Raw genomic sequence first — 57,013 nt, 5'->3', positions numbered from 1 at the left:
GAGGCCGGCACCCGTCTACCGTCTTAGATTCTTTTTTTAAACATACTATTTGTTTCTGTGCTTTGCAAATTCATGCAGGGCGCTTCAGACATCCAAAGAAAAGGTTCAGGAGTTTCCACAAGCGGGTATAGCCTAACATACCCTTTTAAAGGAGCTGAAGCGGATGAATGCGAAAGAAGATAGCTTGGAAATCGAATTGCTGCATCAGACAGATTCAATCATCGAGTTTAAATGGACCCATACCGGCGACACCTGCAAAGTGAAAAGAGATGCTGAAACGATATACAGCGGCACAGGCAATTCTTTTCAGGACACTGGCTTGGAGTCGGGTGAACTTTACACGTACACAATCGAACGGCTCGATGCGTCTGGGACCGCCAAAGAACGGATCAAAATGCGGACCTCTACCGAAAACCGGTCTGAGGACTGCAACAACCTCCTCGAGCGGGCCGCCGTCACTGCCATTGTTTCCAACCCGAAAATTTCATTGGCCTGGAGTGCCATTGAAGGGCTTGAGGAATTCGAAATTTATCGGGATGGACAATTGATCGGCACTACCGAAAAAAACCAATTCTCCGATTACAGTGCTTCGAAAGAAATCGGGCACACGTATCAGGTAAGAGCCAAACGGCCTCTTGAAAAATCCGAATCCACTTTCAGTAAAGAAAAATCCCTGGCTGCCCATGTTTTCGGCTTGCTCAATATAAAGTCTTCACAAGATGAAGCGGCCATGGAAAAGTTCGGTATTACCTTTGAATTAGCCTCTGCCGATTATCTCTTATCGGGTTCACCGACAACGGATGTCGAAGACCAGAACCTTAAATGGGATTTCCGCTATAGCACATTCTTGCCTGATGACTTTTTGCTCAATCCCAATCTATTGTCATTCAACCGCTATTTTTCAGGTGACGATCGAGGGTTTGACGCCGATTCTTCCCATTACCGGACGCAAGTGAACTTCAATATCGACTTGAAGGAAAGCGACGCTGCCATCAAATTCACTAAAGACGTCGGCATCAGTATCGCTTATGATTGGCGCAAGAAATTCCGGAAAGCCGATGTGGCTTCTGCTGATGATGTCTACTTGGAAACAGTGGAAGAAGATGAACGGAACGTTACAGTGCAATTGCATCATAGTGTCGGCAACCCGCTGACCCCTTCCCCAAATATCGACTATGACGTTGCGGCAAGGTTTTACAGGGACAGCCATTACGATATTGCCGGCATGCACGATCAGGCGCCGAACCACGAAGTTTATTTGCGTACTGGTGCCGAAAGCAGCTGGAAGGAAATTCACCAAGCGGAAAGCAAAGGCCTTGCATGGATGTCCGACGCAATTGCCAGCCAGTACTGGCGCATATTCAATTTTCATTGAAAATAATTGTAAAAGGCAAAAAAAGAGCCGGAAGCGCAATGCGCCTCGGCTCTTTGTCATTTGTCCAAGAATCGTTTGCGGATATGAGGCGGCGGCAGCATGCAGCTATCAAGCTTGCCGAATACTTTATAACGGTTTTTTGCAATCACATCGTACGCTGCGTCTCCAATGAAACGCGGGAACGGCTTCAAGTAATGAGCGAGTTTCCAAAGGCCCGTCAAATGATTGGAAATCATCAATGCACCTTCCGATTTCACAAAAGCTTGCCCGTTTTTGATTAGCACCAAGCTGTCTACGTCAGCTGGCACATCGTGCTTTCTGCTGAGCTCTTTGCCGATATCGCTTTGCAGTGAAGCAAATTGATAATATCCTGCAGGGTCATGATTTATGATGAACTGGACGCTGGAGTCGCAAAAATTGCAATCTCCATCGAATAAAATAATCGCATGTTCCATTATTATTTCCTCCTTCATTAAAAAAGCCATATACATGGCTGAAACGGTTTGTCCGATTTCAACCTACATAGCTATTAAATAACCTCTTTTGCTCCTGCTCAAACACTAATGGCCTGTCACAGTCCCTTGATTGAAGAATAGTCTCCAGCCTGACGCCCTCTTTTTCCAGACCGAACTGCGCAGTGTTTCGCGCCCACTCTGTTCATTGACAATCTTATAAGTCGTCAACACCGCTTCCGGTCCAAGTTCGTGCAGCTGGAAATCGGAGATTGTTAATGGGTCCGTTGACAAAGCATGGTCACGTTCGATATCGGCACGGTAGATCATGTATCCGGAACTGCCGATTTCAAAAAATTCATCATCCAGCACCGCGCCGATTTTCTCTTTGGAACTCCGCACTTCAGGCTTGAGGTGGCTGCATTCAAGACGGTAAATCTGTTGTTTTAACTCTTCCATTCGGACACTTCCTTTAACGGTATTTCTTTAACTTTAGGCAACTGCCTGCCCCCAGTCAATAAGGCGATAAAAAAACATCCCCGCTTCTGTAAGCGGGGATATGACTTATTGTTTTTTCTCGTCATCGTAGAATTCGTCCATGTGTTTGCCCGGCTGGTCTTGTGGGCCGTCAGAAGAGCCGAAATCTTCGACATCCTCGAAACTGTCTTCGTAATCGCGCAGCCGGCTGTCGTCTTTTTTGGCTGGCCGGGAAGTCGAACTGCCTAGGGCATCTTCTTCAGGCGGCCGTGTCGTCAAATCCGGATTCTGATGAGCATGCTCAATGCACGTCAATGCTGTCGGCAAAGCTTCTAGCCGTTCGAACGGAATGTCTTTTCCGCATACTGAACACTTTCCGTAAGTCCCGGTTTGTATTGCGGCAAGCGCGTCATATGTTTCATCCAGTTCTTCTTGTTTAAACTGATTGATTGCCATTCCGCGTTCCTGGTCGAAAAGGTCCGTTGCATTGTCTGCCGGATGGTTATCGTAATTGGAAAGCTCTGTACGCTCGAATTCCTCTTTATGTTCGATGCGCCCTTCAAGCCGTTCTTTTTGTTCGATCAATATTGCCTGCATTTGTTTAAGTTGTTTGTCTGTCATGGTTATTCCTCCTCAAAAAACTGCTTGTTCTGTATATTGCCTTTTTCAGCAAAATCAAACCTGGAGGGGTTTTCAGCGCTGGCGATTCGCGATTTCAAGCTCTGTGCTGAAAAATGAATTTGACAGCGTTCTGAAAGTCTTTTACTATGAGTGAAGCTATTGAAAATTCATAAGCCGGCAACGGGAGAGGTTCATAGCATTTCACCCTCTATAAAAAACTATGGATCGACGAATTCAGCCGCCTTCAGACGCAACCGGCTTTTTCCTCTTCCTTATTTTATAGGCCTCTCTCAAGCCCACACACTTGAAGGAGGCCTTTTATATGGCAGGACGCAACGAAGAAACATTGGACCACCTAGAACTTCTCGGCAATCAAAACACGAAATACAAATTCGAGTATGACCCGGATATCCTTGAAGCGATCGATAATCTGCATACCCGCGATTATTTCGTAAAATTCAATTGCCCGGAATTCACATCGCTATGCCCGCAGACAGGACAGCCTGATTTTGCGACAATTTACTTGAGCTTTATCCCTGATAAAAAATTGGTGGAGAGCAAATCGCTGAAACTGTATTTATTCAGCTTCCGCAACCATGGCGACTTCCATGAAGATGTCGTCAACATCATTATGAATGACTTGATCAAACTGCTCGATCCCCGCTATATCGAAGTATGGGGCAAATTCACGCCACGCGGCGGCTTATCGATTGACCCTTATACGAATTACGGAAAACCAGGCACCAAATACGAAGAAATGGCTTCATACCGCATGATGAACCACGACATGAATCCTGAAACAATCACTAACCGATAATAAAAAAATCGCCAGCATGGTGCTCATGCTGGCGATTTTTCGTATAAATGTCCGGTAGAGGCTTATTCGCTTTTCACCAAATTTTTTGTGGAGCCAATTTTGCCGGTTGTTTGGTACCGACTTTTGCGGGCACCAAGAGAAAATCGGCTACGATCGGCAAATGGTCCGACACATCGGTATGCATGACTGCACTTTGGATTACTTCTAGTTGTGAGCATGAGAAAATATAATCAATCCGCGTCGCTGGGTTAAAGATTTCCCCGGTTTCTACATTTTTATAAGGGGCAGGATACGTGTAGGCATTCCCTCTTTTCATCTTCAAAAAAGCGTCCGAATAAGGACCGTTGAGTTTTTGGATATGGGGATGCTGCGGCGGCGCATTGAAATCACCTAGCACAATGCGCGGCAAATGGCGCTTGCCTGAAATATTCAGCAGTTCTCCGATGTTTACTTTAAGCTCTTCCTCTTTCAATGCAAGGTGCGTATTGAAGACATGGATATGCTTGCCTTTCACTTCCACAACCGCTTCGAGGATTCCGCGCTGCTCATTTGTGCCGAAATCACTTTTGACAGGTGTCAGGGAATGATTTTCCGAGTATTTGATCGGGTATTTGCTAAGAATGGCATTGCCGTATTGGCGGCGCGGCTGGTCGGCTAAAGCTGATTCGATGTCTAAGTTCGCTCCGAATGCGGCATGCATCCCAAGCCTTTCGCTGAGCCAATCCACTTGGTCCATAAACGAGCTGCGGTCCGAGAAGAACCGGTCCACTTCCTGCAATCCAATAACGTGGGCACATGAATCTTCTATGACCGATGCTGTTTTTTCCAAATCCACAATGCCGTCCATACCCAAGCCATGAGCAATATTGAATGACATGACTTTAACCGAAATATTCGCTTCCATTCTTCCTGCGTGCATACAAACATCTCCTTTAGAATCAAGCAATTCACTGGCAAGCACCCGAGTTAAAGTTATTGTAGCAGGCTATTGTTGCGTGTTAATATCGCACATGTTAAGGATTGTAAAGAATATGTAAAAAGGCAGCTCCGGGAAAACCGGAACTGCCTTTTGCGTTTGTTTATTGCTGAAATCCGACATACACATGAATGGCATCCCGCAGGAATTCGGCTGCTCCCGGACGGACCTTCTCATAATAGGCCGAAAAACGCGGATCGTCGGTATACATCTGCGCAAGCCCTGCATGCGCTCTTTTGCTGTAGGATGGCCAAGTGAAGTCCAGCCATTCTTTATGCAGTGCTGCCGCTTCCTGCGCAGCTGCGCTTGAGGCATCGCCCGTCTCCATTGCTTCCGCGAGTTTTGCCAGCAACCTCTTTTCAATATGCATAAAGTCACTGTACTGCGCTTCGCTCATATTGAACATTTTGGCATTTGATTGGTCAACGATATCATCGCCGTATGTCTCTCGCACTTCCTTGCCATAGCGTTGCTCATTGTCTTCAATCAGCTCTTTCTTGAAGCCTTCGAATTTTTCGCTGTCGCTCATGCTAATCGTCCCCTCCTTTGCGGAAATTGTTTTTTCCACATTATTAATCAGGCGGTCGAGCTGCGTGCGCTGCTCAAGGAGCTGGCGGCGATGCGCTTGCAAAGCTGAGGTCCCGTCGAATGCCGCATTGTTGACGATTTCTTTGATGCTTCCGAGATCCAGTCCAAGCGCCCTGTAAAAAAGAATTTGCTGAAGCTTATCCACTTCGTTGCGGCCATAGATTCGGTAGCCGGCGGAATTTTTCCGTGCCGGCTCGAGCAATCCGATTTCATCGTAATAGCGCAATGTCCTCGTACTGACACCCGCTATATGCGCGAGCTTTTGAATCGTGTACTCCATACGCCCACCTCCTGATGCATCTACTTTACACCTTGCCGTTGCGTCAAGGTCAAGCGGGAATTTCAGGTCAATTGTTGCTCTGCGAATTCCCTGTAGAGCGCATGCGATGCGGCCAATTCCTCGTGTGTGCCGGTTCCAGTGACGCGCCCTTTTTCAATAAAGACAATCTTGTCCGCGTCAACGATCGTCGACAAGCGATGGGCAATGACGAATGTCGTGCGCCCTTCCATCAAACGGCTAAGCGCCTGCTGGACAATGCCTTCTGACTGGCTGTCGAGGCTCGCTGTCGCTTCATCCATCATGAGGATTTTAGGATCCCGCAAAAAGGCGCGCGCAATGGCGATCCGTTGGCGCTGGCCGCCTGATAATTTGACGCCCCTTTCACCGACTTGCGTATCGAGCCCGTCCGGGAATTCATTGATAAAGCCTTCCGCATAAGCCATGCGCGAAACACGCCATAACTCTTCGTCTGGAATCTCTTCAGCCTCGGGCAGGCCATACGTCAGATTCGCGCGTATGGTGCCGCCCATCATGGCGCTTTCCTGCGATACGTAACCAATCTGGCTGCGCCAGGCATCCAGGGATATACTGCTGATTCCGACGCCGCCGATGGTGATTTCACCGGATGCCGGTTCGTAATAGCGTTCCAGCAAACTGAACACCGTTGTTTTGCCGCCGCCGCTCGGCCCCGCAAAAGCGATCATTTCTCCCGGCTGTGCTTCAAAAGAAATATCCGCCAGCACCGGTTCTCCAGTTTCATAAGCAAAACTGACGTTGTCGGCGCGCAAAGTTTTTCCGGCAATGTCCATTTGGGTGCCGGCTTGCGCTTCTTCAAGCGGCACCGCCAAAATTCCGATGATACGTTCCGTTGCGCCTTTCGCTTTTTGCAATTCCGTAAAGAAACGGGCAAACGTAGCGAGCGGCACAATGATTTGGAACAAATACAGAAGGAACGCGACAAGCGACCCTGTCGACATTGAACCTTCTGCTACACGGATACCTCCGTAGCCCAAAATCATGACAATGACCAGCATGACAGCCAAATACATGAGCGGCGCAATCAATGCATAAATTTTCGCTTCTTTCATGCCAATATCGTATAAGCCTGTAATTCCACGAAGGCCTTTCTTTTCTTCGACTTGTTCAGCTGTCGATGATTTCATTAAACGGATTTCACTTAAAGTTTGCTGGACATGCCCGGTGAACTGCGCCGTTTCATCCTGCAGGCTGCGCGAAATCTTCGCCATGCGCCGGCCAAGCGGAATCATGATCGCTACTGTCAGCGGCACTGATACCATCATCAAAAGAGTCATTTTCCAGTCCAGAACCGCTAAGATAATTACAGCACCAATAATGGAAATGATCCCCGTAACAAATTGCGGGAAATGATCGGTAATCAGATTCCGCACAATGCCGGTATCATTGACCACCCGGCTCACCGTCTCGCCACTCGATTGCTGATCGAAATAGCTGACGCGCAAACGAATCAAATGGACCCACATGCGCTCCCGCAATCCTGCGACGATGCGCTGGCCCACTTTGCTCAACAGATAAATTGAGACGCCGTTAATGATGGCCTGCAGGATAAACGCTGCACCGATACCTACCATCAGCGGCATACTCAACGAATCGAGCGAGAAGCCATCCACCAAGTCTTTCGTCAATAACGGCACGGCTAATCCGACAAGCGTCGTCACCAAACTTGCGGCAAGCCCGAAGGACAGAGCAGCTTTTGGAATTTTCAACGACATCAACAATGCCAAAAACGGTTTTAAGCCAATTGCTTCCTCTTTTTCTTTCATCCATTAAAACTCCATTCCATCCTTTTAATCCTTAACGATTCTCCCCCTGTTAAGCAGCGGAGACTTTCCGGTCTTTCGGCAACGCCATTCCGACCAGCCCAATAATCGGCAAAAATGACACAACGACCATCGTCTCATAAATTCCGATGGCATCCATCAACATCCCGATAGCTACACCGCCAATCGCACCCATGCCGAAAGCCAGCCCGACCGTCAGCCCTGACATCGTTCCGATCTTGCTGGGCACCAGTTCTTGTGCATAAACGACCGTTACCGAGAAGCTAAGCATAATGAAAAATCCGATAAACGCCAGCAGCATAACCACAAACCCCAACGTAACGTATGGCAATGCAAGTGCAAGCGGAATCGGCACCAATAGTGATAAGACGATGACATTCTTACGTCCAATGCGGTCCGCCAATGGCCCTCCAAAAAAGGTCCCTGCCGCTCCCAATGCCAGGAACAGGAATATGTAAAGTTGGCCCTTCTGAATCGTCAGCCCATATTCTTCTATCAAATGGAAAATATAAAAGCTTGTTATATTCGTGACATAGAACGAACGCGCAAAAATGATGACCAGCAGCAGTGCCAATGCGATTCCAACCTGCTTTTTCGACAGCTCCGGCAATGACGACAACAGCACTTTCCTGCCATTGCCTGCCCGTTCACGCGCCAGCTCAGCTTTGTACCACATTGAAATGCGCGAAAGGATGAAAATCCCAAGCGCCGCAACAAAAAGAAATAACGCCGCTCCTTGCTGGCCGAGCGGCACCAAGATAAATGCACTGATCAACGGCGCCAATGCCTGCCCCGAGTTGCCGCCCACCTGGTAAATCGATTGCGACAAACCGCGGCGATGCCCCGCCGCCATAAACGAAACGCGGGATCCTTCCGGATGGAAAACCGCGGATCCCAAGCCCAGGAACATCACTGACACCACAATCATCCAATATTCCGGTGCGAATGCCAGTCCTGCCATGCCTAGAAACGAACTTGCCATACCGAACGGCAGCGCGAAAGGCATCGGTTTTTTATCGCTGATAAACCCGACGACCGGCTGCAGCACGGACGCGACAATATTGAGCGCAAACGCAATCATCCCGAGTTGCGTGAAGGTCAGGCCCAGATCTGCCTCCAGAATTGGAAACATCGCCGGGATGACCGCCTGAAGCGAATCATTTAAAAGATGGCATGCCCCCATCGCGAACATGACAGGGTATACTGGATTCCCCACCACTGGGGATGTCGCTATTTTAGCCATCAGCCTGCCTCCCATCCAAAATCCTAATCACTTCCATTATAGAATATTTCTCCACACGAAGACATTTCCAGCATTGAGCTTTTTTCTCGTTTGAAAACCTTCATTTTCAGATTAGTTATCAAGCTGCTAAGTGAGCCGATATTTCGCAAAACAGTCCCGCTTTCCTGCGGGAGTCAGAACTGTTTTGCTCCATATCCGGAGTCTAGAACCAACTTTAGAAATCATATCTTTCCAGTACTTAGATACAAGAAATGATTTTCTATTTAGACTCCCCTTTGAGTAGAGTGAAAGGCGGCGAACAAGTTGGACAAAAGAATTTTGTCCAACTTGTTTGCGACGAAGCGCAAAGCGCTGCAACGCACTTTTTGTCCCGAAGCTAGCGAAGCGTTGCAGGGACAGGGACAGGAGCAACGGTTTTCGAAGCGATGCTGAGGCCGTGCCCGCGGAACGCGTCCGCCTAGAGCGCAATGAAAAAATTGCCCTCAATCGAAAAAACACCCGCAGACTTGTGTCTGCAGGTGTTTTAAACAGCTTTTGCTTGTTGCCAGTTTTCAAGGCGTCTGTCCAGCAGGAAATTTCCGAACGGGATGAAAGCGACTGCCACTGCAGCCACTGAAAAACGGAACGGCCATTTGAAGATGAACGTCATATAAGCGATCATCACGCAGTAAACCGTGAACAACCCTCCGTGGACCGCGCCGACAACACTGACAGCCTCTGGAAACCCAAAGAAATATTTTAACGGCATGGCCAGAAACAATAAGATCAACAACGAACTTCCTTCAAGCAATCCCATGAACCGGAACTTGCTTAATGCATTTTTAATCATCTTTTCCCCTCGCTATCTATTTTTTTATTATAGAAGGGATGGAGGGTTGGAAACAAGCAGGAGAACAGCAAATGGCGCTTTTTAGCCATTAACCCTTCAAGATTCCGCCACATTTTTCCGTTTGCCCAGTTTTACGAATAAGACTTTCAAGTAATCGCCTTCTTTAAATTCTTTGCGCACCCGGAAATCTTTCGGCAAAGTGTATTCTTCGACGATCTTATACGACATGTCTTCTTCTGTGAATGCCTTTTCGATAAAGCCTTTGAATTTCTGCATGCTGAACGATGCGCTATTCGTCGAAGCCACGATGACGCCCTTATCTTCAGTGATGGCGATGGCTTCCCGCATCAGATGCGTATAGTCTTTCGATGTGCTGAACGTGTATTTTTTCGAACGCGCAAAACTTGGCGGGTCGAGGACGACCAAGTCGAATTTCAATTCTTTGCGCTTTACGTATTTAAAATAATTGAAGACGTCCATCACAAGGATGTCCTGGCTTTCGTAATCGATGCCGTTGACACTGAATTGCTCAATGGTTTTGCTATTGCTGCGCTTCGCTAAATCGACGCTCGTCGTCTTCATGGCCCCGCCTAGTGCAGCAGCTACCGAGAATGCCCCTGTGTAAGAAAACGTGTTCAGCACTGTCTTGCCTTTTGCATAGCGTTCTTTGATGGCATTGCGGACATCGCGCTGGTCGAGGAAAATGCCAGTCATCGCACCATCATTCAAATAAATGGCGAAGTTAATGCCGTTTTCTTTGACGATCAACGGGAATTCGCCGCGTTCGCCTGCTACGAAGTCGTCTTCTTCGATGTATTGCCCTTTCGCATCAAAGCGTTTTTTCTGGTAAATCCCTTTGCAGTCTGCAACGTTCTGCAGCGCTGCTACCACTTCGTCCTTAAACGAATAAACACCTTCACTGTACCAGCTGACAAGGTAAAATCCGCCGTAATAGTCGATCGACAAACCGCCGAAGCCGTCGCCTTCTCCGTTGAACACACGGAATGCCGTTGTGTTGGGGTCATCGTAAAAACTTTTGCGTTCCGCAATTGCTGCTGCCAGCGTCCGCTCAATAAACCCTTGGCTGATTGCTTCGTCTTTATTGCGCGTCAATACCCAGCCGTAGCCCTTGTTTTGTTTGCCGTAATAGCCTTTTGCTAGGAACTTATCCTGTTTATCCGTCAAGTTGACGATGGTGCCTTCTGTTTCAAGCACATCCACATTTTCAAGCGCTTCTTTAGCAATTAGGGGATAGCCCCTTTGGAACTCCGCTTTCGCTTTATCGTTCACTTTGATCGTAAGTTCTTGTCTCATCATCACTCATCCTATTCTTTAAAATCGATTGTCTTCTCTTCAGTGTATTACAATCACGTGGCTAATCATACCGCCGCCTGGAATGCCTTGCCGCAAGATCCGAAGCAGTAAAGCGATATATTGCATAAAGAATATTTAACATTCCCACAAATTGGTGTATACTTTTATTATTAACAGCAAGAGAAAGGGTGCACTTGCAATGCCGATTCCAGTAAATCACGCAAAACCGATTCGCATGTCCGCGAAAGAAAGCGCGTATAACCAATTACAGCAATGGATTATTGATGGCACCTTAAAGCCCGATGAAAAATTGGCTGATACGGAACTTGCGCAAGCGTTGAATTTAAGCAGGACCCCCATTCGGGAAGCGCTGCAATTATTGGAGGTACAGGGATTCGTGGAAATGTTCCCCGGCAAGGCGACCCGTGTGACACGGGTAGAAAAGGAAGATCTCAAAACCTTGTTGCCGCCGCTTTCTGCTCTACAGGCACTGGCTGCCGAATTGGCCATACCCCGCTTAGACAGCGAATTGATAAATTTACTCACCGAAACAAATCAGCGTTTTGCTGATGCTATAAAAGCCCGGGATAATTTCTCGGCATTGAAAATCGATCAGGAATTCCATCAACATATCGTAGACGCTGCCGGCAATCCGTATGTCGACACCATCCTTGGCCGTCTGCAAGCGCATGTCCGCAGACAGTTTTTCCACCATTCTTTGATTTTGACCCAGCAGTCTGTTGAAGAACACAGCCAAATCATTGGCGCGCTAAAAGAACAAGACCCTGATAAAGTCTGCATGCTGATGAAAGCGAATTGGAACCGCACAGTGGACGAGTTATCGCTATAGCTTCCGAATGCCATAGAAAAAAGCTGTCTCTTGAGCGTTAAGCTCTAGAGACAGCTTTTTTTGATATGGAAGCCGGCTCGATTTTCGAATCGGCTTCCATTTAAAAACTTATGCTTCGTTGCGCGCCGTTTGGACATTGACGCCTTTCCGGTTTCGCGCAATGACGGTAAATACGGCAATAGTAGCCAGTGCTGGGACAATCCAGCCAAGCCCTTCATTGTAAAGCGGCAATGATGCGGCATAGAAATCGATGATCGACTGCAACCAATCGGGATTGGCAATGCCGAGCGACGCAGTCAGCGTCTTCAATCCATCGATGATTGCGATAAAGAATGTCGCTGCCATAGCAGCTGCGTAAACGATTCGATCGTGTTTGAATACCGGTGAAAGGAACGCCAAGATGATCAAGACGATGGCCAGTGGATACAAGAACATCAAGACAGGAACCGAATAAGCGATGATGTTTGAAAGACCCGCGTTTGCCACCACTAAAGAGAAGACCGAGAAAATGACCACGTATGCTTTATAGCTGATTCTCGGCATCAATTTGTGGAAGTATTCCGCATTGGCGACGGTCAGGCCGATAGCTGTCGTCAGACAGGCAAGCGTAATAATGACCGCAAGCAAAAGCGTACCGAATGTTCCGAAGTAATGGGACGATGCTCCGCTTAATACAGGGCCGCCTGTTTCAAAAAGCCCTAAAGTACTTGTGCTGGTTGAGCCCAGGTAAGCGATGCCAGCATAAACGATTGCCAGAAGCCCTGCAGCGACAACTCCGCTTTTCAGCGTTGCGGATAAAATCCCTTTTGGTGAAGTGACGCCCAATTTGCGGACAGTAGCAATGACAATAATGCCGAATACCAAAGAGGCCAAGGCATCCATCGTGTTATAACCTTCTGTGAATCCTTTTAAAAAAGCGCCGCTTGCGTAAGCTTCTTGGGGAGCCGCCGCTTTGCCCATCGGATTTATCACGGCCATAATCAATAGCGCAGCCAGCGTAACAAGAATTGCCGGCGACAGGAATTTGCCGATATTATCGATCAGTTTCGAAGGATTGAGCGACAGCCATAATGAGATCAGGAAGAAAATCACTGTAAACACTGGCAGCCCGATTGATGCGAAGTCTCCGCCAACAAAAGGAGCAATGCCGATTTCATATGATACAGCGCCCGTTCTTGGAAGTGCAAAGAACGGTCCGATTGTTAAATACAAAAGTGATGTAAAAATAATGCCGAACACGGGGTGCACACGGCTCGAAAGGTCTTGCAAATCACTGCTCTTTGAGTAGCCGATAGCTAAAATTCCAAGGAGCGGCAAGCCGACGCCTGTAATCAGAAAGCCCAGGATGGCCCATGCAACTTCAGAGCCGGCAGCTTGTCCGAGTTGGGCCGGAAAAATCAAGTTCCCTGCACCAAAAAACAATGCGAACAACATCATTCCTATGACAACATACGCGCTAAACGATAACTTCTTATCCATTTCACTTTTTCCTCCTAAGCAATAAGCTTTGTATTTTCTATGACAAAAGAAATGTTAAAATAATATTTCGCCACTCTAATTTCCGTATGCAATATATCGCATAAAGTCATAATACAATATTCATAGAAAAATGCAACATAATTTACTTTAAATTTTCAAAAAAACAGTCAATTTTGTAAATCTGATGAAAGAACACACTTTTTCGAAATAATTTTTCTCAAAAAAAGGAAATCTTGCTGATTTATAGAAATTTCATATAAAAAATTCCGGCCTGTGAAGACCGGGATTTCGTATACTGTAAAACCGTTAGTTAATCATGTAACGTTGCTGCTAAGGTACACTTCTTCGAACGGCTGAACGATGACAAAGCCTTCTCCTGTAAATTCCATCTGGATCGATTCGCCGCTTCCGCGCCCGAGAAATGTCCGCAGCGAAACATCGGTACGGAACTCGGGTTTCAAGTTGCCTGACCAGGCAACAGTGGCGTTCGGATCGGTCAGCACCGGCTCGCCCGGACGCACGAGCAGCGTTAATGGCTCGTAATGGGAAGTGATTGCCACCCGCCCTTTGCCTTTCAACGTCACATTGAACAAGCCACCGGCCATGACCCCGGCCATTTTCCTCATCATCTTGATTTCCCACTGGATGCCCGGTTCGAAGGCCAGCAAATCATTGCCGTTGACGGTAATGGCTTCATCGTTCAATTCAAAAATCGTGATTTTTTTCCCTTTGTCTGCCAGATACAGCCGGCCGCGGCCGACCGCTTTCATCAACGAAGTCCCTTCACCGGTCAATGCTTTTTTGAACATTGTGCCAACGCCGTGTTCAAGAACGCCTTCACGCTCGAACTTGATCTGTCCGGTATAAGAAATCATCGAACCTGCTTTTGCCCACACCATATCCTCTAAATTCACTTCCAGGATGCGCGGTGTTTCCAGCTCGAAATAATCGTTTTCCTGTTCGTCCTGCTTGGTCTGCCGGATAAATTCGGCAATCGTGTAATTCGTCATGTTTCAATTCCCCTTTCCTTCTATTGTATCTATTTACGGATGCCGCATCTTGAAGGTTTCATTAATCTGTCCGCGGTGTTTCTCGGATTTCACGAATCTTATGCCCCGCTTCAAGAGGAAAGTGTTGTAGAATAACTAATTATGGAAGTAAGCTCCGCTTGCTTTGCTAATCCCACCGGAAGGCGCGATGTCCAATGAAATTTTTAATCACCTTTACGCAGCTGATCGTATTATACGGATTTTACGTTGCTGGCGAGTGGCTTCGGAATTTATTCAATTTACCGCTTCCTGGCAGCATCATTGGCTTCTTGCTGCTTTTTATGGCATTGCTCCTGAAAATTTATCCGCTGCGGTGGATTGAATCCGGCGCGCAATTCCTTCTCGCTTTTTTATCATTGTATTTTATCCCGGCCACGGTCGGTGTCATACAGTACGGCGATTTGTTCACGGGCAAGGGCCTGTGGCTGATCGCCATTGCGATGATCAGTACATTGGTGACAATGGGCGTATCCGCAGTACTCAGCCAATGGGCTTCCCGGCGCACTGACGAAAGGAGCTTATGACGCTTATGGATCTGATTCTGTTGTCATTGCTGTTTGCCGCATTAACCATCGCCACTTACTTGTTTTTGAACGCTCTTTACTTAAAATACCGCTGGACGCTTCTGACGCCCGTGTTGACGACGACCGCGGCGCTAATAGTGATTCTGTTGCTATTCGAAGTCCCCTACGAGCGCTATATGCTCGGCGGACAGTGGATTGGCGCGCTGCTCGGACCAGCTGTTGTTGCACTTGCAGTCCCTCTTTACAAGCAGCGGAAATTATTGGCGCAAAACTTGGTGCCCATCACGCTCGGCGTATCAGCAGGCGCATTGGTGGGCATGCTCAGCGGTGCGCTGCTGGCAAAATTGATGGGCTTTTCCGCCGAAATGATTTTAACGATTCTGCCAAAATCGATTACTACACCTGTCGCGATGCAGCTTGCCGATTCGCTTGGCGGAATCCCAGCCTTGGCGGCTGTATTCGTCATGGTCGCGGGGTTTACAGGCATCCTCACCGGTCCCTGGCTCCTAAAAACGCTCCGCATCGATTCAGCCATCGGGCGCGGCATCGGCCTTGGCACATCCGCCCATGGGCTTGGCACCGCAAAAGCTTTTGAATATGGCATCGAAGACGCCTCGATGAGTTCAGTAGCGATGACGTTGAGCGCCGTAGCCGGTTCGTTCCTTGGTCCCGCAATCGTCTGGCTGTTATTTATGTAAACAACAGAACCCCCATGCGCAATTGGCGCATGGGGGTTCTGTCATGGCAGATTCAATTGCCAGGAAACACCGAAACGGTCGATCAGCCAGCCGAATTTCCGGCTGAACGGATAATCCCCGAGCGGCATCAGCTCTTCGCCGCCTTCAGACAGCTGGCTGAAGGCGCGGTCAATTTCCGACTCGTTTTCGCATGTCACATATAACGAAATGGCCGGCGTAAAAGTGAAATCATGCTTGATCGTGCTGTCGATGCACAGCAAAACTTGATCCGCCAACCGAAATTGGGCCAACATCACCGACCCGTTTTCGTTGTAAGTGACATTGTCGATAGCAGAATCTTTAAAAACAGCCGTATAATATTTCATCGCTTCTTCCGCTTGCCCAGTAAACATTAGGAAAGTGGTAACTTTCGGGAGTTGCCGTTCCATTGCAATCCTCTCCTTTATGATTGGCTGATGTCTCTTCTATTGAAGCCTATAAATCCAATGACTAAAAGTACGGCAGCGGCAGCAGCTAATGCGCTTAGAACGCCATAATCCACAGTTTCAATCGGCACTTTCGCAACATAGCCATAAGGCGTCAGCTTTTGCACCCAATCCGGGAATTGAAACAGTCGACCAAAATAAATGGCAATAAAAGAAAAAGCGATGTAAAGCCACATAATGCCGGTGAACCTCGGCGCCCAGCCGAGCAATAACACAGCTATGCCGACCATCACCCATGCCGCCGGCACATACGCCATCGCCGCCTTTAAGAACATGCCGAGCTTCAGATCTTCCTCAATGACAGAAGTCCCGACGCCGCCAAGACCGAAGCCAGCCAGGCCCAACATAACAAAGCTTGCCAGTATAGCGAGCAGCACATAGCTTCCGAGCAGCCGATTTTTCGATACGGCCTTGCTCAGGATATGCTCCAACCGGCCGTTGGTTTCTTCCCCTTTCACTTTCAGCACCGCCATCAGTACCGGAATCGTCCCAAGGATTGCCATAACAGACATTAGCACAGGGATGAATTGTTCAGTTATGGAAAACCCGGATTGCTGGACAATCAGCTGCTGCATCAAATCGATATCTTCAAAAAAAGATTCCATGTCGCCGAGCACCGAGCCGTAGGATGCGCCGATCAATAAAAGCCCCGCTGCCCATGCGATGAGTCCCGTCCGTTGAAGCCGGAATGCCAGGCCAAACGGGTTTGCCAGCCCTTTGGAAGCATGCGGCCTCCCCGCACGCACCGGCAGAAAGCCGGTGCCGAGGTCGCGCACCGAATTCAGATACAGTGCAAGAAGCACAAGCACAAACGCCGCGCCAGCCGTCAAGAAGATGGGCCACCAGTAATTATTGACATAGGCCTCTGTACGGAGAATCCAGCCGAGCGGAGAAAAAAGCGATAGCGTTCCGCCTGACAGATCCCCGATTGCGCGGATCATATACGCCAGCAGCAAGGCCGTAATCGACAAGCCGACAGTGCCCCTTGAACTCTGGGAAAGCTGAGCGAAAACAGCCGCTATTGCAGCGAATACCATGCCTGCAGCACCCAGCGCAAAGCCATAGACGAAAGACCCTTCGGCATCGATGCTGTCGATGTTCAGCGCCATCAATGAGACCGCGGTCAAAACAGCAAGCAGGACATTCACTCCAAATAATACGAGCAGCACCGACAGCAAGTTCGACAACCGGCCGATCGGCAGCGACCGGATCATCTCCAGACGGCCATCTTCTTCGTCCGCGCGCGTATGGCGGGTCAGCAGGAGGATATTCATGAGGCCGACCACCACAGCCGTCATCAGCAGCATTTCATGGCTCAGCATCGCTCCGATTGTATAATTGTCCAAACCATAGCCCGGGCCGACCATCGCTGTCATTGCCGGATTGCGCATTGTTTCCGCCATCGCCTGCCGTTCCGCGTCGTTCTGGTACAAGCCAGTGAACGCAAAAGCGATGATGCACGACATGGCGACGAATGACACCAGCCATAAAGGCAGCCGAAGGCGGTCGCGCTGAACGATAAAGCGCATCAGAGCACTTGTACCTTGCAGTAAATGACTGCCCATTAACCCCCGCCTCCCGGACGAGCGGCTGTTTCATAATGGCGGATGAACAACTCCTCCAATGTTGGCGGGGAACTGTCCATTCGCGTAATGCCGAAAGCGCTGATATGGCGCATGATGGCATCCAGCTCTTCCGTATCCGCCTGAAACGACACCGCTCCGTCTTCGGTCGTGACGCCGCTGACGCCTTTCATTTCCCGCAAACCGGCAATCGGCAGTTTCGTCTCGACTTGGACGATTGTGCCGGTCAAGTGCCGAAGCTCTTTCAACGTTCCCGTTTCAATAATCTTCCCTTGTTGGATAATCGCCACCTTGTCGCAGATCTTTTCCACTTCGGACAAGATATGGCTTGACAAGAGGACGCTTTTGCCTTTCGCTTTCACTTCCATGACATATTCCTGGAACACCCGCTCCATCAGCGGATCCAGGCCGGAAGTAGGTTCATCGAGGATGTAAAGGTCGGCATCCATGCATAGGGCAGCGACCAGCGCCACTTTCTGTCGATTGCCCTTGGAATAGGCCCGGCATTTCTTGCGCGGGTCCAAATCGAACCGGCGGATCAGCTCTTCCCGTTTGTCGTCCGGTTTGCCGCCCCGCAATTTGATGAATAAATCGATAACTTCCCCACCAGTAAGATTCGGCCATAAATTGACGTCCCCCGGCACATAGGCGACCCGTTTATGGATTTCCACCGCGTCTTTCCACGCATCCAGGCCAAAGATTTCCGCCTTTCCTTCGGTTGCTTGGAGGATGCCAAGCAACACGCGCAGCGTCGTCGATTTCCCTGATCCGTTCGGGCCGATAAAGCCGAAAACCTCTCCCGCTTCCACTTCAATATCGACACCATCAAGCGCCTTGAACTCACCGAACTTCTTCGTTAATCCACTGGTCTTCAGTACAGCCATGTGCATCACCCCGTTCTGGCCCCTTTGCTCTTATGGAATTAATTCGATGCACCGCCAGCCATCCCCTGCAAACGAATTGAAAGAATAGTTAAACTTATAGCAAAGTTGCAAGAATACTTTGCTCCCTTTAGTTTATAATGCTATGTTTTTAATAGATTACATTTCAAGGAGGGACCAAAAGATGAAGAATTTATTGAAAAAACAGGGTTGGGCTTTGCTCGCAGGCACTTTATCCCTTTCACTTTTAGCAGGCTGCGGATCTTCTGAGAGCGACAGCGGCTCTGAAGAAGCCAAAACGGCTTGGGACGAAATCAAAGAAGAAGGCACATTGACTGTTGCCACTTCCGGCACATTGTTCCCGACTTCTTTCCGCGAAGAAGGCACAGATGAATTGACCGGCTTCGAAGTTGAAGTCGTGCGCGAAATTGCTGAACGCCTGGAGCTTGAAGTCGAATTCACTGAGCTCGGCTTTGATGAAATGCTGACGTCTGTCCAAACTGGTCAAGTCGACTTAGCGGCGAATGACATTGAAGCAACTGAAGACCGCAAAGAGAAATTCGCTTTCTCGACACCATTCAAATTTTCTTATGGCACAGCGATTGTCCGCAAAGATGATTTGTCGGGCATCAAGACATTGGAAGACTTAAAAGGCAAAAAAGCGGCTGGGGCTTCCACGTCTGTCTACATGGAAACGGCACGTTCTTACGGTGCTGAAGAAGTGGTTTACGACAACGCAACGAACGAAGTGTATTTGCGCGATGTTGCAATCGGACGCACGGATGTTATCTTGAACGATTATTATTTGCAGACCTTAGCTTTAGCGGCTTTCCCGGAATTGAACATCACTATTCACCCCGACATCAAGTACAGCCCGTCGGAAGTGAGCATGGTCATGAACAAAGACAATAAAGAATTGGTTGAAAACGTCAACGGCGCTATCGAAGAAATGCTGGAAGACGGTACAATCGCCGAGATTTCAAAAGAGTTTTTCAACGGCGCTGACGCAACACAAAAAGTCGACATCGAAGAATAAAAGAAGGGAAGCTGTCCGCGTTTGCGGATAGCTTTTTTTGTATTTAGCGGTGCTGCCTTCCAACGAATCTCCGTATTCTCTTCCGTTCATCCGCGCAAAGCCGTATAATTGAAAAAAATAGTTAGAATAATCAGAGGATGAGGTGGCGGCATGGACTTTACTTTCACCCCGCTCGGGGACCAGGCGATTACCATTGAAGCCGGCAAAGAAATCAGCGAAGGCGTGCAGCAGCGAATCCGGAAAGCGGCGGCGCTGCTCGAAGACCGCCCACCTGCCTGGATGGTCGAATCTATTCCGGCGTTTACGACAATTGCGGTTTTCTACAACCCGCTTGCCGTCTTATACGATGAAGCAATATCGGCTTTGGAAGAGCTCTTGCAGCACGCTGGTGAAATCCCTGTGCCGGCTCCGCGCACAGTCGAAATTCCGGTCTGCTATGGCGGCGATTTTGGTCCCGACCTCGAATTCGTGGCAGCGCATAACGGATTATCTGCAGAAGAAGTCATCGCCATCCATAGCAGCGGCGTTTACGCTGTGTCAATGATCGGTTTCGCTCCAGGCTTTCCGTTTATCAGCGGCATGTCCGAGAAAATCGCCGCGCCCCGCCGGGAAAGCCCACGGCTGCGCATTCCAGAACGCACTGTCGGCATCGCCGGTATCCAGACCGGCGTCTACCCGATCGAAACACCGGGCGGCTGGCAATTGATCGGCCGCACCCCAATGCGCTTGTTCCGGCCAGAGCAGGAAACGCCGAGCTTGCTGAAAGCCGGGGACATCATCAAATTCCGCCGGATTTCGGAACAGGAATATCACGAATGGGAGGAACATCGCGATGCTGAAGATTCTTAAAGGCGGTATGCTGACATCGGTGCAAGACCTTGGCCGCTACGGCTTCCAAAAATACGGCGTCATCGCAAGCGGCGCGATGGATCCTTTTGCGCACCGCATCGCCAATTTGCTCGTTGGAAACTACGAAAACGCCGCGGCGCTGGAAATTTCGCTCACCGGCCCTACAATCGAGTTTGAAACCGATGCAGCTATCGCTTTATGCGGCGCAGATCTGTCGCCTCAAATTGACGGCAAAGAGTGCAGAATGTGGCGCATTCTGGCTGTCAAAAAAGGCAGCGTCTTATCGTTCGGCGCGCCCAAGAAAGGCTGTCGGACTTATCTAGCCGCAGCAGGCGGCATCGATGTGCCGGAAGTAATGCACAGCAAATCGACGTATTTGCGTGCAGCGATCGGCGGCTTCCAAGGCCGGGCGCTGAAAGCGGGCGACCGCGTCCCATTAAATCCGGTGGACCCGAAACGCGCAGCAGCGCTGGTAAAAGCGGCGAATTCCGGACAGGAATGGCAAATTCCCGCCATTCGCTACTTTAATGAACCCGTTGTCCGCATCATGAAGGGCCGGCAATTCGGCTTGTTCGATGCCGAAAGCCAAACGCGGCTCTTCGACGGCCTTTTCACTGTCGGCACACATTCCGACCGCATGGGCTATCGCCTTGAAGGCACGCCGCTTGCACTCAGTGAGGCAGCGGAACTGATATCGGAGCCTGTCGCGTTCGGCTCGATTCAAGTGCCGCCGGACGGCAACCCCATCGTCTTGATGGCGGATCGCCAGACGACCGGGGGCTATCCAAAAATCGGCCAAGTGGCAAGCATCGATTTGCCGCTCATCAGCCAGCTGAATCCGGGAGATAAAATTCGCTTCAAAGAAATTTCGCTCGAGGAAGCGCAAAAGCGCATGATTGCACAAGAACAGCAAATTCGCCAAATGAAAATTGGAATCGACTTGAAAATGGAGGAATGGAAATGACGTTTAAAGTGGATTTGAACTGCGATATGGGAGAAAGCTTCGGCGTCTACCGCATGGGCAATGACGAAGCCATTCTGGATTACATCACATCGGCCAATATCGCCTGCGGCTTTCATGCCGGCGACCCTGCTACGATGCGCAAAACCGTTCAGCTCGCATTGGAAAAAAATGTCGGCATCGGCGCCCATCCCGGGCTGCAGGATTTGGTCGGCTTCGGCCGGCGCAACCTCAGTTTGTCTCCCCAGGAAGCTTATGACCTGGTCGTCTACCAGATCGGTGCCTTATCGGGCTTTGTCCAGGCGGAAGGCGGCAGGATGCAGCACGTTAAAGCCCACGGCGCACTCTATAATATGGCCGCGCAAAATGTCGGCTTGTCGGAGGCGATCGCGGAGGCAGTGTATAAAATCGACCCGGAACTTATTTTATTCGGCTTGTCCGGCAGCGAATTGGTGAAAGCTGGGGAAAAGATCGGTTTGCGCACTGCCAATGAAGTTTTCTCAGACCGCACTTACCAGGCGGACGGCAGCCTGACGCCGCGCAGCCAGCCGAACGCGCTCATCACCGATACCGCTACGGCACTTGAACAAGTCATCCACATGGTTAAAGAACATAAGGTCATCAGTACCCAGCAGCAGGAAATCCAAATCAAAGCCGACACCATTTGCATCCACGGCGACGGCGCTACTGCGCTCGATTTCGCGGCTGCCATTTCAAGCTCATTGGCCGATGCAGGAATCGACATCATCAAGGTAGAAGAGTTTATGTAATTCCATTCCAAAGGAGGCATTACGATGAACAAAGATGCGAAGATCATTAAAAAAGCGAACCGCAGCGTCCTGCTCGGCGCTGCGTTCCTGATGGCGACTTCCGCCATCGGTCCGGGTTTCCTCACCCAGACGACCGTTTTTACCGATCAATTGATGGCATCGATGGGCTTTGTCATTCTCATTTCCATCATCATTGATATCGGAGCCCAGACCAATATTTGGCGCATCATCGCCGTATCCGGCAAGCGTGCGCAAGACATTGCCAATGATGTGCTGCCAGGGCTCGGCTATTTCCTGGCCTTGCTCGTCGTCATGGGTGGCCTGGCCTTCAATATCGGTAACGTCGGCGGCGCCGGCCTTGGGATGAATGTCTTGTTCGGCATCGATGCTAAAACCGGCGCCATTTTAAGCGGCTTGCTGGCTATCGGCATCTTTGTGGTCAAAGAGGCAGGCAAAGCGATGGATCGTTTCGCCCAAATCCTTGGGTTCGTTATGATCGCCTTGACGATTTACGTCATGATTTCAGCCCAGCCGCCGATTGGTGAAGCCGTTGTCAAAACCTTTGTACCGGATACCATTGACATCTTTGCCATCGTAACGCTTGTCGGCGGAACGGTCGGCGGCTATATCACCTTTGCCGGCGGCCACCGTTTGATCGATGCCGGCCTTACCGGCAAAGAACATGTGCGCGATGTCACGCGCAGCTCGATTACCGCCATCCTGATTGCGTCTTTCATGCGCGTCATTCTTTTCCTTGCGGTTCTTGGTGTCGTTTCGCAAGGTCTGCAGCTGAACCCGGAAAACCCGCCGGCTTCTGTGTTCCAATTGGCTGCCGGCAATATCGGCTACAAGATTTTCGGCGTGGTCATGTGGGCGGCGGCTGTGACATCGGTTGTCGGAGCGGCCTATACGTCCGTATCGTTCATCCGCACATTCAGCCCGGCGCTTGAAAAATACAACCGCCTGTTGGTTATCAGCTTTATCGTCATTTCGACTTCCGTCTTCGTCATCATCGGCCAGCCTGTGCTGATCCTGCTGTTGGTGGGCTCGCTGAACGGTTTGATTCTTCCGATTGCCCTCGGCGTCATGCTCATTGCTGCGCATAAGGCGAAAATCGTCGGCGATTACAAGCATCCGCTCTGGATGACCATTTTCGGCGTCGTCATCGTCATCGCAATGGCGTGGATGGGGATTTACACTTTGTCGAACGGCATTCCTCAGTTATTTGAATAGCTATAACATATTATAGAAAAACGGTTGAGTGATTTTGTCTGGCCAACCGATTTTGCATACGATAGGATGGATACCATTTGAATCAAAAATCTTCCAGGCATTATACTGCTCAGCTGTTCATGACGCTTGTTTCAGCAATCGGCTGGGCAGTGATCATCTTTTCCGCACTCGGCGTACAAACACTTAAAGATCCTTTTGAATTGCTTTTTTTATTCGCCTTTATTTTTATAGCTGAATATTTTCCGATGCCTTTTCAAAAAGGAAATTCTTCATTAACCTTCCCAATTATCTATTTGGCATATTTGCTATATGGAATTGAAATAACGGCGGTGTTATATTTTACTGCTGTTCTGTTGACTACATTAATCAATCAGCGCCCGCTCCGGATCATCTTTTTCAATCCGGCCCAACTGGTGCTGAGCCTTGTCTTGGCTGACAGGATCACAAATTGGGCCGCTCCTCAGCTGGAGCTCACGGAACCTTCATTGAGCATTTTTTTCTTATTGTTGTTTATCGGTTCTTTTTATTTCATCAATAACGTGATTGTTGACATCGTATTGCTTCTGAGGCCGGAAAGGTACACTTTATCCACCTGGGTCCAGAAAAGCCGGGCAGAACTTTTCAGTTTTTCCATCTCCATGGTTTATGGGCTGCTCCTCCATTATTTGGGCAGTCAAAACCGGGGCGACGGGGACATCTTGAGCTATTTCTTCTTCTTATCCCCTTTGATTTTCTTGGCGATCATCAGCTCGGTCATTATCCGGTTGAGTGCCGATAAGCAAAGGTTGAAAGCACTGTTCCACTTTTCTTCGGAATTGAATAAAGCCATTCCGATTTCCGGCTGGGAAAATGACATCAAACAGCTGATTAAAGAAGTAGTTTCTTATGAAGAAAGTTATTTGTTCACCCGCGATGAAAAGGGAAATTGGAATCTAGCGATTGCTGAAGGAGACTTGGCGCCTACGGAGCAAGCTGCTGCTTTCACAGCATTGAACCAAGTGCAGTCCACTACTGTCTATAACAAAACCGATATTCATTTATCGCCGCTAGGCCAGCGATTCAATACGGCCATCCAATCTGCTGTGTTTGCGCCGTTGATTTTTGAGAATGAGCTGGTCGGCTGCCTAATCATGGCGAAAACACGTACAAATAGCTTTATCGTAGAAGATGTCCATTCGATTTCAACCATTGCAAATCAATTAGCGATTTTCCTGAAAACGCAGATGCTTTTCTCCGAAAAAGAGCAGCGGATTTTATTGGAAGAGCGCAATCGCATCGCACATGACATACATGATGGCATCGCCCAAATCCTGGCAGGAGCCGTGATGAAGTTCGATGCTGCTGCTAAGAAGATCCATTCCCATCCGAAAGATGCACGGTGGCTCGTCAATGACAGCAATAACATCTTGCGCGGCGCACTGCAGGAAATAAGGGATTCCATATACGCTTTGCGCCCTTATCCAACCGAACAGCATGGCCTCTATATGGCTATCAAAAATAAAATCGAAGAACTGAATCAAGACAAAACCTTGGATCTCGACATCACTTTTGAAAGCCGGGGCATTCAGCCAAAATTGAATTTGGTGGCGGAAAAAGCTATTTTTTCTATCATTCAAGAAAGCCTGCATAATTGCATTAAACATGCACGAGCTGAAAAAGTCGGAGTTATGCTGAACTACCAAAGAGACCAGATTTTGTTGACAGTCAAGGACGACGGCATTGGTTTTTCGTTATATGAAGCCATGACGACGGCCATGAAAGAGCCGCATTACGGAATTCTGCAAATGAACGAAGATGCGGAAAAAGTCGGTGCCACATTCCAGATAGAAAGCAGCCACAACATCGGCACTGAAATCTTTGTCAGAATTCCTAAAGCTGGATTTGAAGGAGGATAACCAGGTGATAGAAGTAGTTTTAGTAGATGACCACGCAATACTGAGAGACGGCCTAAAAACCATGATCGGACAGGAAGACGATATGAAGGTCATCGGCGAGGCAACCGGCGCAGCGCAATTGAAAGCGATGCTGTCGACCATCAAACCGGCGGTTATCATAATGGATATCAATATGCCGGAGATGAATGGGATTGAACTGACCAAGTGGGTAAAGGGCCACTATCCAGAAATTAAGGTGATCGTGCTGACGATGTATAAAGATGATGAATATTTCATGGCCGCTATCCGCGAAGGGGCCAATGGCTATTTGCTGAAAGACTCTCCTTCTGAAGAGGTTATCTCAGCTCTCCGGCTGGTAAGCCAAGGGGAATCGGTCATTCCGCCGGCAATGACCAAAAAGCTTTTGTCGTTTCATCACGCTGACAACAAAGCCGATGGCAATTCACTGACGCCAAGGGAGACTGAAGTGCTTCTCGGTCTGGTCGAAGGCTTGTCGAACAAAGAAATCGCAGATCGGCTATTTATCAGTGATAAAACGGTCAAAATCCATATGAGCAATATCTTTAAGAAATTGAATGTCAAAAGCCGTTCGCAAGCATTAATCTATGCAGTCCAACATAAATTGGTGCCATTGCTGTAAAAGCGCAAGGCGACCCTGGCTACTACTTAGGTAGTAGCCAGGGTCGCCTTTTTAACTATTTAAAATACACCCGATGTAGAATGGCTGAAAAATGCGGGTTATGACATGCTTGATAAAGCAAAATATTCCGACTTTTAAAGGAGAGAAATTTATGACAAAAAGCTTACACATCGCAACAGTTTTGTTAATGGCTTTGCTATTGGTCTTCCAGCCTGCTGGAACAAACCGGCAAGCTGCTTCCGCTTCTGCCGGAACAGCAATCGACCCCATATTAGAAACGCTGCTCCTGGAAAAAGACCATTCCGCTCCGATTGAGGTGATCATCACTTTCCGGGACACTGAGAAAGTGATGCCGGAACATTTCCAGCTGCTGAAGAAGTTAGGCATTAAGACAGGCGTCTCTTTCAACAGCCTGCCAATCGCAGGAGCTCTTTTGACTCCCCAACAGATTAAGGCCCTCTCTTTAGAACAAAGTGTCCAGTCCATTTACTATAACGCACCGTTAGAGTACGACAACGAAACGTCCACTTCCCTGACCGGCGTCGACCAGCTTAGAGAAGACGCTGCTATTCAAGAAGCGAATGGTGGCTTTCCGCTGACTGGCCAGAATATCGGTGTCGTTGTTAACGACAGCGGAGTTGACGGAACCCACAAAGACCATCAGCTAGGCCGCAACCTGGTACAGAATGTCTTGGCCAGCACGAACTTGAACAGCACCATCGGCCTGGCTCCAATCACGTATGTGGAAAATGTCCCTAACACCGATTCCACTTCAGGCCACGGCACGCATGTGGCAGGCATTGTCGGCGGAACAGGTGCAATGTCCGGAGGCAAATATGAAGGGGTGGCGCCTGGCGCGAATTTGATCGGTTATGGTTCCGGTGCAGCAATTGCCATCCTCGATACCATCGGTGGTTTCGATTATGCTTTGACACACCAACGCGAGTACAACATCCGTGTCATTACCAATTCATGGGGAGACACAAGTGATTCGAATACTGATTTCGATCCGAACCATCCGATCAACGTGGCTACTAAAAAATTATACGATCGCGGCATCACCACCGTTTTTTCTGCCGGAAATTCTGGCCCTGCTGAATCGACCATTTCCGGCAATTACAAAAAAGCGCCGTGGGTAGTCACAGTAGCAGCAGGAGATCAAAATAGGCAACTGGCTGGCTTTTCTTCAAGAGGAGTAAAAGGCAAAGGCGGAACAGTGACAGTTGACGGTGAAACCTTCCAATGGGCGGATCAGCCGACAATTACAGCTCCAGGGGTTGATATTATTTCAACTCGTGTGCTGTCTCCGTTGTCAGCGCTAAGCGTACAGAAGGATTCGGCAACAATCTCGCCTGCTCACTTGCCGTATTACACGACGTTCAGTGGCACATCAATGGCTGCACCTCATGTTGCCGGCATTATCGCTTTGCTGCTTGAAGCAGATCCAACCCTTTCTCCAACCGAAATCAAAAATGCATTGCAGCAAAGTGCAACGCCGATGGGCGGCTATGAGTCTTGGGAGACCGGCTCTGGCTACGTTAATGCCTACGCTGCTGTCCAATTGTTGAACAACACAACAGAACCCGTTCCAGCAAATTAAAAGAATACCCGCCTTTCTGAAAATGGAGAGGCGGTTTACCATTACCACTTTGTTTTGCCTAACAGCTCATGCCTTTGCTTAAAAAATACAACTTAAGCGGAATGGCTAAATAGCAGAAGAAAATAAATAAGGTGGCATCATCAAAACAATTGAAAAGAGGTTGGAAAATGAAAAAAGCATTGATATTCGCAATTTTATTATTTTTAATTTTCCCAGCATTCTCACCTGCTGGAGCAACAGAACTCACTTCCTCTACCAAGACGGCCGTCGATGAGAAAATCTGGTCGGCATTCGATGAAAGTAACACTGCCCAAGTCATCATTACATTTAAAGGCGATGGCAAACCGACAGATAATCAGCGAGCACTTGTTCAAAAACTTGGCATTGACTCTGCCGTTACGATGCAAAGCTTGCCAATAATCGGGGCAATTGCCACAAGACAGCAAGTAGAACAACTTGCTCAGAACGACGAAGTGCAATCGGTTTACTTGAATGAGAAATTGACCTATTTTAACGCAGATGCCTCTGCCATCACCGGCGTGGATAAAGTCCAATCTGATTCAGGGTTCCAGCAGCAAAACAGTGGATTTCCTTTATCAGGTGACGGCATTGGCGTAGTCATCAACGACAGCGGGGTCGACGGCACGCATAAAGACCACGAATTGGGCAGAAACCTTGTACAGAACGTTTTAGGTACTACCAATCTGCAAGGTACTGGAATCATCCCAATCTCTTATACAGAAAATGTTCCTAACACTGACACGAATTCAGGACACGGAACGCATGTTGCCGGCACGGTCGGCGGCACGGGCGCATTGTCCGGCGGCAAATATGAAGGGGCTGCTCCCGGAGCAGACTTGATCGGCTATGGGTCAGGCGGTGCTTTGTTCGTTCTTGATGGCATCGGCGGATTCGATTACGCCATTACCCACCAAAGAGAATACAATATTCGTGTTATCACCAATTCATGGGGCTCTTCAGGTGATTTTGATCCAAACGCCCCAATTAATATCGCCAGCAAAAAAGCGCATGACCGCGGAATCGTTGTGTTATTCGCAGCTGGCAATGCTGGTCCTGCCGAAAATACACATAACCCTTATGCAAAAGCTCCATGGGTCATCTCTGTTGGCGCAGGTGAAAAAGACGGCACCCTCGCTGATTTTTCTTCACGCGGAACTCAAGGTGTCGGTGGAACATTTGAAATGGATGGACAAACATGGAGTTGGACAGACGCTCCAACATTTGTAGCGCCAGGCGTCGATATCGTTTCCACACGGACCGTTTCCCCGGTCACAACTTTAGCAGCCCAAAAGGATCTTGAAACGTTGGATCCCGCACATTTGCCATACTACACCGTCATGAGCGGAACATCTATGGCCACCCCGCACGCAGCTGGCATAACAGCATTGCTATTGGAAGCAGATCCGACTTTATCTCCGGATGAAGTGAAAACCGTATTGCAGCAAACAGCGACGAATATGCCCGGCTATGAAACTTGGGAAGTCGGAGCAGGATATGTGAACGCTTATGCCGCTGTCGACAGTGTGATAAACGGCGCTTCTTACGGTGCGACATTGAACAGCACCAAAGAATTCAATGCCAATGTCATCTCAGAAAGAACAACTGAAGAATTTGCAGTAGATTATACTTTATCAACTAGCACCCAGCACAGCTTCACCGTTAAGGAAGGATTATCAACTCTGTTTGCGAAAGCCAATGCAGCAGGCGTTCTTGAACAAACAGGAAACCCTGTAAATTTGGTGCTCATCTCCCCTGATGGCACTGAATACAGTTCAGGGATCAGCTTGCTGTTCCCGACCACTTATGAACGGACAGTCATCGTCAACAGCCCGGCTGCCGGCGAATGGAAACTGGAAGTTCGTGGGCTTCGCGGAAACGATTTGAATCCTGTAGGATTGGCAGTGCCGGAGACGGTAAAAGGAGCGATTGCCTTTACGAAAGTAAGCGGCATTACTGGTGCTTCTGATATTGCAGGACATCCTGCTGAAGCGGCAATCGCCATGGGTATCCAGAACCGGCTGATCGACTCATACTCAAACGGCCTCTTTAAACCAGATGCCAAACTAAATCGTGCAGACTTAGCCACTTCTTTAGTAATGGGAGCGGAAATCCGCCAGAATATGACTTCAGCAGCAAACTTCGCTGACTTAGGGGAACTTGCCCCATATGCAGCAGCCGTCATTTCCAAAGGCGCCGCTTTCCGAGATTACAGCCAGACTTCAAAAGGTGTTGTAGAACTTCGCGCAACTGGAGCATTCGATCCGAAAGGCACAGTTACAAAAGCGGAACTTGCATACTCACTGGTACAGAGTTTAGGATTGCAGAAACAAGCCGAAGCGTTTACAGGTGACATAACAGTCCAGTATAACGACAAGCGGATATTAATCAGTGACCAAGCCACTATTCCGGCTCATCTAAAAGGCTATGTCCAATTAGCATTGGACTTGAATATCTTGAATGCGCAGTTTACCGCCACCCAAGGGAAATATGACTTAAAACCGACAATCAGCGCTTCATTTGCGCCAGCCCAGGAAGTGAAACGCGGTGATTTCGCGGTAGCTTTCAGCCGATATTACGGGGCATTTTTCGCTAAATAAACTTCAAAACGCCATCTCCTTTTAACAGGGGATGGCGTTTTTTATACAGCATGAGGAACCGGTAGCAGTCCAGCTCATAGCGGATCAATGCGGTGTTTAAACGCTAATTCTTTAGAACAATTGATTTAACCGAAAAGAAACCAGCCATTCGCTTACTGGCTGGTTTCTAAAGTTAATCCGTGACCACTGCCTCAACCTGATAAAGAAATTGTTTCGTCCGTTCCTCTTTCGGATGGAGAAAAATTTCTTTGGATGTTCCCTGCTCTACAATGACCCCTTCGTCCATAAAAACGACGCGGTCTGCAACTTCTTTCGCAAAATTCATTTCATGTGTGACAATCACCATGGTCATTCCTTCTTCAGCCAAGCTTTTAATAACCAGCAGCACTTCACGGACAAGCTCAGGATCAAGCGCTGAAGTGGGTTCATCAAACAGCATGACCAGCGGATTCAACGCGAGCGATCTGGCAATCGCCACCCGCTGCTGCTGCCCTCCTGACAACTGCGCAGGAAAATGGTCGCTGCGGTCACCTAACCCCACTTTGGCCAACAAAGCTTCGGCGATTTTTTTCGCTTCTTCGGGCTTCATTCCGTGAATGGCAATAGGTCCTTCCATGATATTTTCAATGGCAGTCTTATGAGGAAATAAATTGAACGATTGAAATACGAATCCCGTTTTTTTCCTCAGCTCCCTAATGACCTTCTTACGCTGCCTGTCAATTTTCCCGCCAGCATGGACTTGGTATTCGCCAATTTGAATGATGCCTTCCGTCGGCTCTTCCAAGAAATTCAAGCAGCGCAGCAAAGTGGATTTCCCGGAGCCGCTGGGACCCATAATAACCACCACTTCGCTTTTATCAATGGTAAGATCAATGCCTTTTAATACCTCATTGTCGCCAAAGGCCTTTTTTAAATTATCTATTTGGATCATAGTCATGGCAATCTCCTAACTTGTCAACGGACTAAGTATTTGGAACTCTGCACTTCCAGTCTGTCCAATAGTTTGGTGAAAAACGAAATCAAAATCCAGTAAATTGCTGCGGCCACTAAATAAATTGTCAGCGGTTCGAACGTTTTAGCGATGATCAAGCTCGACATTTGCAATAATTCCGTAACGGTAATCACCGAAACAAGCGATGTATCCTTTATCAACACAATAAACGAATTGGACAGTGTTGGAATCGCGATCCGCAAGCTCTGCGGCAAAATGATTCGCTTTAACGCCTGAGGATAGGTCATTCCCATCGACATCGAGGCTTCCATTTGCCCGCTGTCCACCGCCAAAATGGATGCGCGGAAAGATTCTGAAAGGTAAGCACCCGCATTTAAGCTTAACGCCAATACACCGGAAGAAATCGGATCCAAGGCAATTCCTATTTGCGGCAAGCCGTAATAGATGACGAATATTTGAACCAGCAACGGCGTTCCCCGCATAAGGGAAACATACGTATTCGCCACTTCGTTTAACACTTTCACTTTCAGGATCCGGATGATGGCTGTAAAAAATCCAATCACTAATGCGATAACGATAGAAATCGCTGCTAAGAAAATTGTCATTAATGTCGCTTTTAATAATGATGGCAATGAATCAATAATAATAGTAAAGTCCATAGTTCCTCCCGTCAGACAAGCGCTATGAATGTTATCCCGCTCAAACGAAAACTTCTTCTTTGTAGTCAATGTCGATTCCTAAACGTTTCAATTCATTTAGAAATGGCTGGAATCGATCCCGAATAATCAAGCTTTCGATCGGAATAACCCCTGTCTCAGTTATTTTCTTTGTCGCAATCAGTTTCGCTATAATCAGCGCCGGAAGCGCAGTTGTCTTAGCCATTGAGGTAATATTCCGTTCATGATCATATAAATCAATCATTTCCCATAAATGCTTGGTCCGTTTTCCGTCTTTTGTGCCCGTTACTTCCACTCGCAAGACTGTAATGTCTTCATGCGAATCCCCTTTCATTTTCGAAACAAGTACTTTCTCGGCAAAAGCCCGGGGTGTAGTCATGGTTCCTTCTATTTCAATGGGGTTGTCATCTAGAAATCCCAGCTCGCCAATCACTTTCATTTTTTCCCAGTGTCCTGGGTAGCGCACTGTTTTTTCATATAAATTTTTCACTTTTCCTTTTAACATGAAAGCTGTACTATGGGCATCGGTGATTACGGTTTCACATAGCCCGACCGGTTCGGGGAAAGTAATCTCTTGCAGATTCGAAAGCGGCGCCAATTCGACGATTTTCCCACCCTCAATAGCCGTTGCCGGTTTTGTATACAGCCCTAATAAACTTTCGAGGCGATAAACCACTTGATACCATAACGGTGGAATAGGGTGCATCGGAATTCCGCCGCATGTCATGACTGCTTCGGCCGCTTCGTCCAAGAGGTCTATGCCTTGTGCCGCTAAGAAGTTTGTAATTCCCGGGGCGACACCGCATCCCGGTACAATGATGACGCCTGCCTGCTGTGCTTGTTCATGCAAATCCATTTTCTCCATGAACAGAGAGCCCACGAGATCCACTAAATGGCAGTTGGAGGCGATAGCCGCCTTAATGGCGGCCAAGCTCAGCGAATGAGGAAGGCAGGCTACAGCCAAGTCAGCACCTGTTAAAACACGCGCAATATCTTCTTCTGTTTTTAACGCAGCTACTTTGCCGATCACTTTCGCGCTATCGGCAATGGCCAAGCATTTATCGATGCTGACTTGACTAAAATCCACAGCCGTAATAACGTCGATTTCCGGAAATTTACTCATTTCCGTCACTACCGTTGTGCCAATCATTCCGGTGCCCAAGACAAAGATATGCAAGCTTCTCATCCTCCTTCTCCATGCTTTGCTTCAATTAACTTGAAAACACTAAAGGAACAAAGATGTTCCTTTGGCCACTTCGAGCATCCATCAATTTTCTAACGGCTCTGTTCCGAACCATTTTTTGTAGATTTCATTGTAAGTTCCATCTTCTTTCATTTCTCCCAGCGCCACGTTTACTTTTTCGATAAAATCTTCATTGCCTTTATTGACCGCCATGCCAATTTCATCTTTATTTAAAATATCACTCGCTATTTTGATCGGCAGACCCTCTTCTTTAATGTTGTAGCTGATCAGCAATTGGTCGTTGATAATGGCATCCAAACGCTTGTTTGTCAAATCCTGGATATAATCACTGACGGCTTTGTATAACTTCACGTCGGCACCTTCAACGCTATTCGCCACTTCTTCAAAAGTAGTCCCTCCGCCAACGCCGACTTTCTTTCCTTTAATATCTTCAAGTTTCGTAATATCATTTGTATCTTCACGCGTTACTAGCACTGAGCCCGTGATTACATATGGATCCGTAAAATCGACACTTTTTTTGCGCTCTTCTGTCACGGTCATTTGGCCTATAATGATATCAAATTTATCAGCTTTTAAACCGCCGATCAGCCCATCCCATTTGGTGGCAATAAAATTCGCTTCAACTCCAAGACGTTTGGCGAGTTCATTCGAAATATCCACATCGAATCCTTGGTACTCATCATTATCGTCAATGAAATTAAATGGCGGGTACGTCCCTTCAAATGCAACATTCAACTCTTTGGATTCTTCAATCCGGCTGAGGACAGTATCTGCGCCGCTTTTTTTCTCCCCTTGTGCCGTTTCTTTAGCATCTCCTGAACCGCAAGCTGCCAACATACTAATGATTAGTACAATAACGAACGACCACACAGCATTTTTCTTCATCCTATTTTCCCCCTTCTTTTTTAGAACTGCTTTTTTCTTCTGATGCGGAAAAATAACGTTCTACCGATTTGCACACAAAACAAACCCGTTAACGGTGAATCGGAGAACATGGATGGATGGCTTTTCTGAGAGGGAAAATCAAACCGATGAAATCATACAAGCGAGGAGTTCTAACGTCATTTTTCTCTTCCTTTTTTTAGAAGGTATTCCATTCATTATTCTCTACTAAAATCCAAAAGTCAATCAAACTTTCAGATTTTTCAGATAAAAAAGATTGTTTGAAGAAACACCTGAAACAAAGAAACTAGTAGATGCCCGCTTATGCAAAAAGAAAAAAGCTCACCCTAAGGCAAGCTTTTCCCACTGTAACTTTTGTTAATTGACACCTAGCATTTCCTCCGGCTCAGAAGCCGGCTCCGCTTTCGGTGTCCGTGCATCCTGCAGCCAGCATGCCGCCGTATGGCCTTGTTCCACTTCGGTATCGTGCGGCGTATACGAATGGCATACTTTCATTGTATGCGGGCATCTTGCCGCAAAAGCGCATCCTTCGCCAAGCGTTGCGAGCGTTGGCGGAGAGCCGGCAATCGGCAATAGCGGCTGTCCTTTGTCTTCATTGAGCTTCGGCATCGATTTAAGGAGACCGAGTGTATAAGGATGCTGTGGATTATAGAAAATCTGATCCAGCGTTCCTTGTTCGATAATCTTGCCGCCGTACATGACAGCAACTCGGTCCGCCATATTGGCGACGACACCGAGATCATGAGTGATTAGGATAATGGCCGTGTCTGTTTTTTGCTGCAGATCTTTCATCAAGTCCAGAATTTGCGCTTGGATGGTGACGTCAAGCGCTGTTGTCGGCTCATCTGCAATCAGTACTTTCGGATTGCAGGCAAGTGCCAAAGCAATGACGACGCGCTGGCGCATTCCTCCGGAAAATTGATGCGGGTAATTGTCCAGCCGCTGCTCCGCTTTCGGAATCCCTACTAATTTCAGCATCTCGAGCGCACGGTCGCGTGCCTGTGCTTTCGTCATGTTCTGATGGCGCTGGAGGCCTTCCATGATTTGCTTGCCGACTTTCATCGTCGGATTCAGCGACGTCATCGGGTCCTGGAACACCATCGAAATTTCGGAGCCGCGGATATCGGTGATTTCTTTGGCAGACAGGCTCAGAAGGCTTTTTTCGCCATAAAGAATATCGCCTTTGCTGATTTCGGTATTGTGTTTTGGCAATAAACGCATGATCGATTTCGCCGTCACGGATTTCCCCGAGCCCGATTCACCGACAATCGCCAGTGTTTCGCCTTTTTTCAGCTCAAAGCTGACACCGCGGACAGCAGTGACTTTACCGGTTTGGGTCTTGAATGAAACATGCAGATTATCAACTGTCAAAATATTTTCTTTCATCGGATAGGACCCTCCCCTATTTTCTCATTTTTGGATCTAATGCATCGCGCAAACCGTCACCCAGCAAGTTGAAGCAAATCATGATCGTGCTGATGACAAGCGCAGGGAAAATCAATTTATACGGGAAGTATCTCATTGATTTATAGCCGTCTTCGATCAATACGCCGAGCGATGCAAGCGGCGCCTGCAAGCCAAGGCCGATAAAACTCAAGAAGGCTTCAAAAAATATCGCTGTCGGAATAGTGAACATGACCGTGACGATAATCGGCCCCATAACGTTCGGCAGCAGATGCTTCGTGATCAAGCGGCCGTTCGAAGCACCGAGTGTGCGGGAAGCCAAGACGAATTCCTGGCCTTTCAATTGCAGGATCTGCCCCCGCACAACTCGTGCCATGCCAACCCAGCCGGTGATGACCATTGCCAAAATGATGGAACGGACGCCCGGTTCAAGCACCAGGATAAAGAGGATGATGACGATCAAGTTCGGTATCCCCATCAGCACCTCAATAATCCGTTGCATGACGTTATCCACCCGCCCGCCGTAGAACGAGGAAATCCCGCCATAAATCACGCCGATAATCAAATCGAGTGCCGCAGCCACAACTGCGATGAACAAGGAAATTTGCGTCCCTGTCCAAACACGCGTCCACAAGTCGCGGCCAAATTCATCCGTACCGAACCAATAATTGGTTTCCACTTGCCGCTCGGCGTAAACATCCGTGCCTTGTGCGTTCAAGCCATTAAAGCCGAGCCATTCCATGCCTTCCACTTTCGGCGGCAAATTGGAATGAGCCAAGTTTTGTTCGCGGTACGTGAATTCATTCATGCCCGGCCCGATCAGCGCCAAGACGATTAAGAACACCAACAACACCAACGAAATCATGGCACCTTTGTTTTTAGCAAGGCGATGGAACGCTTCTTTCCAGAACGACTGGGAAGGCGTACCGATTTCTTCGCTTTTGCTTTGGTCAAGCGGCGATTTCACAAAAAGGTCGGCCGGGATGCCGTCCGGCGTGTATTCGCCATGCGTTTCAATCCCTCGCTTGCCCGGCAATTTCGCGTCTAATTCTGTCATGCTGATTCCCCCCTATAATTGATGCGAGGATCCAGGAAACCGTATATGATGTCGACGACAAAGACGACAAAGATGAACAGCGCGCTATAGAAAATAGTGATTCCCATGATAACGCTGTAATCGAGCACCAGAATAGACAATGTGAATTGCTCCCCCAGCCCCGGCACCGAAAAGATTTTTTCAATGACCAGCGTACCGGTCATAATGGAAACCGCCAGTGGTCCAAGCATCGTGACAACCGGAATCAGCGCGTTGCGGATAACGTGCTTCACCACAACCTGCTTTTCGGTCATCCCTTTTGCGCGTGCGGTAATGACATAATCCTGGCCGATGACTTCAAGCATTTCACTGCGGATAAACCGCGCGACTGTCGCCGTTACAGTTACCGACAGTGCAATCGACGGCAACAGGGTGCTCGAATAGCCTTCCCATAGCGCGACCGGAAGCCAGCCGAGCTTAACGCCTACATAATACTGCAGCAAAGCTGCAAAGACGAATGACGGAATCGACATCCCCAAAACAGCAAGAGCTACAGAACCGTAATCGAAAAGTGAATTATGCTTTAATGCGGAAATGATGCCGAGCACCATTCCGACAATCGCTCCAATGATCAGCGCCTGCAAGCCGATAAATGCCGAAGGGCCGATCCGGCTGCTGATCATGCTTTCCACAGTCCGTCCTTCATGTTGGAAAGAATAGCCTAAGTCGCCTTGCACTAAGTTGCCGATATATCGGAGATACTGGATGCCAACTGGCTGATCCAGCCCATACTTCGCGTTCAACACTGCCATTTGCCCAGCCGTCAATTTTTCCGGATTGGTGAATGGAGTTCCAGGAAGCAGCTGCATAAGGAAAAACGTTGCAGTGACAATGATAAAAAGCGTAATAATCATGTAACCAATCCGCTGGATTAGATACCGTTTCATAGGAACACCCCTATTTCTGTATGGTAAGTCTTTTCTGGATGAAAAAAATACGAGGGGCGCCGATTACTCGGCTACACCCTCGTATCTATAGCTGCATAATCTGCAAATTATTCTTCGATAGATGTCCACTTATAAGAGAATGTAGCACCAGTAGGGTGGACAATTAAACCTTTGATTTTATCTCTCATCAAGATAGCTGATCCGTCTTGGTAAAGCGGTGCAATTGCAGCATCTTCTTCCAAGAGGATTTTTTCAATGTTCAACAGCATTTCGTAGCGTTTCGCTGCGTCAGTTTCAACGCGTGCTTGTGATACTAATGCGTCAAGTTCTGGGTTGTGGTAGTCCATGCGGTTAGCAGAACCGTCTTTCAGCCACATATCCAAGTATGTCATCGGGTCGCTGTAATCCGGGCCCCATGAAGACAATGACAAGTCGTATTCAATCGCTTTTTCAATTTCCAAGCGTTGTGCGAATGGCACTGCTTTGATCTCGAGTTTAAAGCCTGGAAGATTTTCTTCAAGCTGTGCCTGAAGGTATTCCGCCACTTTTTTGTGGTCGTCAGAATCTGAAATGTTGATTGATGCCGTTACATCCGCAACGCCAGCTTCTTTAAGGCCTTCAGCGAATAATTTTTGCGCTTCTTCAACCGTACCTGTGTTGAAATCGCCGTTCAATTCACGGAAGTCCGTACCATCCGGATTTGTGAAGAATCCTGCTGGCACCACTCCGTTAAGAGGTGTAGAGCCGTCTTTCAAGATAACATCTGTCAAACTCTTTTTATCAATTGCCATATTCACTGCTTGGCGGACTTTCTTGTTGCCCAGCACTGGATGGTTATGGTTGAAGCGCAAGAAAATCATGCTCGGCTCCAAAATCGTATTGAAGTTCGCATCGTCTTTGAATTGCTCTACAGACTCAGAGCTCAGGTCAACACGATCCACTTTGTTTGTTTCATACAAGTTGACACCAGTAGTTGAATCTTTTACAACGTAAGCGTTGATCGTATCCAATTTAACCGCTTCTGCGTCCCAGTAGTCTGCATTTTTTTCGTATTTCCAGCCTTGCTCGTGCGTCCATTCAACCAATTTGAAAGGTCCGTTAAACAATAGGTTTTCTGCTTCAAGTGCATATTGATCGCCTTGCTCTTCAACGAATTTCTGGTTTTGCGGCAAGAATGTTGGGAAAGTCAACAATGACTGAAGTAATGGGTTTGCGCTTTCCAGCGTAACTTCCAATGTTTTTTCATCAATCGCTTTAACACCCAATTCCTCAGCATCCACTTCTTCGTTCATGATTGCTTCAGCATTTTTGATGCTTGCTGTAACGAACATGAAGTTGTATGGGCTCGCATCTTTCATGACGCGCTTCCAAGCATATTCAAAATCCTGTGCTGTAACCGGCTCGCCATTGCTCCATTTTGAATCGCGCAATGTGAACGTATGTACAGTCTGATCTTCGTTTTCTGTATGTTCTGCTACTAAAGCGTCAATCGGCTCATGATTTTCATCTTGGCGGTACAAGCCTTCGTTGACATTATTTAGCACTGTGAATGCTACGCCATCGTGTGCTTTTGTAGAATCCATTGTAGGAATATCAGCAACAGCTGAAACATTCAATACTTGGCCCGCTGTTTCTTCGCCGCCTTCTGATCCCGACCCTTCTGAAGAGCTTTCGGAAGAGTTAAAGTTACATCCGGATAATATTAAGACGAATGACATTAAAACCAATAAAGCTTGGGCTTTCATCTTTTTCCCCATTTTTCTACCCCCTGTGTTTTCTAATAATTCTTTTTAATCATAATAGTAATTTACAATTTAGGCAACAAAATATTTAAATTTTCTAAAATTAGAAATGCATGGTAATCTATAATTATTCAAGGAAAGGACCAATTATATGACTTCAAAACTACTACTGTTCAGCGTCTCCATCTTTTCTTCAATTATTCTGTCATTTATGCTGTATACTCCGTGGAGCTTTATCAAATGGCTAGACGCTGTATTCTTGGTCAGCCTCTTTCTTCTCATGGCGGCGGCGGTGATGTCCCTCATCGAAGGAAAGTTTTTCGAAGCGTTCATCCATAGCACAAAAAACTTTTTTGCAAAAGTAAATAAAAAAGAACAATTGATCCGGGAAAGCGAAAAACGCTCGTTTGAAAATCCCAGCTTCGAGAAAGTTTTTCCGGCGCGGAAAAACTTCTTTATCATCGGCATGCTGTTAAGTGCCGGTTCATTGCTCTTATCCACTGCTTTTTATTATTTTTGATGCGTTCTGACAGAAACAGGCGGGAAAAACTCAATGAGTTTCCCCGCCTGTTTTTTTTATGGATGTAAAGTTTTTCTGAACTCTATTTTTTTAATGCCCAAAAAACCAATTCATCATCCGCCCCTGTCTGGTGCATGCCCAGCTTTTCGAGCACTTTTATCGAGGCGGCATTGCCATGCGCGCATTCAGCGATTACCTGCATCACTCGGCCTGTTTGGAAAGCCCATTCAATCAGCCCGTTAACTGCTTCTGTGGCAAAGCCCTGATTTTGCGCTTCCACCGCGATGCCATAGCCGATTTCAACCACCCCGCCGCTGTCTGGAATCCCTTTAAAGCCGGCGTCGCCAATAACTTTGCCATCCCGCCGGCATACGACCATCCACACGCCCCAGCCCAGCAACTCAGGTCTGTCTTCCAATTCCGCCAAATGCATATTAATGTGCGGTCCCATATCGTATTGGGCCGCGAAATCGCTGTAGTTTTCAGCCGTGCATGGCACCAAGTCCAATCGCTTTGTCTGAATTTCCATATTGTCTCCTTTCACTCCTTCACTTAACGTCATAGTTCAATCATTATTTCCAGATGTGCCGGCTAATGCTTTAACCATACGGTAGTTTTGCAGCTGCACTCCAAGGCGCATTACAGTTCGCGGTTGGGTAACGGCAAACCCGTAATGTTCAAAAAAGGGCTTCGCGGTGATGCTGGCGTCCACAATAAGCTTTTCCAGCCCTTGCACCAGTGCTGCTTGCTCGATTTCCCAAAGCAGCCGGCCTGCAATCCCTTGACGTTGATAATCTTTGTGGACATACAAACGTTCCAATTTGCCGCCAGCCGCCAAGTCAGCGAATCCGGCAAGGTTTCCGTCTTTCCAAGCGACAAATGTTTTGTTCTCAGCAAGAGAAATGCGCCATTGTTTCACCTTCTCTTGCCGCAGCGCTTCAGGCGCCCATGCAGCGAGCTGTTCCGGCAAATAATCCGCCGCATTGACCGAATGGACTGTGCCATAAAACAGCGTAACGATTTCTTCAGCATGCAACGGTTCAAATTCCCTGATCTCAATTGCATCATGTGCGATCAGCGCAGGCAATTGCTGCAAATGGGTGATGGAAAAGTCGGCGCTTGGCGCCTGCCCATACGGGTTTTCCATCCAGATCGCCGACATGCCTACCGCCTTGGCTGCCACTACATCGTTTTCCGGATGGTCGCCGATATACACTGCTTCATGGGCTTTGACACCCATTGCCTTCAGCGCCTTTTCAAATATGCGCGGATTGGGCTTAGACATGTTTTCTATCCCCGACACCAAAATTACGCTAAAATATCCTTCAATGCCGAGCGTTCGGATGCTATCCATCTGCAGCTGCCCCGGCCCATTCGTAATGATCGCCAATTGGATGCCGCTCTTTTCCAGATTTCGAAGCATTTCCTCGAGCCCTGGAAAACCCATGCAATGTTCTTTGAATCGGCTGACGTAATCTGCCAGCATTATTTCCCAGGAAATACCCGTTATGCCGAATTCCTCGATCAGCTGCTGATAGACTAGGTCTTTCCAGCGATAGCCTCTCGCATCCAGTTCAATGAACCGCTGCACATACTGTCTTTTCGGGATATGCCCGAGCTCTCCAGGGAACCGGTCGTATTGAACCCCTATAAAGGAAGCAATCGACCGATCGCGGTCCAATAACGTGCCGTCTAAATCAAATATTGCCGCTTTGAACACGCTCCATTCACCTCTCTTCCATCGCTTTGTAAATCTCCAGTGTTTCTAATAGGAATTCCTTGTCATACCCCGTCCTGCCGTGAATCCGCTCCACCCACTCTGCAAGATCCGCTGCCGGCCGGTCACGGAAAAGCCCCTCTGACGTGCTGAGGAAGCTTTTCCAATCATCAAACTCCCAATGTGCCGTTTCCTCTTTATAAGGCACACGCACTTCTAAAAGCGGTTTCGGATAGACGTGGTTTTGCGAAAATTCCGCTGCTTGCCAGAACACGTTGTCATCTACCGGGTCCAGCTCATACGTTTGCCGCGACATTTTACCTCCTGGCCGGTAATAGACAATTTCCGCGTTGCCATTAGCTGCGGATATCTGGACTTCCGCTCCCGGGAAAAAACCTGCGATCCTTTCCCTGCTGAATGCCGGATCGTCCGCATCTAAAAGCACCGGCTGCAGCCATTGGTCGCCAAGGTCGCATAAATAGCGCCGGCCTCTCTTGTCTTCTGCTACTACTGCCGCATGAGCTTCCTCGGTCCCCAATTCGCTGCCGACCGGATAAGCTTTAATCCCTTCTTTTCGGAATTCGTCCAACAGCCACAACGCCAGATCAAAGCAATTCCCGGTAATGTTATATTGCTGCCGTTGCTGCTTCATCAATTCAACAGAGCGCTGCTTTTGGCCACCAGCTCTTCTGAAAAACCACGCCTTCGTCAAGGTTTCCATCGGGAATCCATCAAATCGTTTCCAGACTTCCAAAATTTCATCAGACGCTTTCATGCCATCAACCTTCTTTGCTGATTTTTTTAATCTTATATGCACATTGTATGCGATGCCATCTTGGTTACTTTCGATTCCGCCGAACCGGAATCCTTTAAAGCGGCACAACCAATCTTAAGTTCTTGCATCTCTCTCGCCGCATACCTCATACCGTATATAATTAGGTTGAGAAAGGAGTGTCCCGAAATGAATTTGTACCAAATCGGCAACGCCACAATTCCTGCTGTGTGGATCGCCACCTTATCGCCCTTGTCATCCCCGCTGTCATCTGGCGTGTCATCAGCAGTAAAAAAATCGGCAAATGGGATTGGAACGCGTTCACTTTATACTTTTTGGTTTGGAAAGCGAACTATATTCTTTTTAACTTCGAGGAATTTTTAGACTTTCCTATGTCCGTGCTGTATTTTAACGGCGGTGCGTTCGGCCATATGCTGGTATTGGCCGCACTGGGGATGGCCGAAAAAAAACACCCTGGCCCCTAATAGGATGCATTACCAGTCCCGCAGTTATTTTTTGTCGCTTTTCTATGTATAATCCAGAACGCGGCGTCAGCGCAGCTCTTTTGAAGAAAGTTTATAGGCTTCCATGATTCTAGCGTGGAGCTCTTCAAGCGGCAATGAACTATCGAGCTTCAGCACCGGACTCTTGGATTCTTCCATTTGGTGAGCATGCTCAGCATACGTTCCGACCATGTCCTTGTCTTCAGCCTTTAAATACGTCTGGCACCATTCCAAAAACTCATTCGTCATTTCTTCATGTTCATTAAGCGAAAATAGGCTGTTCCGCTCGAATTCCCTTGCGCGCAGCCTCTCCAGCCGGAGATCTTCATCAAGAAAAAGAAAAACCAGCAAATTCCGGTCTCTAAAGCCATCTTTGCACCAGGCATAGACAGAACCCGAAGCCACGTAGCTTTTGGAAGATTCCATATCCCTCCGGTACATCGCCAATCGCTCTTCAACAGAATAGCTTTCTGTAAAAATATCATCTTTCCAGATGTAACTGTCTGTATCAATCCATTTCACTCTTTCTTTTTCGCCGATAAACTTCCCCAAAGTGGTCTTTCCAGTACCCGACCCGCCAATAATCTGGATTTTCATTGACCTATTCCCCCTGTTCCAAGTAAACTCTTCTTCCATAATACGACAAAAAGCGTTCGTAAAGTGACTTATCACTTTGCGGACGCTTTCTGAAATAGCTTTCTTTTACAATTCCTCACCATTCGTCTGAATCACTTTTTTATACCATTCAAACGAATCCTTTTTAGAACGCTTCATCGATCCATTTCCTTCGTTATCGCGGTCAACGTGAATCATGCCGTAGCGTTTTTTCATTTCGCCGGTTGTGAACGACACAATATCGATGATTCCCCATGGTGTATAGCCCATCAGATCGACGCCATCGTATGTGACGGCTTTTTCCAATGCCTCGATATGGGATTTCAAATAGTCGATTCTTTGCGCGTCATGGATTGAGCTATCTTCTTCAACTGTATCAATTGCGCCAAAACCGTTTTCAACAATGAAAAGAGGAATCTGGTAACGGTCGTAAAGGCGATTCAATACATATCTCAAGCCCGTAGGGTCAATCGCCCAGCCCCAGTCGCTTGATTTGATGTATGGATTTTCTACGACATTCGGCAATCCGCCGGTCACGATATTACCGTAATCACCATTTTGAACATTGCTGTTCACCGTCGTGGACATGTAATAACTAAAGCCCACATAATCCACTTTGCCGTTTCTTAGGATTTCGTCATCGCCCGGTTCCATTTGGATGGTATAACCTTCACGTTCAAACTCTTTTAACACGTAGCTTGGGTAATGGCCGCGTACATGAACATCCGGGAAGAAATAGCGCTGTCTCATTTCTTCTTCTGCCAGCATCACATCTGCCGGATTTGAAGAATACGGATAAATCGGCACATGGGAAACCATGGCTCCAATCTTGAATTCGGGATTGATATCTTTTCCGGCGGATACAGCGAGTGCGCTTGCAAGCAGTTCATGATGGCCTGCTTGGTACATCACTTCTTTCGCATTTTCACCTTCCTGGACAACTACACCTGAGTTTGTCCATAGGAATAGCGGATTGTCTACGTCCATTTTGTTATTGATTTCGTTGAAGGTCATCCAATATTTCACTTTGTCCTGATATCGGTTAAAGCAAACTTCGGCAAACTTGACGAAATGGTCTACTACTTTACGGTTTCTGAATCCCCCGTATTCTCTTGCCAAATGCAGCGGCATTTCAAAATGGGAAAGCGTGATGACCGGTTCGATTCCGTGCTTCAGCAATTCATCAAACACATTGTCATAGAATTTCAAGCCTTCTTCGTTCGGCTCCGCTTCGTCGCCTTTCGGAAAAATCCGGCTCCAGGCGATGGATGTCCGCAAGCATTTTAATCCCATTTCACCAAACAAAGCGATATCCTCTTTGTATTTGCTGTAGAAATCAATGGCTTCGTGGTTCGGATAAAATTTGTTGGCCTCGATTGTTTCGGTTATTTCTCTGGCTACACCGTGCGCGCCAGCCGTCATGACATCCACAACGCTCGGCCCTTTTCCGCCTTGGTCCCATCCACCTTCAAATTGGTGGGCCGCTAAAGCGCCGCCCCATAAAAAATCATTTGGTAATTTACCCATTTTATCTCACTCCCTCTTTAAGAATCGTCATTAATTTTGTTGAATGCCCCTTTATATTAATTGTACCGGTACAATTAATCAAGTAGTACACAATTTAATTAGTATGATAATATTTGATTGGATGAGCTTTTAAAGGGTGTATGTTATAATTCGGGTATCATTTAGACCATAAAGCAAAGAGGTATGCCCATGTTAAAATATCAGCACATCGCAGACGAACTGGAAAATTACATAGAAGAACATAAGCTGCAGCAAGGCGCTAAGCTGCCAGTCCTGCAAGATTTGATGCTCCAGTTCCATGTCAGCAAAAGTACAGTGACGAAAGCATTGGAATTGTTAGAGAAAAAAGGTGTCGTATTTCAAGTTCGAGGCAGCGGGATTTTTGTCAGAAGGCATAAGAGAAATGGCTATATCAGCTTGCTGTCGAATCAAGGCTTCAAAAAAATGTTGGAAGAATTTCAACTCACGTCAAAAGTGATCGAACTCGACGTACGAAAACCGACAAAAGAAGCTGCGCTTAATTTGAATATCGGCGTCGGCGACGATGTCTACTACGTCAAAAGAATCCGGTTTATCCACGGACAGACGCTGTGCCTGGAGGAATCGTATTTCACCAAATCAATCGTCACATATTTGAACAACGAAATCATCACTGAATCGATTTTTAATTACATTACGGAAGGGTTGGGCTTGAGTATTGGATTTGCCGATACGTTTCTTCATGTCAACAAATTGACCGCTGAAGAAGCTCAGTATTTAGAGCTGAAAGAAGGCGATCCCAAACTATACGTGGAATCTATTTTCCACTTAACCAATGGCCAGCCATTCGACTTTTCCAAAGTAACGTATAACTATGTACAATCTCACTTCTTTGTTCAAGCGGATTTGTAGACTATGAAATATGTGCCTGCCCTCTCTCAGCAGAGGGCAGGCTTTTTCTATTCCTGAACCTAAAAAAAGACGTTCGCAAAAGTGGCTGGCCACTTTTCGAACGTCCTTTTTTTCTATATTTATTTACAAACGGATTTATTCAACTGTTACAGACTTAGCCAAGTTGCGTGGCTTGTCTACGTCGCAATCGCGGTGAAGCGCTGCGTAATAGCTGATCAACTGCATTGGGATAACAGAGACAAGCGGTGACAACAATTCATTGACCTTCGGAAGCACAAGGCTGTCGCCTTCTTCCTGCAAGCCTTCCATTGAAATGATGCATGGGTGAGCGCCGCGTGCTGCTACTTCTTTGACGTTTCCGCGGATGCTTAGGTTAACCGCTTCTTGCGTTGCAAGCGCGATAACCGGAGTGCCTTCTTCGATCAAAGCGATCGTTCCGTGCTTCAATTCGCCGCCGGCAAAACCTTCCGCTTGGATATACGAAATTTCTTTCAGTTTCAATGCGCCTTCAAGACCAACGAAATAATCCATTACGCGACCGATAAAGAAGCAATTGCGTGTAGTTGAAAGGAAGTCACGGGCAATTTGCTCCATTTCTTCTTTCATGTCCACTTGGGCTTGGATCGCGTTTGCAACGATTCCAAGTTCCTGCACGAGGTCAAAGCCGATTTCAAGGCCTTTGGACTGTGCTGTTACTGCTGACAAGATCGACAAGACAGCAATTTGTGCTGTGTATGCTTTTGTCGACGCGACGGCAATTTCAGGGCCTGCGTACAACAATAACGTGTAATCCGATTCACGTGAAAGCGTAGAACCGGCAACGTTTGTGATCGTCAATGATGGGTGGCCCATCTCTTTGATCTTCACAAGAACTTGGCGGCTATCAGCCGTTTCGCCTGATTGCGAGATAAAGATGAACAATGGTTTTTCAGACAGAAGCGGCATGTTGTAGCCGAATTCGCTCGCTACATGCACTTCTACTGGAATGCGCGCCATTTTCTCGATGTATTCTTTGCCGATCAAACCAGCGTGATAGCTTGTTCCTGCTGCAATAATGTGAATGCGGTCTGCATTTTTCATCGCATCCAGGATTTCCGGCTGGATTGTCAATTGGTCTGCGCCGTCCTGGTAAGCTTGAACGATTTTGCGCATAACTGCAGGCTGCTCGTCAATTTCTTTCAACATATAATGAGGGTATGTCCCTTTTTCGATATCGCTCATGTCGATTTCCGCTGTGAACGGTTGGCGGCTTACCACTTCGCCGTCCAATGTTGAAATTTCAACGCTGTCTTTGCGGACGATGACGATTTCTTTGTCCATCAATTCCACAAATTGGTTCGTGACCTGAAGCATTGCCATTGCATCACTTGCGACAACATTAAAGCCTTCACCAAGTCCAACAAGCAACGGGCTCTTGTTTTTCGCAACAAAGATCGTCTGCGCTTCTTCAGCGTCCAATAACGCGATTGCGTATGAACCCTTCAACAATGTCAAAGTTTTGCTGAACGCTTCTTTTGTCGTCATGCCTTCTGCAACTAGCTTGCCGATCAACTGGACGATTACTTCTGTGTCCGTGTCTGAATCCATTTCAACGCCAGCCAAATAATCGCGCTGCAAATGATGATAGTTTTCGATAACGCCATTATGGACGATTGTGAAGCGGTCCGAAGTATTTTGGTGTGGATGGGCATTAACTTTATTCGGTTTGCCATGAGTCGCCCAGCGCGTATGCCCAATTCCCGTCGTTCCCATTACTTCATCTGCTACGATTGCGCGCAAATCAGCAATGCGGCCTTTTTCTTTGAATACTGTGACGCCTTCACCGCCGCGCACTGCAATACCCGCTGAATCGTATCCACGGTATTCCAATCGTTCCAATCCTTTTAACAAAATTTCCTTTGAATCATTTTCCCCGATATATCCTACAATTCCACACATTTTAAATTCCTCCATTTTCCTATAAGTCAAAATGAGCGTTTGCCTACGTTCGCAAACGCTTCCGATGAGCCCATCCACACCGTTGTCCAACCGATCACTCAGCTGTTTTGGATGCAAGATATTACGACCGGGCTTCGCGGCCGGGAGGTATCCGCCGAAACATCGATACTCCTCCTCCTCGTCTACTGGAAACAGATTTGTCCATCCGATTTTTCCAGTACAGGCGCTTCAACTATTTTCCTTGTACGCTTTGCTATCCCCCTTTTCCTGCGGCCCGAAATAGGCAATTTCATCATACCTCCCAACACTTGGAAAGTCAATGAAACCCCATTGAAATAGGGCTTCAGGACCCTGTTGCGCCTTTTAATGACCCCATTCTTTTTGGAAGCGCTTTCTTTATTGGCTATTAAAAAAAGCTCTTGCTGGCCATTTTCATGGCATTCAAGAGCTTCCTTTCAGCTATTTTATTTCATGCCCATTTCTGCGCGCACGACTTCGGCAATGCGTTCTACATACTCTTCACAAGCAGCAGCGGATGATGCCTCAACCATGACGCGAACCAATGGCTCTGTTCCGGATGGGCGCACCAGCACACGGCCGTTGCCTCCCATTTCCGCTTCGACTTCCGCAATTTTTGCAGCAACTTTCGCATTGTCAGTTACAGCATGCTTATCGGTGACGCGAATATTCACCAGTTTCTGTGGGAAGATCGTCATTTCTCCAGCCAGCTCCGACAATTTCTTGCCGGTCACTTTCATGATGTTCACCAATTGAAGGCCTGTCAACAAGCCGTCGCCGGTTGTATTGTAATCCAGGAAAATGATGTGGCCCGATTGCTCGCCGCCCAGATTGTATTCGTTCTTTTTCATTTCTTCAACCACGTAGCGGTCACCGACAGCGGTCTGTCTGCTTTCCATTCCGTGCTCTTCCAATGCTTTGTAAAAGCCCATATTGCTCATAACAGTCGAAACGACTGTGTTCTTTTTCAAACGGCCTTCACCATGCAGGTATTTCGCGATGACGTACATGATTTGGTCGCCATCGACAATCTTGCCTTTTTCGTCCACCGCGATCAAACGGTCGCCGTCGCCATCAAATGCAAGACCGATGTCGGCATTTTTAGCCAATACCAATTCTGCTAACTTCTCCGGATGCGTCGAGCCCACTTTATCGTTGATATTCAAGCCGTTCGGTGAAGCACCCATTGATGAGATGTCAGCATCCAGATCTGCGAAAACATGCGTCGCCAATGTTGAAGTCGCACCATGTGCGCAATCCAACGCTACATGGATATTTGTGAACTCTTCATCTACGGTCTGCTTCAAGTACTGAATGTATTTTTGACCGCCTTCGAAATAATCCGTAATGCTGCCAAGGTCTCCGCCTGTCGGACGCGGCAATAAATCTACTTCGCTGTCAAGCAGCGCTTCGATTTCCGCTTCCTGGTCGTCGGACAGTTTAAAGCCGTCCGAACCGAAAAACTTGATGCCGTTGTCTTCTACCGGGTTATGAGAAGCTGAAATCATGACGCCTGCTTCAGCGCTCATGACACGCGTCAAATAAGAAACTCCCGGTGTGCTGATGATGCCGAGGCGCATTACTTCCGCCCCTACTGACAGCAAGCCTGCAGCCAATGCGCCTTCAAGCATTTCCCCTGAAATCCGCGTATCGCGGCCGATCAATACCTTCGGCTTTTCTTTCGAACTCTTTGTTAATATATAACCGCCGAAGCGACCTAATTTAAAAGCTAATTCAGGTGTCAGTTCGCTATTAGCTACACCTCGCACACCATCAGTTCCAAAATATTTACCCATTATGTTCTCTCCTTTTGACTCTATCTTCATTACAGAATAATCCATTTTTATACTTTAATGCATTTTGCGCAAAACAGCAAAATTCAAGAAGGGCTTTTGCCGAAATTCGGCAATTTTCAAGTGCCTGCAGGCATCTCAAGCTCATTCTCGACCGTTATATCCGCTTCAACCGTAATCTTTTTCGGATCCAGTGAAGTGATTCCGTTCGGCAGCAGCAAATCAATATCGAGCTCTGAATTAGCAGCTGTGATATCCGCTACATCGACCTCCACCGGCAATTCCGCAATCTCGTCGACGATGTTTTTCGGCCCATAAATCCGGACATTCTCTACAGAGGATTCCAGTGAATTGATGGTGATGCCCGCTGGCGGCTCGCCGCTTTGGCTCAAGCTCACAGGCACTTCCTTGCTGTATTCTTCGATGCCGACCGCCACTTGGACCGCTTCAGGCTCAATCGTGACATTTTCAAGCTTCGTCAAATCATTGGCAAGGACGCGCACGCGCGCCTCTGTTTCAAACGACTTGTTGATGCCGGGCTCACCCGTAATGGTTGCTTTAACAAAGCTGATAGAGTCAATGACGCTTTTCGGCCCTGTCACCATAACGGAATTCGGATCGGCCACCATGCTCTCGAGCACGAAGCCCTCTGCAAGAAGGCGTTCGTTCAATTCCGGATCGATGCGGAATTCCTGGCTTACTCGTTCCTCAATGTTGATTTCAACAAATGCCGGGTCCATCTGCACCCGCAATTGCTCAGACAAATTCTCTGTCTGAATTGAAATGCGGTGCTCTCCCATTTCCAAGTCCCGCAAATCGACGAATAACGTAAAATCCTTTAATTGGCGCGTAGTCTGCACGACGCTCGTCGGACCTGAAATCGTCAAGTCCACCGTCTCAGGCAGGCCGCTAACCATTAAATTGGTGTCATCATAATAAACTTCCAATGCCACATCTTCAATTTTTTCAGTAATTGTTCCGCTGTCGACTGCGCTATTCGTATCATCAGCCGCTTTGACGGAAAAGAATAATAGGAATGCGAGCAACAATGCCATGATCCGTAAAAACCAAGGGCTGTCCATCAAATTATCCATTCTTTTTCCCCCTCCAGTTCCACCAGGAAGAATCCGCTTGCTGCTGCTGTTCGGCTCCGAACCAGATTCTGCGCAATTTCGCTTCAAAATCCTCGAGCGACAAGTTGCGGTGCAGATCGCCATTGGCTGTCAGGCTGATTGCACCTGTCTCTTCTGAGACAATGACTGTAATAGCGTCTGTCACTTCACTGATGCCAAGCGCTGCCCGGTGGCGCGTTCCCAGCTCTTTTGAGATAAAAGGGCTTTCTGACAGCGGCAAATAGCAAGCCGCCGCTGCAATCCGGTTTCGCTGGATGATAACTGCACCATCGTGCAAAGGCGTATTGGGAATGAATAAATTGATCAATAACTCTGACGTAATGTCGGAGTTCATCGGAATTCCCGTTTCGATGTATTCACTCAATCCGGTTTCGCGTTCAATCGAGATTAACGCACCGATTCGGCGTTTCGCCATATAGCTGACTGACTTGACCATGGCTTCAATCAATCGGTTGCGCTCAGATTCTTCGTTCAGCGTGCTGCTGGAAAATAGCTTTCCTCGCCCCAGCTGCTCCAATGCGCGGCGCATTTCCGGCTGAAAGATGATGATGATAGCCAAAAAGCCCCAATTCAGAACTTGTTGCATGATCCAGCCGAGCGTCTCCAAATTGAGCGCTTGGGTAATCAGATACGCAATGACGATGAAGAATATCCCCTTCAATAATTGGACAGCCTTAGTCCCTTTAATGAGGGTGATCAATTTATAGACAACGAACCATACTAATAAAATATCAATGACATTCACTAAAAGTTCGAGTGGTGTTTGATTTGTTAAATTATCCAAAAACGGCATCTGCAACCCTCGCTTTTCAACATCTGCATATACTTTAGTATATCATAACCCGATTTTACTTGCCCCGAAAGAAAAAACCTATCCATGGAAGGATAGGCTCTACTTGTCTTCACTATTGTTGCTGCTGAAAATAGCGGCAGCATCTTTTGAAACTTCCTTGATGCCATACCACAACCATTCGAAAATCTGGTCGATTTCTTCAATTTCACCGGTAATCACACCGCTCGAAGCCATAAACTGGCCGTTGACGATCGTCACGTCGCCGTTTAGTTCGCCTTCTACCCTAAGATCGCCATTGCGGATGGTCAAATCGCCGTCGACGACCATTCCTTTCGGTACAATGACCGTTTCGTCCTCTACCTGCAGATTCGGCTGTTTGGTGAATGCGAATTGCTGGTCTTCATTGAAACTCGTAAACAGCGCAGCGCTCATCATCAAGATGAACAACGCTGCGGCTGTAACGAACGGGTGCTGCCTGAACCAGCGCTGGGCACTGCCGCGTTTCTTTTCTTTTGGCAGCCGCTCCATCGTCTTCTGGACAAAACTGGCAGGCGCCTGTATATGCGAAGCACTTTGCACTAAGGCAATCGTCTTGGTCAATTCATGATACATCTTACGGCAATCGCTGCAGCTTTCCAAATAGCCTTTCAGCACCGCTTCATCTTCGGGCTCTAAATCCCCGTCTAAATAATCATCCATGAATCGGATGATTTTTTCCGGACACGTCGTCATCGTGCTCGCCTCCTACAAATTGCTCAATTGCTTCCGAAGAGCTTCTCGCCCCCGGTGTATACGCGTCTTCACGGTACCAAGCGGCAAATCCAAAATTTCGCTGATTTCCGCCAGCGGCAATTCTTCAATGTACTTTAATACAATAGCGGCACGGTACTTATCTGGCAAGCGGCTAATTTCATATTGTACCCGTTCCTGTACTTCCATCTTCATCAATTCTTCTTCCGGCAGTTGGTCGTCATTCGCAATCGACGAGTACATATTCAGCCCTTCTGTGCCGCGTACTTCCGCATCAAGGTGATAATCCGGCTTTTTCTTGCGGATCCGGTCAATGCATAAATTCGTCGCGATGCGGTAAAGCCACGTCGAAAACTTCCGCTGCTGGTCAAAGGTATGCAAATTCACATAGGCTCGTGTGAAAGCCTCCTGGGCGATGTCTTCCGCTTCGTGCCTATTACCGAGCATGCGATAGCAAATTTGGAACAGCTGGTGCTGGTACAATTCAACAATCTCTGCAAATGCCTGTTGATCCCCTTTTAACACTTGTTTTATTCGTTTATTCACTAAAGCATCCATGCTCTCATTTCCCTCCGCCTATGCGGCTGTCTTTTATATACGGATTACTTTTCATAAAGTTTCATTTTATTTCTCAACTTCTATCCTAACAAATCTTGCCCAGAAAATCCCATCTTATTTAAATTTCAATGAATAAAAAAGCCCATAAAAAAAACAGGCTTTCGCCTGTTTTATAGTAGTTTTTCCCCTAGTAAGGAGCCGATTAGCGCTACAGCAACATCCGCTGTGCGGTTTTTCTCGTCAAGAATCGGATTGACTTCCACAAATTCCGCAGAAGTGATGATCCCGGCATCGAATAATAATTCCATTGCCAAATGGCTTTCACGGTACGTGATGCCCCCTGGAACTGGTGTGCCGACACCTGGCGTGTACATCGGGTCAATGCCGTCGAGGTCAAGCGATAAATGCACAGCGTCCGTACGGCGTTCTTCTTTCAAGTACTGGATCGCGTCATCGATGACGGCATGCATTCCCATGCTGTCGATTTCGTGCATGCTGTATACGCGGATGCCGAGTTCTTTGATCAATTCACGTTCTCCTGGGTCAACCGAACGTGCGCCGATGATAACGATGTTCTCCGGCTTCACTTTTGGTGAATAGCCGCGGATATGCGTCAATTGCTCATGGCCTAGGCCGAAGCTTGCCGCAAGCGGCATGCCGTGGATATTGCCGGATGGTGAAGTGTCGCTCGTGTTCATGTCTGCATGCGCGTCGTACCAGATGACGCCCAAGTTTTCATGGCGTTCAGAAATGCCGGCCAATGTACCGATTGCGATGCTGTGGTCTCCGCCAAGTACGAGCGGGAAATTGCCTGCTTCTGCCACTTCAAACACTTTCGCGCCCAGAGCTTCAGTCGCTTCCGTGACAATCTTCAAATTGCGCAAATTCGTGTCAGCATCAAGTTTGCCGTCTGCCTGTCCGATTTGGATGTCCCCTTCATCTGTCACCGAGTAGCCCAGGCTTTCAATGCGGTCTACAACGCCCGCATAGCGGATTGCGCTTGGCCCCATGTCTACGCCGCGGCGGTTCTGTCCATGGTCCATTGGTACACCAATAATCGAGATGTTCTTTTTATTCATTATTTTATACCCCCTTTGAAGTCTAAGTCCATTGTAACTTCTCTTGTTGCAATGGCTCAACCTGACAAATTTAAGTATATTTATTCATTTTATTAATCAAACGTTCTTTGACATTCGGCCATTCACTGTCGATGATTGCGTAAAGCACAGCATCCCTTGGCTTGCCGGTCGATCGGATCCGTTCGTTGCGGATCACTCCTTCTTTGACAGCGCCAAGCCTTTCCAGCGCTTGTTGAGAACGTTGATTTTCTGCATCGGTTTTAAACTGGACACGGATCATGCCCATTTCTTCGAAGCAATGCGCCAGCAGCATCGTTTTTACAGCCGTATTGACGTGGCTGCGCTGTGCGGATTCGGCATAGAAAGTGGATCCGATTTCGCAGCTCCTGTTTTTGCGGTCGATCATAGCAATCCGCGTCGTGCCAATGATTCTTCCAGTTTCCATCTCCTCCACCACAAATCCCAGCACATTGCTGCGGCCGATTCCCGCCTCGATCCATGCTTTCATCTCGTCGAAATTCTTCACTTTCGTCAGCATATGCTCAAAAATAGCCGGTGTGTGGAGTTCCCACAAAGCCCGTATGTGGCTGTGTTCTAACGTCCTTAGCCGTACCCCAGAATGTTCCATCATTACAAATCACCCTTTCTAACTGAAATGGACCGCTTGGATGCGCTCTAAAAATTCACGTTCCAACGCACCCATCTCTTTCACTAAATAATAAGTCAAAACTTCAGGCAGCGGAAACAAATCGAAATGGGCATCCATCAGCCTGCCTTCGATCAACTCGCGCCGCACCATAGAAGCCGGCAGAAACGACATGCCAAGCCCTTCCTGGATAAAGCGTTTGGCGATGTGGGTTTGCGTCACTTTCATCGTCCGCAAGCCCGGCATGTCCCGCCGCAGTTTCAGCAGCAACTCATCCCAAAAGACCGGATGGTGATGAGTAAACAAAAATGCCGATTGCAGCACCGTTTCAATGGAAATGGCGGGTCCGCCCTCATCATCGTAAGCATCCCTTGGCAAGATGAACAAGAGCCGGTCGCGGTAGGCAGTTTCGTGGATCACACTGCGCCGCACCGAAGGCAGCGCAGAGAGGCCCGCAGATACCTCCCCAGTGTCCACAAGCTCCTCAATCCCTTCCGACTCTTCTACGCGGATAACAAGTTCTATGTCCGGATGGTCCCGCATGAACGACTTCAATATATAAGGCAGAACTGTTTCCGCCATCAGCGGCGAGATGGCCAATGTCCATTTCTTCCGGTAGCCTTGTTCAAACGCATGAAGTCCTTCGATGCTCCGCTCAAGCTGATTGAGCACACCTTCTGCCTGTAGTTTGAATCGCCGGCCCGCTTCCGTCAACGCCACTCTGTTATTTTCCCGTTTAAAAAGCGCAATGCCCAGAAATTCCTCCAATAACTTAATATGCACCGTAACATTCGGCTGTGACATTAGCAGGCGTTCCGACGTCTTGCGGAAGTTTCCTGTTTCAGCAGCATCAACGAACGTTTTCAGCCACGCCAATTCCATATTGCCCTCTCCTTTAATTAAGTATTTTGATTGATTCAATTATATATCTTTAATTTTCATTATCATAGATGCGGAGTATGCTGATAAAAAAGGAGGAATTCACATGTTCCAGAAAGGCTTAAAAGGCGTAGTAGCTGTACAAACTAAAATCGCCTCGGTTGACGGGGATAAAGGCGAGCTGAAGTACCGCGGACTGCCGGTAGACAAGGCAGTGGAGGGGAAAACATTTGAAGAAACCACGTTTTTCTTGTGGAACGGCGCGTGGCCGGAGGAAAATGAATTGCATGCACTCGTGGAAGGGCTGAAAAAAGAACGCATCTTGCCCGCACACGTAGCAGCGATTGCAGAACTGCTGCCGACCGATGTTTCGATCATGGACAACCTGCGGACGCTCGTTTCGGCTTTCAGCAGTACCGAATTCATTCAGCGCAGCCCGAAAAACCAGGCATTTGCGCTGACCGCAGCACTTCCGGTGATGGCAGCCATGCTTTATCGTTTAAAACACGGCTTGAAGCCCGTAGAACCGCGCCAAGACCTTGGCCACACTGCAAATTTCCTGTGGATGCTGAACAGCCAGGAGCCCGCAAACGTGCATATTGAAGCTTTGGACACATACTTGAAATTGACCATGGAACACGGCATGAACGCTTCTACTTTTGCCGCACGCGTCACCGTATCCACTGAATCAGATATGGTAGCAGCCATCACGTCCGCTCTTGGAACGATGAAAGGCCCTTTGCACGGCGGAGCTCCTTCCGGCGTCATCGACTTGCTGGAAGAAATCCAAACGCCCGCCCGCATCGAAAGCGTCATCCGAACCAAATTGGCGAGCGGCGAAAAAATCATGGGCTTTGGCCATCGCATTTACCGCACCGAAGATCCGCGCTCAGTCATCCTCCGAAAGAAATGCCTCGTTTTGCAAGGCGAGGACAATTGGCTCGATCTGGCGACGGCCGCCGAAACAGAAATCATCCGGTTGTTAAACCTCCATAAACCGGGACGCGCGCTGCACACGAATGTTGAATTCTACGCAGCCGCCATCATGCGCTCGATCGACATGCCGCCGGAATTGTTCACGCCGTCCTTCAGCATTGCCCGCATCGTCGGATGGACCGCCCATGTCTTGGAGCAGCAAAGCGACAACGTTATATTCCGGCCGCAATCGGAATACGTCGGAAACTAAAAAAAGGCCGCATCCAATTGAATGGATGCGGCCTTTTTACACATGGATAGTACAAATACACATGGAACAATGGAGCCTAGGGGGCTCGAACCCCTGACCTCGTCACTGCCAGCGACGCGCTCTCCCAGCTGAGCTAAGGCCCCGCGCTGAACAGGCGCAAGAAATAAAGATGAGCCATGAAGGATTCGAACCTTCGACCCTCTGATTAAAAGTCAGATGCTCTACCAGCTGAGCTAATGGCTCATAAAAAAATGGCTGGGGTACCTGGATTCGAACCAGGGCATGACGGGATCAAAACCCGTTGCCTTACCGCTTGGCTATACCCCAATGCCTGATATAAAACTGGTGGTGGGGGGCAGATTCGAACTGCCGAACCCGAAGGAGCGGATTTACAGTCCGCCGCGTTTAGCCACTTCGCTACCCCACCGCTATTTAAATTTTTAAAAAACATGGTGGAGGATGACGGGATCGAACCGCCGACCCTCTGCTTGTAAGGCAGATGCTCTCCCAGCTGAGCTAATCCTCCATAATGGTGACCCCTACGGGATTCGAACCCGTGTTACCGCCGTGAAAGGGCGGTGTCTTAACCGCTTGACCAAGGGGCCTTGATCATTTTTTGTTTAATCTTTTTACAGAAACCTCTTTGTAAAAATAAGCTCCCAACCGGATTCGAACCGGTGACCTCTTCCTTACCATGGAAGCACTCTACCTGCTGAGCTATGGAAGCATGGCATTAGAATAATTAAGGCAAAAAATATAAATAGACCAGCGACGTCCTACTCTCACAGGGGGAAACCCCCAACTACCATCGGCGCAAAAGAGCTTAACTGCCGTGTTCGGGATGGGAACGGGTGTGGCCTCTTTGCCATCATCACTGGACTATTTTC

The 57,013-nt window shown here is 47.9% G+C and carries 54 protein-coding genes, 7 tRNA genes and 1 rRNA gene; 18 read left to right on the top strand and 44 right to left on the bottom strand.

Annotated features, from left to right (window positions below):
• The first annotated feature begins 163 nt into the window (after positions 1–163).
• Positions 164–1,375 carry a DUF3238 domain-containing protein gene (locus AC4EHB_RS13095; RefSeq protein WP_490981792.1) on the top strand — a complete coding sequence of 404 codons (1,212 nt, stop codon included), beginning with the start codon at positions 164–166 and terminating at the stop codon, positions 1,373–1,375.
• Positions 1,376–1,431: 56 nt separating this feature from the next.
• Here the strand turns inward: AC4EHB_RS13095 and AC4EHB_RS13090 are convergent, their stop codons facing one another.
• The 3 genes from AC4EHB_RS13090 to AC4EHB_RS13080 form a co-directional block, all read right to left on the bottom strand.
• Positions 1,432–1,830 carry a thiol-disulfide oxidoreductase DCC family protein gene (locus AC4EHB_RS13090; RefSeq protein ID WP_490981791.1) on the bottom strand — a complete coding sequence of 133 codons (399 nt, stop codon included), beginning with the start codon at positions 1,828–1,830 and terminating at the stop codon, positions 1,432–1,434.
• A gap of 105 nt (positions 1,831–1,935) precedes the next feature.
• On the bottom strand, positions 1,936–2,286 hold the full coding sequence (locus tag AC4EHB_RS13085) for a nuclear transport factor 2 family protein (protein WP_490981790.1): 351 nt from the start codon (positions 2,284–2,286) through the stop codon (positions 1,936–1,938).
• Between the two features lie 105 nt (positions 2,287–2,391).
• The gene (locus tag AC4EHB_RS13080) at positions 2,392–2,925 is read right to left on the bottom strand and encodes a TraR/DksA C4-type zinc finger protein (RefSeq protein WP_490976313.1); all 534 of its coding nucleotides are present in this window, start codon (positions 2,923–2,925) and stop codon (positions 2,392–2,394) included.
• A 322-nt stretch (positions 2,926–3,247) separates the two neighbouring features.
• Between AC4EHB_RS13080 and queF the strand changes: the two genes are divergently transcribed.
• A complete protein-coding gene (gene queF / locus AC4EHB_RS13075) occupies positions 3,248–3,742 on the top strand; it encodes a preQ(1) synthase (protein ID WP_490976314.1) in 495 nt (164 codons plus the stop codon).
• Positions 3,743–3,815: 73 nt separating this feature from the next.
• Here the strand turns inward: queF and AC4EHB_RS13070 are convergent, their stop codons facing one another.
• The 6 genes from AC4EHB_RS13070 to AC4EHB_RS13045 all read right to left on the bottom strand — a co-directional run bounded on the left by AC4EHB_RS13070 (position 3,816) and on the right by AC4EHB_RS13045 (position 10,792).
• A complete protein-coding gene (locus tag AC4EHB_RS13070) occupies positions 3,816–4,661 on the bottom strand; it encodes an endonuclease/exonuclease/phosphatase family protein (protein ID WP_490976315.1) in 846 nt (281 codons plus the stop codon).
• 160 nt (positions 4,662–4,821) lie between these two features.
• Positions 4,822–5,586 carry a MerR family transcriptional regulator gene (locus AC4EHB_RS13065; protein WP_490976316.1) on the bottom strand — a complete coding sequence of 255 codons (765 nt, stop codon included), beginning with the start codon at positions 5,584–5,586 and terminating at the stop codon, positions 4,822–4,824.
• A gap of 62 nt (positions 5,587–5,648) precedes the next feature.
• Positions 5,649–7,388 carry an ABC transporter ATP-binding protein gene (locus tag AC4EHB_RS13060; protein WP_490981789.1) on the bottom strand — a complete coding sequence of 580 codons (1,740 nt, stop codon included), beginning with the start codon at positions 7,386–7,388 and terminating at the stop codon, positions 5,649–5,651.
• Positions 7,389–7,437: 49 nt separating this feature from the next.
• The gene (locus AC4EHB_RS13055; protein WP_490976318.1) at positions 7,438–8,649 is read right to left on the bottom strand and encodes an MFS transporter; all 1,212 of its coding nucleotides are present in this window, start codon (positions 8,647–8,649) and stop codon (positions 7,438–7,440) included.
• A 523-nt stretch (positions 8,650–9,172) separates the two neighbouring features.
• Positions 9,173–9,478: a DUF3817 domain-containing protein gene (locus AC4EHB_RS13050; protein WP_490976319.1), complete on the bottom strand. Its 306-nt coding sequence runs from the start codon at positions 9,476–9,478 to the stop codon at positions 9,173–9,175.
• A 96-nt stretch (positions 9,479–9,574) separates the two neighbouring features.
• Positions 9,575–10,792: a class I SAM-dependent rRNA methyltransferase gene (locus AC4EHB_RS13045; RefSeq protein WP_490981788.1), complete on the bottom strand. Its 1,218-nt coding sequence runs from the start codon at positions 10,790–10,792 to the stop codon at positions 9,575–9,577.
• Positions 10,793–10,991: 199 nt separating this feature from the next.
• Here AC4EHB_RS13045 and AC4EHB_RS13040 point away from each other — a divergent pair, with 199 nt between their 5' ends.
• Positions 10,992–11,642 carry a GntR family transcriptional regulator gene (locus AC4EHB_RS13040; RefSeq protein ID WP_490976321.1) on the top strand — a complete coding sequence of 217 codons (651 nt, stop codon included), beginning with the start codon at positions 10,992–10,994 and terminating at the stop codon, positions 11,640–11,642.
• A gap of 108 nt (positions 11,643–11,750) precedes the next feature.
• Here the strand turns inward: AC4EHB_RS13040 and brnQ are convergent, their stop codons facing one another.
• Complete coding sequence (gene brnQ / locus AC4EHB_RS13035; RefSeq protein ID WP_490981787.1) at positions 11,751–13,121, bottom strand: branched-chain amino acid transport system II carrier protein; 1,371 nt, start codon at positions 13,119–13,121, stop codon at positions 11,751–11,753.
• A gap of 314 nt (positions 13,122–13,435) precedes the next feature.
• Positions 13,436–14,131, bottom strand: a complete 696-nt coding sequence (locus AC4EHB_RS13030; protein WP_490981786.1) for an AIM24 family protein — start codon at positions 14,129–14,131, stop codon at positions 13,436–13,438.
• 194 nt (positions 14,132–14,325) lie between these two features.
• Here AC4EHB_RS13030 and AC4EHB_RS13025 point away from each other — a divergent pair, with 194 nt between their 5' ends.
• Both AC4EHB_RS13025 and AC4EHB_RS13020 read left to right on the top strand, forming a co-directional pair.
• Positions 14,326–14,694: a CidA/LrgA family protein gene (locus AC4EHB_RS13025; protein WP_490981785.1), complete on the top strand. Its 369-nt coding sequence runs from the start codon at positions 14,326–14,328 to the stop codon at positions 14,692–14,694.
• A gap of 5 nt (positions 14,695–14,699) precedes the next feature.
• Complete coding sequence (locus AC4EHB_RS13020) at positions 14,700–15,392, top strand: LrgB family protein (protein ID WP_490981784.1); 693 nt, start codon at positions 14,700–14,702, stop codon at positions 15,390–15,392.
• A gap of 41 nt (positions 15,393–15,433) precedes the next feature.
• On the opposite strand, the gene AC4EHB_RS13015 is transcribed toward AC4EHB_RS13020, so the two are convergent.
• From AC4EHB_RS13015 to AC4EHB_RS13005, 3 genes are read right to left on the bottom strand one after another with little or no spacing between them, the layout of a single operon-like run.
• Positions 15,434–15,820, bottom strand: coding sequence for a VOC family protein (locus AC4EHB_RS13015; RefSeq protein WP_490976326.1), 387 nt, complete (start codon positions 15,818–15,820; stop codon positions 15,434–15,436).
• Between the two features lie 14 nt (positions 15,821–15,834).
• Positions 15,835–17,442, bottom strand: a complete 1,608-nt coding sequence (locus tag AC4EHB_RS13010) for an ABC transporter permease (protein WP_490981783.1) — start codon at positions 17,440–17,442, stop codon at positions 15,835–15,837.
• A complete protein-coding gene (locus AC4EHB_RS13005) occupies positions 17,442–18,344 on the bottom strand; it encodes an ABC transporter ATP-binding protein (RefSeq protein ID WP_490981921.1) in 903 nt (300 codons plus the stop codon). The genes AC4EHB_RS13010 and AC4EHB_RS13005 overlap by 1 nt, the downstream gene beginning before the upstream one ends.
• 181 nt (positions 18,345–18,525) lie before the next feature.
• Here AC4EHB_RS13005 and AC4EHB_RS13000 point away from each other — a divergent pair, with 181 nt between their 5' ends.
• From AC4EHB_RS13000 to AC4EHB_RS12960, 9 genes are all read left to right on the top strand, one after another.
• Entirely contained in the window at positions 18,526–19,377 is an 852-nt protein-coding gene (locus AC4EHB_RS13000; RefSeq protein WP_490981782.1) for a transporter substrate-binding domain-containing protein, read from the top strand.
• A gap of 150 nt (positions 19,378–19,527) precedes the next feature.
• Positions 19,528–20,226 (top strand): 5-oxoprolinase subunit PxpB, encoded by a 699-nt coding sequence (pxpB, locus tag AC4EHB_RS12995; RefSeq protein WP_490976330.1) that lies wholly within the window; start codon positions 19,528–19,530, stop codon positions 20,224–20,226.
• Complete coding sequence (locus AC4EHB_RS12990; RefSeq protein ID WP_490976331.1) at positions 20,210–21,190, top strand: 5-oxoprolinase subunit C family protein; 981 nt, start codon at positions 20,210–20,212, stop codon at positions 21,188–21,190. The genes pxpB and AC4EHB_RS12990 overlap by 17 nt, the downstream gene beginning before the upstream one ends.
• Positions 21,187–21,957 carry a LamB/YcsF family protein gene (locus tag AC4EHB_RS12985; protein ID WP_490981781.1) on the top strand — a complete coding sequence of 257 codons (771 nt, stop codon included), beginning with the start codon at positions 21,187–21,189 and terminating at the stop codon, positions 21,955–21,957. Before AC4EHB_RS12990 ends, AC4EHB_RS12985 begins: the two co-directional genes overlap by 4 nt.
• A 24-nt stretch (positions 21,958–21,981) precedes the next feature.
• Positions 21,982–23,190: an NRAMP family divalent metal transporter gene (locus AC4EHB_RS12980; protein ID WP_490981780.1), complete on the top strand. Its 1,209-nt coding sequence runs from the start codon at positions 21,982–21,984 to the stop codon at positions 23,188–23,190.
• 77 nt (positions 23,191–23,267) lie between these two features.
• Positions 23,268–25,085, top strand: a complete 1,818-nt coding sequence (locus AC4EHB_RS12975) for a GAF domain-containing sensor histidine kinase (RefSeq protein ID WP_490981779.1) — start codon at positions 23,268–23,270, stop codon at positions 25,083–25,085.
• A 4-nt stretch (positions 25,086–25,089) separates the two neighbouring features.
• Complete coding sequence (locus tag AC4EHB_RS12970) at positions 25,090–25,725, top strand: response regulator (protein WP_490981778.1); 636 nt, start codon at positions 25,090–25,092, stop codon at positions 25,723–25,725.
• Positions 25,726–25,876: 151 nt separating this feature from the next.
• Positions 25,877–27,325, top strand: a complete 1,449-nt coding sequence (locus AC4EHB_RS12965; RefSeq protein WP_490981777.1) for a S8 family serine peptidase — start codon at positions 25,877–25,879, stop codon at positions 27,323–27,325.
• A 167-nt stretch (positions 27,326–27,492) separates the two neighbouring features.
• Positions 27,493–29,943 (top strand): S8 family serine peptidase, encoded by a 2,451-nt coding sequence (locus AC4EHB_RS12960; protein ID WP_490981776.1) that lies wholly within the window; start codon positions 27,493–27,495, stop codon positions 29,941–29,943.
• 172 nt (positions 29,944–30,115) lie between these two features.
• Here the strand turns inward: AC4EHB_RS12960 and AC4EHB_RS12955 are convergent, their stop codons facing one another.
• From AC4EHB_RS12955 to AC4EHB_RS12920, 8 genes are all read right to left on the bottom strand, one after another.
• Positions 30,116–30,874 carry an amino acid ABC transporter ATP-binding protein gene (locus tag AC4EHB_RS12955; RefSeq protein ID WP_490981920.1) on the bottom strand — a complete coding sequence of 253 codons (759 nt, stop codon included), beginning with the start codon at positions 30,872–30,874 and terminating at the stop codon, positions 30,116–30,118.
• A gap of 23 nt (positions 30,875–30,897) precedes the next feature.
• Entirely contained in the window at positions 30,898–31,554 is a 657-nt protein-coding gene (locus AC4EHB_RS12950) for an amino acid ABC transporter permease (RefSeq protein WP_490976338.1), read from the bottom strand.
• Positions 31,555–31,594: 40 nt separating this feature from the next.
• Positions 31,595–32,749 carry a saccharopine dehydrogenase family protein gene (locus tag AC4EHB_RS12945; protein ID WP_490981775.1) on the bottom strand — a complete coding sequence of 385 codons (1,155 nt, stop codon included), beginning with the start codon at positions 32,747–32,749 and terminating at the stop codon, positions 31,595–31,597.
• A gap of 90 nt (positions 32,750–32,839) precedes the next feature.
• A complete protein-coding gene (locus AC4EHB_RS12940) occupies positions 32,840–33,661 on the bottom strand; it encodes a transporter substrate-binding domain-containing protein (protein ID WP_490976340.1) in 822 nt (273 codons plus the stop codon).
• A gap of 375 nt (positions 33,662–34,036) precedes the next feature.
• Entirely contained in the window at positions 34,037–35,065 is a 1,029-nt protein-coding gene (locus AC4EHB_RS12935) for an ABC transporter ATP-binding protein (protein ID WP_490981774.1), read from the bottom strand.
• Positions 35,066–35,081: 16 nt separating this feature from the next.
• Positions 35,082–36,140 carry an oligopeptide ABC transporter permease gene (gene opp3C, locus AC4EHB_RS12930; protein WP_490976342.1) on the bottom strand — a complete coding sequence of 353 codons (1,059 nt, stop codon included), beginning with the start codon at positions 36,138–36,140 and terminating at the stop codon, positions 35,082–35,084.
• Complete coding sequence (locus AC4EHB_RS12925; RefSeq protein WP_490976343.1) at positions 36,137–37,066, bottom strand: ABC transporter permease; 930 nt, start codon at positions 37,064–37,066, stop codon at positions 36,137–36,139. The genes opp3C and AC4EHB_RS12925 overlap by 4 nt, the downstream gene beginning before the upstream one ends.
• Before the next feature lie 107 nt (positions 37,067–37,173).
• A complete protein-coding gene (locus AC4EHB_RS12920; protein ID WP_490976344.1) occupies positions 37,174–38,823 on the bottom strand; it encodes a peptide ABC transporter substrate-binding protein in 1,650 nt (549 codons plus the stop codon).
• Between the two features lie 136 nt (positions 38,824–38,959).
• Here AC4EHB_RS12920 and AC4EHB_RS12915 point away from each other — a divergent pair, with 136 nt between their 5' ends.
• The gene (locus tag AC4EHB_RS12915; RefSeq protein WP_490976345.1) at positions 38,960–39,328 is read left to right on the top strand and encodes a DUF3899 domain-containing protein; all 369 of its coding nucleotides are present in this window, start codon (positions 38,960–38,962) and stop codon (positions 39,326–39,328) included.
• A gap of 82 nt (positions 39,329–39,410) precedes the next feature.
• Here the strand turns inward: AC4EHB_RS12915 and AC4EHB_RS12910 are convergent, their stop codons facing one another.
• From AC4EHB_RS12910 to AC4EHB_RS12900, 3 genes are read right to left on the bottom strand one after another with little or no spacing between them, the layout of a single operon-like run.
• Complete coding sequence (locus AC4EHB_RS12910) at positions 39,411–39,857, bottom strand: GNAT family N-acetyltransferase (RefSeq protein ID WP_490981773.1); 447 nt, start codon at positions 39,855–39,857, stop codon at positions 39,411–39,413.
• 36 nt (positions 39,858–39,893) lie between these two features.
• Positions 39,894–41,048 carry a GNAT family N-acetyltransferase gene (locus AC4EHB_RS12905; RefSeq protein WP_490981772.1) on the bottom strand — a complete coding sequence of 385 codons (1,155 nt, stop codon included), beginning with the start codon at positions 41,046–41,048 and terminating at the stop codon, positions 39,894–39,896.
• 7 nt (positions 41,049–41,055) lie between these two features.
• Positions 41,056–41,820, bottom strand: a complete 765-nt coding sequence (locus AC4EHB_RS12900) for a hypothetical protein (protein WP_490976348.1) — start codon at positions 41,818–41,820, stop codon at positions 41,056–41,058.
• Positions 41,821–41,996: 176 nt separating this feature from the next.
• On the opposite strand from AC4EHB_RS12900, the gene AC4EHB_RS12895 reads away from it, so the two are divergent.
• Positions 41,997–42,302: a hypothetical protein gene (locus tag AC4EHB_RS12895; protein ID WP_490981771.1), complete on the top strand. Its 306-nt coding sequence runs from the start codon at positions 41,997–41,999 to the stop codon at positions 42,300–42,302.
• 66 nt (positions 42,303–42,368) lie between these two features.
• On the opposite strand, the gene AC4EHB_RS12890 is transcribed toward AC4EHB_RS12895, so the two are convergent.
• Both AC4EHB_RS12890 and bglA read right to left on the bottom strand, forming a co-directional pair.
• Positions 42,369–42,917, bottom strand: a complete 549-nt coding sequence (locus AC4EHB_RS12890; protein ID WP_490981770.1) for a P-loop NTPase family protein — start codon at positions 42,915–42,917, stop codon at positions 42,369–42,371.
• Between the two features lie 105 nt (positions 42,918–43,022).
• A complete protein-coding gene (gene bglA / locus AC4EHB_RS12885) occupies positions 43,023–44,462 on the bottom strand; it encodes a 6-phospho-beta-glucosidase BglA (RefSeq protein ID WP_490981769.1) in 1,440 nt (479 codons plus the stop codon).
• A gap of 189 nt (positions 44,463–44,651) precedes the next feature.
• Between bglA and AC4EHB_RS12880 the strand changes: the two genes are divergently transcribed.
• Positions 44,652–45,353, top strand: a complete 702-nt coding sequence (locus AC4EHB_RS12880) for a GntR family transcriptional regulator (RefSeq protein ID WP_490981768.1) — start codon at positions 44,652–44,654, stop codon at positions 45,351–45,353.
• Positions 45,354–45,488: 135 nt separating this feature from the next.
• Here AC4EHB_RS12880 and glmS read toward each other — a convergent pair whose 3' ends face one another.
• The 9 genes from glmS to AC4EHB_RS12835 form a co-directional block, all read right to left on the bottom strand.
• The gene (gene glmS, locus AC4EHB_RS12875) at positions 45,489–47,291 is read right to left on the bottom strand and encodes a glutamine--fructose-6-phosphate transaminase (isomerizing) (protein WP_490981767.1); all 1,803 of its coding nucleotides are present in this window, start codon (positions 47,289–47,291) and stop codon (positions 45,489–45,491) included.
• 464 nt (positions 47,292–47,755) lie between these two features.
• Positions 47,756–49,105 carry a phosphoglucosamine mutase gene (glmM, locus tag AC4EHB_RS12870; RefSeq protein ID WP_490976354.1) on the bottom strand — a complete coding sequence of 450 codons (1,350 nt, stop codon included), beginning with the start codon at positions 49,103–49,105 and terminating at the stop codon, positions 47,756–47,758.
• A gap of 116 nt (positions 49,106–49,221) precedes the next feature.
• Positions 49,222–50,196, bottom strand: coding sequence for a CdaR family protein (locus AC4EHB_RS12865; protein WP_490981766.1), 975 nt, complete (start codon positions 50,194–50,196; stop codon positions 49,222–49,224).
• Positions 50,189–51,028, bottom strand: a complete 840-nt coding sequence (cdaA, locus tag AC4EHB_RS12860) for a diadenylate cyclase CdaA (protein ID WP_135502831.1) — start codon at positions 51,026–51,028, stop codon at positions 50,189–50,191. Before cdaA ends, AC4EHB_RS12865 begins: the two co-directional genes overlap by 8 nt.
• A 99-nt stretch (positions 51,029–51,127) precedes the next feature.
• Positions 51,128–51,760: an anti-sigma factor family protein gene (locus AC4EHB_RS12855; protein ID WP_490976356.1), complete on the bottom strand. Its 633-nt coding sequence runs from the start codon at positions 51,758–51,760 to the stop codon at positions 51,128–51,130.
• 12 nt (positions 51,761–51,772) lie between these two features.
• Positions 51,773–52,336 (bottom strand): RNA polymerase sigma factor SigW, encoded by a 564-nt coding sequence (sigW, locus tag AC4EHB_RS12850; RefSeq protein WP_490976357.1) that lies wholly within the window; start codon positions 52,334–52,336, stop codon positions 51,773–51,775.
• Positions 52,337–52,506: 170 nt separating this feature from the next.
• The gene (rocF, locus tag AC4EHB_RS12845) at positions 52,507–53,415 is read right to left on the bottom strand and encodes an arginase (RefSeq protein ID WP_490976358.1); all 909 of its coding nucleotides are present in this window, start codon (positions 53,413–53,415) and stop codon (positions 52,507–52,509) included.
• 70 nt (positions 53,416–53,485) lie between these two features.
• Positions 53,486–54,046: a GNAT family N-acetyltransferase gene (locus tag AC4EHB_RS12840; protein ID WP_490981765.1), complete on the bottom strand. Its 561-nt coding sequence runs from the start codon at positions 54,044–54,046 to the stop codon at positions 53,486–53,488.
• A 15-nt stretch (positions 54,047–54,061) separates the two neighbouring features.
• Positions 54,062–54,943: a LysR family transcriptional regulator gene (locus AC4EHB_RS12835; protein ID WP_490981764.1), complete on the bottom strand. Its 882-nt coding sequence runs from the start codon at positions 54,941–54,943 to the stop codon at positions 54,062–54,064.
• A 103-nt stretch (positions 54,944–55,046) separates the two neighbouring features.
• Between AC4EHB_RS12835 and AC4EHB_RS12830 the strand changes: the two genes are divergently transcribed.
• The gene (locus AC4EHB_RS12830; RefSeq protein WP_490981763.1) at positions 55,047–56,126 is read left to right on the top strand and encodes a citrate synthase/methylcitrate synthase; all 1,080 of its coding nucleotides are present in this window, start codon (positions 55,047–55,049) and stop codon (positions 56,124–56,126) included.
• A gap of 70 nt (positions 56,127–56,196) precedes the next feature.
• Here AC4EHB_RS12830 and AC4EHB_RS12825 read toward each other — a convergent pair.
• The 8 genes from AC4EHB_RS12825 to rrf form a co-directional block, all read right to left on the bottom strand.
• Positions 56,197–56,269: transfer RNA gene (locus AC4EHB_RS12825), tRNA-Ala, on the bottom strand.
• A 27-nt stretch (positions 56,270–56,296) separates the two neighbouring features.
• A tRNA-Lys gene (locus AC4EHB_RS12820) sits at positions 56,297–56,369 on the bottom strand.
• A 9-nt stretch (positions 56,370–56,378) separates the two neighbouring features.
• A tRNA-Gln gene (locus tag AC4EHB_RS12815) sits at positions 56,379–56,453 on the bottom strand.
• Between the two features lie 16 nt (positions 56,454–56,469).
• Positions 56,470–56,553, bottom strand: a tRNA-Tyr gene (locus tag AC4EHB_RS12810).
• Between the two features lie 23 nt (positions 56,554–56,576).
• Positions 56,577–56,652, bottom strand: a tRNA-Val gene (locus AC4EHB_RS12805).
• Positions 56,653–56,656: 4 nt separating this feature from the next.
• A tRNA-Glu gene (locus AC4EHB_RS12800) sits at positions 56,657–56,731 on the bottom strand.
• A gap of 49 nt (positions 56,732–56,780) precedes the next feature.
• Positions 56,781–56,853 (bottom strand) — tRNA-Thr (locus AC4EHB_RS12795).
• Positions 56,854–56,889: 36 nt separating this feature from the next.
• Positions 56,890–57,005 (bottom strand): 5S ribosomal RNA (rrf, locus tag AC4EHB_RS12790).
• Between the last annotated feature and the right edge of the window lie 8 nt (positions 57,006–57,013).

Source organism: Planococcus sp. TJ-302 (assembly GCF_058268455.1).
The sequence above is the reverse complement of the archived record's forward strand: the minus strand, read 5'-3'. Positions and strand labels throughout refer to the sequence as shown.

Excerpts from the sequence above, each read along its gene's own strand:
- AC4EHB_RS13095 (WP_490981792.1), top strand. The coding sequence starts at position 164 with ATGAATGCGAAAGAAGATAGCTTGGAAATCGAATTGCTGCATCAGACA.
- AC4EHB_RS13090 (WP_490981791.1), bottom strand. The coding sequence starts at position 1,830 with ATGGAACATGCGATTATTTTATTCGATGGAGATTGCAATTTTTGCGAC.
- AC4EHB_RS13085 (WP_490981790.1), bottom strand. The coding sequence starts at position 2,286 with ATGGAAGAGTTAAAACAACAGATTTACCGTCTTGAATGCAGCCACCTC.
- AC4EHB_RS13080 (WP_490976313.1), bottom strand. The coding sequence starts at position 2,925 with ATGACAGACAAACAACTTAAACAAATGCAGGCAATATTGATCGAACAA.
- queF (WP_490976314.1), top strand. The coding sequence starts at position 3,248 with ATGGCAGGACGCAACGAAGAAACATTGGACCACCTAGAACTTCTCGGC.
- AC4EHB_RS13070 (WP_490976315.1), bottom strand. The coding sequence starts at position 4,661 with ATGCACGCAGGAAGAATGGAAGCGAATATTTCGGTTAAAGTCATGTCA.
- AC4EHB_RS13065 (WP_490976316.1), bottom strand. The coding sequence starts at position 5,586 with ATGGAGTACACGATTCAAAAGCTCGCGCATATAGCGGGTGTCAGTACG.
- AC4EHB_RS13060 (WP_490981789.1), bottom strand. The coding sequence starts at position 7,388 with ATGAAAGAAAAAGAGGAAGCAATTGGCTTAAAACCGTTTTTGGCATTG.
- AC4EHB_RS13055 (WP_490976318.1), bottom strand. The coding sequence starts at position 8,649 with ATGGCTAAAATAGCGACATCCCCAGTGGTGGGGAATCCAGTATACCCT.
- AC4EHB_RS13050 (WP_490976319.1), bottom strand. The coding sequence starts at position 9,478 with ATGATTAAAAATGCATTAAGCAAGTTCCGGTTCATGGGATTGCTTGAA.
- AC4EHB_RS13045 (WP_490981788.1), bottom strand. The coding sequence starts at position 10,792 with ATGAGACAAGAACTTACGATCAAAGTGAACGATAAAGCGAAAGCGGAG.
- AC4EHB_RS13040 (WP_490976321.1), top strand. The coding sequence starts at position 10,992 with ATGCCGATTCCAGTAAATCACGCAAAACCGATTCGCATGTCCGCGAAA.
- brnQ (WP_490981787.1), bottom strand. The coding sequence starts at position 13,121 with ATGGATAAGAAGTTATCGTTTAGCGCGTATGTTGTCATAGGAATGATG.
- AC4EHB_RS13030 (WP_490981786.1), bottom strand. The coding sequence starts at position 14,131 with ATGACGAATTACACGATTGCCGAATTTATCCGGCAGACCAAGCAGGAC.
- AC4EHB_RS13025 (WP_490981785.1), top strand. The coding sequence starts at position 14,326 with ATGAAATTTTTAATCACCTTTACGCAGCTGATCGTATTATACGGATTT.
- AC4EHB_RS13020 (WP_490981784.1), top strand. The coding sequence starts at position 14,700 with ATGGATCTGATTCTGTTGTCATTGCTGTTTGCCGCATTAACCATCGCC.
- AC4EHB_RS13015 (WP_490976326.1), bottom strand. The coding sequence starts at position 15,820 with ATGGAACGGCAACTCCCGAAAGTTACCACTTTCCTAATGTTTACTGGG.
- AC4EHB_RS13010 (WP_490981783.1), bottom strand. The coding sequence starts at position 17,442 with ATGGGCAGTCATTTACTGCAAGGTACAAGTGCTCTGATGCGCTTTATC.
- AC4EHB_RS13005 (WP_490981921.1), bottom strand. The coding sequence starts at position 18,344 with ATGGCTGTACTGAAGACCAGTGGATTAACGAAGAAGTTCGGTGAGTTC.
- AC4EHB_RS13000 (WP_490981782.1), top strand. The coding sequence starts at position 18,526 with ATGAAGAATTTATTGAAAAAACAGGGTTGGGCTTTGCTCGCAGGCACT.
- pxpB (WP_490976330.1), top strand. The coding sequence starts at position 19,528 with ATGGACTTTACTTTCACCCCGCTCGGGGACCAGGCGATTACCATTGAA.
- AC4EHB_RS12990 (WP_490976331.1), top strand. The coding sequence starts at position 20,210 with ATGCTGAAGATTCTTAAAGGCGGTATGCTGACATCGGTGCAAGACCTT.
- AC4EHB_RS12985 (WP_490981781.1), top strand. The coding sequence starts at position 21,187 with ATGACGTTTAAAGTGGATTTGAACTGCGATATGGGAGAAAGCTTCGGC.
- AC4EHB_RS12980 (WP_490981780.1), top strand. The coding sequence starts at position 21,982 with ATGAACAAAGATGCGAAGATCATTAAAAAAGCGAACCGCAGCGTCCTG.
- AC4EHB_RS12965 (WP_490981777.1), top strand. The coding sequence starts at position 25,877 with ATGACAAAAAGCTTACACATCGCAACAGTTTTGTTAATGGCTTTGCTA.
- AC4EHB_RS12960 (WP_490981776.1), top strand. The coding sequence starts at position 27,493 with ATGAAAAAAGCATTGATATTCGCAATTTTATTATTTTTAATTTTCCCA.
- AC4EHB_RS12955 (WP_490981920.1), bottom strand. The coding sequence starts at position 30,874 with ATGATCCAAATAGATAATTTAAAAAAGGCCTTTGGCGACAATGAGGTA.
- AC4EHB_RS12950 (WP_490976338.1), bottom strand. The coding sequence starts at position 31,554 with ATGGACTTTACTATTATTATTGATTCATTGCCATCATTATTAAAAGCG.
- AC4EHB_RS12940 (WP_490976340.1), bottom strand. The coding sequence starts at position 33,661 with ATGAAGAAAAATGCTGTGTGGTCGTTCGTTATTGTACTAATCATTAGT.
- AC4EHB_RS12935 (WP_490981774.1), bottom strand. The coding sequence starts at position 35,065 with ATGAAAGAAAATATTTTGACAGTTGATAATCTGCATGTTTCATTCAAG.
- opp3C (WP_490976342.1), bottom strand. The coding sequence starts at position 36,140 with ATGACAGAATTAGACGCGAAATTGCCGGGCAAGCGAGGGATTGAAACG.
- AC4EHB_RS12925 (WP_490976343.1), bottom strand. The coding sequence starts at position 37,066 with ATGAAACGGTATCTAATCCAGCGGATTGGTTACATGATTATTACGCTT.
- AC4EHB_RS12920 (WP_490976344.1), bottom strand. The coding sequence starts at position 38,823 with ATGGGGAAAAAGATGAAAGCCCAAGCTTTATTGGTTTTAATGTCATTC.
- AC4EHB_RS12915 (WP_490976345.1), top strand. The coding sequence starts at position 38,960 with ATGACTTCAAAACTACTACTGTTCAGCGTCTCCATCTTTTCTTCAATT.
- AC4EHB_RS12910 (WP_490981773.1), bottom strand. The coding sequence starts at position 39,857 with ATGGAAATTCAGACAAAGCGATTGGACTTGGTGCCATGCACGGCTGAA.
- AC4EHB_RS12900 (WP_490976348.1), bottom strand. The coding sequence starts at position 41,820 with ATGAAAGCGTCTGATGAAATTTTGGAAGTCTGGAAACGATTTGATGGA.
- AC4EHB_RS12890 (WP_490981770.1), bottom strand. The coding sequence starts at position 42,917 with ATGAAAATCCAGATTATTGGCGGGTCGGGTACTGGAAAGACCACTTTG.
- bglA (WP_490981769.1), bottom strand. The coding sequence starts at position 44,462 with ATGGGTAAATTACCAAATGATTTTTTATGGGGCGGCGCTTTAGCGGCC.
- AC4EHB_RS12880 (WP_490981768.1), top strand. The coding sequence starts at position 44,652 with ATGTTAAAATATCAGCACATCGCAGACGAACTGGAAAATTACATAGAA.
- glmS (WP_490981767.1), bottom strand. The coding sequence starts at position 47,291 with ATGTGTGGAATTGTAGGATATATCGGGGAAAATGATTCAAAGGAAATT.
- glmM (WP_490976354.1), bottom strand. The coding sequence starts at position 49,105 with ATGGGTAAATATTTTGGAACTGATGGTGTGCGAGGTGTAGCTAATAGC.
- AC4EHB_RS12865 (WP_490981766.1), bottom strand. The coding sequence starts at position 50,196 with ATGGATAATTTGATGGACAGCCCTTGGTTTTTACGGATCATGGCATTG.
- cdaA (WP_135502831.1), bottom strand. The coding sequence starts at position 51,028 with ATGCCGTTTTTGGATAATTTAACAAATCAAACACCACTCGAACTTTTA.
- AC4EHB_RS12855 (WP_490976356.1), bottom strand. The coding sequence starts at position 51,760 with ATGACGACGTGTCCGGAAAAAATCATCCGATTCATGGATGATTATTTA.
- sigW (WP_490976357.1), bottom strand. The coding sequence starts at position 52,336 with ATGGATGCTTTAGTGAATAAACGAATAAAACAAGTGTTAAAAGGGGAT.
- rocF (WP_490976358.1), bottom strand. The coding sequence starts at position 53,415 with ATGAATAAAAAGAACATCTCGATTATTGGTGTACCAATGGACCATGGA.
- AC4EHB_RS12840 (WP_490981765.1), bottom strand. The coding sequence starts at position 54,046 with ATGATGGAACATTCTGGGGTACGGCTAAGGACGTTAGAACACAGCCAC.
- AC4EHB_RS12835 (WP_490981764.1), bottom strand. The coding sequence starts at position 54,943 with ATGGAATTGGCGTGGCTGAAAACGTTCGTTGATGCTGCTGAAACAGGA.
- AC4EHB_RS12830 (WP_490981763.1), top strand. The coding sequence starts at position 55,047 with ATGTTCCAGAAAGGCTTAAAAGGCGTAGTAGCTGTACAAACTAAAATC.